The organism is Acinetobacter sp. ACNIH1, from assembly GCF_002934695.1.
GTDB classification, from domain to species: Bacteria; Pseudomonadota; Gammaproteobacteria; order Pseudomonadales; family Moraxellaceae; genus Acinetobacter; species Acinetobacter variabilis.
Genome location: NZ_CP026426.1, coordinates 57,672 through 115,342, shown reverse-complemented (window position 1 = coordinate 115,342; position 57,671 = coordinate 57,672). Strand labels below are relative to the sequence as shown.

At 38.4% G+C, this 57,671-nt stretch carries 49 protein-coding genes and 11 pseudogenes (2 of these 60 cut by a window edge); 31 read left to right on the top strand and 29 right to left on the bottom strand.

What is annotated here, in order from left to right; translation table 11 throughout:
• On the bottom strand, positions 1–1,337 hold the 5' portion of the coding sequence (locus C3F22_RS17355) for a multicopper oxidase domain-containing protein (RefSeq protein WP_104427070.1). 667 nt of this gene lie to the left of the window's left edge; 1,337 of the gene's 2,004 nt are visible here — the first part of the coding sequence; it begins with the start codon at positions 1,335–1,337; its stop codon lies beyond the left edge, outside the window.
• A gap of 89 nt (positions 1,338–1,426) precedes the next feature.
• Positions 1,427–1,723 carry a hypothetical protein gene (locus C3F22_RS17350; RefSeq protein ID WP_004760992.1) on the bottom strand — a complete coding sequence of 99 codons (297 nt, stop codon included), beginning with the start codon at positions 1,721–1,723 and terminating at the stop codon, positions 1,427–1,429.
• A 148-nt stretch (positions 1,724–1,871) separates the two neighbouring features.
• On the opposite strand from C3F22_RS17350, the gene C3F22_RS17345 reads away from it, so the two are divergent.
• Positions 1,872–2,552 (top strand): heavy metal response regulator transcription factor, encoded by a 681-nt coding sequence (locus C3F22_RS17345; RefSeq protein WP_004663993.1) that lies wholly within the window; start codon positions 1,872–1,874, stop codon positions 2,550–2,552.
• Positions 2,545–3,945: a heavy metal sensor histidine kinase gene (locus C3F22_RS17340; protein WP_034171651.1), complete on the top strand. Its 1,401-nt coding sequence runs from the start codon at positions 2,545–2,547 to the stop codon at positions 3,943–3,945. Before C3F22_RS17345 ends, C3F22_RS17340 begins: the two co-directional genes overlap by 8 nt.
• A 38-nt stretch (positions 3,946–3,983) precedes the next feature.
• On the opposite strand, the pseudogene C3F22_RS17335 reads toward C3F22_RS17340, so the two are convergent.
• Together C3F22_RS17335 and C3F22_RS17330 are read right to left on the bottom strand one after the other, a co-directional pair.
• Positions 3,984–5,268 (bottom strand): annotated as a pseudogene (locus tag C3F22_RS17335) (MgtC/SapB family protein).
• Positions 5,265–7,361 (bottom strand): annotated as a pseudogene (locus C3F22_RS17330) (copper-transporting P-type ATPase); the annotation flags it as partial. The pseudogenes C3F22_RS17330 and C3F22_RS17335, both read right to left, overlap by 4 nt.
• Before the next feature lie 32 nt (positions 7,362–7,393).
• Between C3F22_RS17330 and C3F22_RS17325 the strand changes: the two are divergent.
• Both C3F22_RS17325 and C3F22_RS17320 read left to right on the top strand, forming a co-directional pair.
• Positions 7,394–7,699: an IS630 transposase-related protein gene (locus tag C3F22_RS17325; RefSeq protein WP_004779997.1), complete on the top strand. Its 306-nt coding sequence runs from the start codon at positions 7,394–7,396 to the stop codon at positions 7,697–7,699.
• A 44-nt stretch (positions 7,700–7,743) separates the two neighbouring features.
• The gene (locus C3F22_RS17320) at positions 7,744–8,232 is read left to right on the top strand and encodes a transposase (protein ID WP_158651686.1); all 489 of its coding nucleotides are present in this window, start codon (positions 7,744–7,746) and stop codon (positions 8,230–8,232) included.
• Here C3F22_RS17320 and C3F22_RS17315 read toward each other — a convergent pair.
• From C3F22_RS17315 to C3F22_RS17300, 4 genes and pseudogenes are all read right to left on the bottom strand, one after another.
• Positions 8,232–8,519 (bottom strand): annotated as a pseudogene (locus C3F22_RS17315) (YHS domain-containing protein); the annotation flags it as partial. The gene C3F22_RS17320 and the pseudogene C3F22_RS17315 sit on opposite strands and share 1 nt — an antisense overlap.
• A gap of 11 nt (positions 8,520–8,530) precedes the next feature.
• Entirely contained in the window at positions 8,531–9,181 is a 651-nt protein-coding gene (locus C3F22_RS17310) for a methyltransferase family protein (RefSeq protein WP_104427068.1), read from the bottom strand.
• 20 nt (positions 9,182–9,201) lie between these two features.
• On the bottom strand, positions 9,202–9,450 hold the full coding sequence (locus tag C3F22_RS17305) for a DUF2933 domain-containing protein (RefSeq protein ID WP_004695740.1): 249 nt from the start codon (positions 9,448–9,450) through the stop codon (positions 9,202–9,204).
• Positions 9,451–9,476: 26 nt separating this feature from the next.
• Positions 9,477–9,908, bottom strand: coding sequence for a hypothetical protein (locus C3F22_RS17300; protein WP_034171653.1), 432 nt, complete (start codon positions 9,906–9,908; stop codon positions 9,477–9,479).
• 364 nt (positions 9,909–10,272) lie between these two features.
• Here C3F22_RS17300 and C3F22_RS17295 point away from each other — a divergent pair, with 364 nt between their 5' ends.
• Both C3F22_RS17295 and C3F22_RS17290 read left to right on the top strand, forming a co-directional pair.
• Positions 10,273–10,653 carry a copper resistance CopC family protein gene (locus C3F22_RS17295; protein WP_004681441.1) on the top strand — a complete coding sequence of 127 codons (381 nt, stop codon included), beginning with the start codon at positions 10,273–10,275 and terminating at the stop codon, positions 10,651–10,653.
• Between the two features lie 64 nt (positions 10,654–10,717).
• Complete coding sequence (locus C3F22_RS17290; protein WP_005105846.1) at positions 10,718–11,599, top strand: copper resistance D family protein; 882 nt, start codon at positions 10,718–10,720, stop codon at positions 11,597–11,599.
• Between the two features lie 234 nt (positions 11,600–11,833).
• On the opposite strand, the gene C3F22_RS17285 is transcribed toward C3F22_RS17290, so the two are convergent.
• Entirely contained in the window at positions 11,834–12,715 is an 882-nt protein-coding gene (locus C3F22_RS17285) for an IS982-like element ISAba9 family transposase (RefSeq protein ID WP_004282326.1), read from the bottom strand.
• 83 nt (positions 12,716–12,798) lie between these two features.
• Between C3F22_RS17285 and C3F22_RS17280 the strand changes: the two genes are divergently transcribed.
• Positions 12,799–13,158 (top strand): hypothetical protein, encoded by a 360-nt coding sequence (locus C3F22_RS17280; protein ID WP_075316577.1) that lies wholly within the window; start codon positions 12,799–12,801, stop codon positions 13,156–13,158.
• A 20-nt stretch (positions 13,159–13,178) separates the two neighbouring features.
• Here C3F22_RS17280 and C3F22_RS17275 read toward each other — a convergent pair.
• A pseudogene (locus C3F22_RS17275) lies at positions 13,179–13,445 on the bottom strand (transposase family protein); the annotation flags it as partial.
• Between the two features lie 103 nt (positions 13,446–13,548).
• Here C3F22_RS17275 and C3F22_RS17270 point away from each other — a divergent pair.
• Both C3F22_RS17270 and C3F22_RS17265 read left to right on the top strand, forming a co-directional pair.
• A protein-coding gene (locus tag C3F22_RS17270) for an IS3 family transposase (RefSeq protein ID WP_100833738.1) occupies positions 13,549–14,678 on the top strand; the annotation gives its coding sequence in 2 pieces (ribosomal slippage) (positions 13,549–13,801 and positions 13,801–14,678; 1,131 coding nt in all).
• A gap of 358 nt (positions 14,679–15,036) precedes the next feature.
• Positions 15,037–15,438, top strand: a complete 402-nt coding sequence (locus C3F22_RS17265; protein WP_075316579.1) for a hypothetical protein — start codon at positions 15,037–15,039, stop codon at positions 15,436–15,438.
• A 114-nt stretch (positions 15,439–15,552) separates the two neighbouring features.
• Here the strand turns inward: C3F22_RS17265 and C3F22_RS17260 are convergent, their stop codons facing one another.
• Positions 15,553–16,128 (bottom strand): recombinase family protein, encoded by a 576-nt coding sequence (locus C3F22_RS17260; protein ID WP_075316580.1) that lies wholly within the window; start codon positions 16,126–16,128, stop codon positions 15,553–15,555.
• A gap of 315 nt (positions 16,129–16,443) precedes the next feature.
• Between C3F22_RS17260 and arsC the strand changes: the two genes are divergently transcribed.
• The 6 genes from arsC to C3F22_RS17230 all read left to right on the top strand — a co-directional run bounded on the left by arsC (position 16,444) and on the right by C3F22_RS17230 (position 20,729).
• A complete protein-coding gene (gene arsC, locus C3F22_RS17255) occupies positions 16,444–16,872 on the top strand; it encodes an arsenate reductase (glutaredoxin) (RefSeq protein ID WP_004733243.1) in 429 nt (142 codons plus the stop codon).
• Positions 16,873–16,916: 44 nt separating this feature from the next.
• On the top strand, positions 16,917–17,240 hold the full coding sequence (locus C3F22_RS17250; RefSeq protein WP_004644742.1) for a metalloregulator ArsR/SmtB family transcription factor: 324 nt from the start codon (positions 16,917–16,919) through the stop codon (positions 17,238–17,240).
• Positions 17,241–17,244: 4 nt separating this feature from the next.
• Positions 17,245–17,718: an arsenate reductase ArsC gene (locus tag C3F22_RS17245; protein ID WP_004781073.1), complete on the top strand. Its 474-nt coding sequence runs from the start codon at positions 17,245–17,247 to the stop codon at positions 17,716–17,718.
• A 5-nt stretch (positions 17,719–17,723) separates the two neighbouring features.
• Entirely contained in the window at positions 17,724–18,764 is a 1,041-nt protein-coding gene (arsB, locus tag C3F22_RS17240) for an ACR3 family arsenite efflux transporter (RefSeq protein WP_004644740.1), read from the top strand.
• A gap of 4 nt (positions 18,765–18,768) precedes the next feature.
• The gene (gene arsH, locus C3F22_RS17235) at positions 18,769–19,473 is read left to right on the top strand and encodes an arsenical resistance protein ArsH (protein WP_004644739.1); all 705 of its coding nucleotides are present in this window, start codon (positions 18,769–18,771) and stop codon (positions 19,471–19,473) included.
• Positions 19,474–19,640: 167 nt separating this feature from the next.
• Positions 19,641–20,729, top strand: a complete 1,089-nt coding sequence (locus C3F22_RS17230) for an ArsO family NAD(P)H-dependent flavin-containing monooxygenase (protein ID WP_034589770.1) — start codon at positions 19,641–19,643, stop codon at positions 20,727–20,729.
• A 327-nt stretch (positions 20,730–21,056) separates the two neighbouring features.
• Here C3F22_RS17230 and feoB read toward each other — a convergent pair whose 3' ends face one another.
• The 3 genes from feoB to C3F22_RS17215 are packed head-to-tail and all read right to left on the bottom strand — an operon-like array spanning position 21,057 to position 24,428.
• Positions 21,057–22,886, bottom strand: coding sequence for a ferrous iron transporter B (gene feoB / locus C3F22_RS17225; RefSeq protein WP_104427067.1), 1,830 nt, complete (start codon positions 22,884–22,886; stop codon positions 21,057–21,059).
• Positions 22,876–23,136, bottom strand: a complete 261-nt coding sequence (locus C3F22_RS17220; protein ID WP_004665962.1) for a FeoA family protein — start codon at positions 23,134–23,136, stop codon at positions 22,876–22,878. The genes feoB and C3F22_RS17220 overlap by 11 nt, the downstream gene beginning before the upstream one ends.
• Positions 23,137–23,147: 11 nt before the next feature.
• Positions 23,148–24,428, bottom strand: a complete 1,281-nt coding sequence (locus tag C3F22_RS17215) for a cation transporter (RefSeq protein ID WP_104427066.1) — start codon at positions 24,426–24,428, stop codon at positions 23,148–23,150.
• Positions 24,429–24,518: 90 nt separating this feature from the next.
• Here C3F22_RS17215 and cadR point away from each other — a divergent pair, with 90 nt between their 5' ends.
• The 7 genes from cadR to C3F22_RS17180 all read left to right on the top strand — a co-directional run bounded on the left by cadR (position 24,519) and on the right by C3F22_RS17180 (position 33,114).
• A complete protein-coding gene (cadR, locus tag C3F22_RS17210; protein ID WP_004281856.1) occupies positions 24,519–24,911 on the top strand; it encodes a Cd(II)/Pb(II)-responsive transcriptional regulator in 393 nt (130 codons plus the stop codon).
• 142 nt (positions 24,912–25,053) lie between these two features.
• Positions 25,054–25,464, top strand: a complete 411-nt coding sequence (locus C3F22_RS17205) for a hypothetical protein (protein WP_004733191.1) — start codon at positions 25,054–25,056, stop codon at positions 25,462–25,464.
• A 49-nt stretch (positions 25,465–25,513) separates the two neighbouring features.
• A complete protein-coding gene (locus tag C3F22_RS17200; RefSeq protein WP_070153873.1) occupies positions 25,514–26,881 on the top strand; it encodes a TolC family protein in 1,368 nt (455 codons plus the stop codon).
• 1 nt (position 26,882) lies between these two features.
• Positions 26,883–28,118 carry an efflux RND transporter periplasmic adaptor subunit gene (locus C3F22_RS17195; protein ID WP_004781066.1) on the top strand — a complete coding sequence of 412 codons (1,236 nt, stop codon included), beginning with the start codon at positions 26,883–26,885 and terminating at the stop codon, positions 28,116–28,118.
• Entirely contained in the window at positions 28,108–31,266 is a 3,159-nt protein-coding gene (locus C3F22_RS17190; protein ID WP_004733184.1) for an efflux RND transporter permease subunit, read from the top strand. Before C3F22_RS17195 ends, C3F22_RS17190 begins: the two co-directional genes overlap by 11 nt.
• A gap of 86 nt (positions 31,267–31,352) precedes the next feature.
• Positions 31,353–32,252 (top strand): cation diffusion facilitator family transporter, encoded by a 900-nt coding sequence (locus C3F22_RS17185; protein WP_004733183.1) that lies wholly within the window; start codon positions 31,353–31,355, stop codon positions 32,250–32,252.
• A 157-nt stretch (positions 32,253–32,409) separates the two neighbouring features.
• A complete protein-coding gene (locus C3F22_RS17180; RefSeq protein WP_001067784.1) occupies positions 32,410–33,114 on the top strand; it encodes an IS6-like element IS1006 family transposase in 705 nt (234 codons plus the stop codon).
• Positions 33,115–33,149: 35 nt separating this feature from the next.
• Here C3F22_RS17180 and C3F22_RS17175 read toward each other — a convergent pair whose 3' ends face one another.
• The gene (locus C3F22_RS17175) at positions 33,150–33,464 is read right to left on the bottom strand and encodes a hypothetical protein (protein WP_004812036.1); all 315 of its coding nucleotides are present in this window, start codon (positions 33,462–33,464) and stop codon (positions 33,150–33,152) included.
• Positions 33,465–33,578: 114 nt separating this feature from the next.
• Between C3F22_RS17175 and C3F22_RS17170 the strand changes: the two genes are divergently transcribed.
• The 3 genes from C3F22_RS17170 (at position 33,579) to C3F22_RS17160 (ending at position 35,955) form a co-directional block, all read left to right on the top strand.
• The gene (locus C3F22_RS17170; RefSeq protein ID WP_004780010.1) at positions 33,579–33,935 is read left to right on the top strand and encodes a type II toxin-antitoxin system RelE/ParE family toxin; all 357 of its coding nucleotides are present in this window, start codon (positions 33,579–33,581) and stop codon (positions 33,933–33,935) included.
• Positions 33,928–34,230, top strand: a complete 303-nt coding sequence (locus C3F22_RS17165; RefSeq protein ID WP_004780009.1) for a helix-turn-helix domain-containing protein — start codon at positions 33,928–33,930, stop codon at positions 34,228–34,230. The genes C3F22_RS17170 and C3F22_RS17165 overlap by 8 nt, the downstream gene beginning before the upstream one ends.
• Before the next feature lie 150 nt (positions 34,231–34,380).
• A complete protein-coding gene (locus C3F22_RS17160) occupies positions 34,381–35,955 on the top strand; it encodes a sensor domain-containing diguanylate cyclase (protein ID WP_004780008.1) in 1,575 nt (524 codons plus the stop codon).
• Between the two features lie 309 nt (positions 35,956–36,264).
• Here C3F22_RS17160 and C3F22_RS17155 read toward each other — a convergent pair whose 3' ends face one another.
• Positions 36,265–36,711, bottom strand: a complete 447-nt coding sequence (locus tag C3F22_RS17155) for a LysE family translocator (RefSeq protein ID WP_228203606.1) — start codon at positions 36,709–36,711, stop codon at positions 36,265–36,267.
• A 65-nt stretch (positions 36,712–36,776) separates the two neighbouring features.
• Between C3F22_RS17155 and tnpA the strand changes: the two genes are divergently transcribed.
• The 3 genes from tnpA (at position 36,777) to tnpC (ending at position 39,192) form a co-directional block, all read left to right on the top strand.
• Positions 36,777–37,160, top strand: coding sequence for an IS66-like element accessory protein TnpA (gene tnpA / locus C3F22_RS17150; RefSeq protein WP_005100737.1), 384 nt, complete (start codon positions 36,777–36,779; stop codon positions 37,158–37,160).
• Positions 37,157–37,492 (top strand): IS66 family insertion sequence element accessory protein TnpB, encoded by a 336-nt coding sequence (tnpB, locus tag C3F22_RS17145; protein ID WP_004642106.1) that lies wholly within the window; start codon positions 37,157–37,159, stop codon positions 37,490–37,492. The genes tnpA and tnpB overlap by 4 nt, the downstream gene beginning before the upstream one ends.
• Before the next feature lie 74 nt (positions 37,493–37,566).
• Entirely contained in the window at positions 37,567–39,192 is a 1,626-nt protein-coding gene (gene tnpC, locus C3F22_RS17140) for an IS66 family transposase (RefSeq protein ID WP_005104480.1), read from the top strand.
• Positions 39,193–39,225: 33 nt separating this feature from the next.
• On the opposite strand, the pseudogene C3F22_RS18675 reads toward tnpC, so the two are convergent.
• Positions 39,226–39,417, bottom strand: a pseudogene (locus tag C3F22_RS18675) (LysE family translocator); the annotation flags it as partial.
• A 261-nt stretch (positions 39,418–39,678) separates the two neighbouring features.
• A pseudogene (locus tag C3F22_RS18430) lies at positions 39,679–40,200 on the bottom strand (plasmid replication DNA-binding protein); the annotation flags it as partial.
• Between the two features lie 89 nt (positions 40,201–40,289).
• On the opposite strand from C3F22_RS18430, the gene istA reads away from it, so the two are divergent.
• On the top strand, positions 40,290–41,309 hold the full coding sequence (gene istA, locus C3F22_RS17125; protein ID WP_104425964.1) for an IS21 family transposase: 1,020 nt from the start codon (positions 40,290–40,292) through the stop codon (positions 41,307–41,309).
• The gene (gene istB, locus C3F22_RS17120; protein WP_075167882.1) at positions 41,309–42,082 is read left to right on the top strand and encodes an IS21-like element ISAba8 family helper ATPase IstB; all 774 of its coding nucleotides are present in this window, start codon (positions 41,309–41,311) and stop codon (positions 42,080–42,082) included. The genes istA and istB overlap by 1 nt, the downstream gene beginning before the upstream one ends.
• A gap of 185 nt (positions 42,083–42,267) precedes the next feature.
• Here the strand turns inward: istB and C3F22_RS18395 are convergent, their stop codons facing one another.
• The 3 genes and pseudogenes from C3F22_RS18395 to C3F22_RS17110 form a co-directional block, all read right to left on the bottom strand.
• On the bottom strand, positions 42,268–42,429 hold the full coding sequence (locus C3F22_RS18395) for a hypothetical protein (RefSeq protein WP_171063215.1): 162 nt from the start codon (positions 42,427–42,429) through the stop codon (positions 42,268–42,270).
• Between the two features lie 136 nt (positions 42,430–42,565).
• Positions 42,566–42,795: pseudogene (locus tag C3F22_RS17115) on the bottom strand (hypothetical protein); the annotation flags it as partial.
• 555 nt (positions 42,796–43,350) lie between these two features.
• A pseudogene (locus C3F22_RS17110) lies at positions 43,351–48,215 on the bottom strand (tyrosine-type recombinase/integrase).
• A gap of 84 nt (positions 48,216–48,299) precedes the next feature.
• Here C3F22_RS17110 and C3F22_RS17100 point away from each other — a divergent pair.
• Positions 48,300–49,268, top strand: a complete 969-nt coding sequence (locus C3F22_RS17100; RefSeq protein WP_014538385.1) for an IS30 family transposase — start codon at positions 48,300–48,302, stop codon at positions 49,266–49,268.
• On the opposite strand, the pseudogene C3F22_RS17095 reads toward C3F22_RS17100, so the two are convergent.
• The 8 genes and pseudogenes from C3F22_RS17095 to C3F22_RS17060 form a co-directional block, all read right to left on the bottom strand.
• A pseudogene (locus tag C3F22_RS17095) lies at positions 49,261–49,491 on the bottom strand (hypothetical protein); the annotation flags it as partial. The gene C3F22_RS17100 and the pseudogene C3F22_RS17095 sit on opposite strands and share 8 nt — an antisense overlap.
• A complete protein-coding gene (locus C3F22_RS17090; RefSeq protein WP_004779994.1) occupies positions 49,488–50,156 on the bottom strand; it encodes a hypothetical protein in 669 nt (222 codons plus the stop codon). The gene C3F22_RS17090 and the pseudogene C3F22_RS17095, both read right to left, overlap by 4 nt.
• A gap of 162 nt (positions 50,157–50,318) precedes the next feature.
• Positions 50,319–50,567, bottom strand: a pseudogene (locus C3F22_RS17085) (IS5 family transposase); the annotation flags it as partial.
• 165 nt (positions 50,568–50,732) lie between these two features.
• The gene (locus tag C3F22_RS17080) at positions 50,733–53,399 is read right to left on the bottom strand and encodes an excinuclease ABC subunit UvrA (protein WP_104427064.1); all 2,667 of its coding nucleotides are present in this window, start codon (positions 53,397–53,399) and stop codon (positions 50,733–50,735) included.
• Positions 53,400–53,441: 42 nt separating this feature from the next.
• Positions 53,442–54,663 (bottom strand): annotated as a pseudogene (locus C3F22_RS17075) (IS256 family transposase).
• Positions 54,664–54,757: 94 nt separating this feature from the next.
• Positions 54,758–55,735, bottom strand: a complete 978-nt coding sequence (locus C3F22_RS17070) for an MDR family oxidoreductase (protein WP_004812046.1) — start codon at positions 55,733–55,735, stop codon at positions 54,758–54,760.
• A gap of 99 nt (positions 55,736–55,834) precedes the next feature.
• Entirely contained in the window at positions 55,835–56,461 is a 627-nt protein-coding gene (locus C3F22_RS17065) for a TetR/AcrR family transcriptional regulator (RefSeq protein ID WP_004812047.1), read from the bottom strand.
• Between the two features lie 341 nt (positions 56,462–56,802).
• A protein-coding gene (locus tag C3F22_RS17060) for a LysR family transcriptional regulator (RefSeq protein WP_004779974.1) crosses the window boundary here: on the bottom strand, positions 56,803–57,671 show its 3' portion. Its footprint extends 31 nt past the window's final position; only the last 869 of its 900 coding nucleotides appear in the window; the start codon falls outside the window, past its right edge; it ends in the stop codon at positions 56,803–56,805.

The following is a 57,671-nucleotide window of genomic DNA, read 5'->3' as shown; positions in this document are numbered from 1 at the left end:
ATTGAAGACATATCATGATCCATACCTTTCATAGAAGACATATCGTGATTCATGCCTTTCATAGAAGACATATCATGATCCATACCTTTCATAGAAGACATATCATGATCCATACCTTTCATAGAAGACATATCATGATCCATACCTTTCATAGAAGACATATCGTGATTCATGCCTTTCATAGAAGACATATCATGATCCATACCTTTCATAGAAGACATATCGTGATTCATATCTTTCATAGATGACATGTCATGGCTCATCCCCATATCTTCCATAGTTAATAAAGCACGAGGGCGAGATTTAGGCATCTCAATTTGTTTGACTGCTGGGCTGCTTTCTTCATGTAATGTTCCCACTGAAAAACCGGTACGATCAATAGATTCAGCTTCAATTTGGTAATGTGCTTGTTTTGGTTCCACAATGACATCATAGGTTTCAGCAGTACCAATACGGAACTCATCTACAGGAACGGGCTTTACAGGTTGACCATCAGCACTGACTACAGTCATTTTTAGGTTTGGAATGCGTACATCAAAGAATGACATAGCGGAAGCATTAATAAAACGAAGGCGAACTTTTTCACCAGCTTTGAAGTTACCGGTCCAGTTTTGCTGAGGTGTTTTGCCATTCATTAAAAATGTATAACCAGTCACATCGGACATATCTGTTTTCAACATCCGCATCTGATTCCACATAGAGCGGTCTTGCCAAGTTGCCTTTAATCCATCACGTTTAACTTGTTTTAATACATCGAATACTGTTTCGCGACGGTTCTGATAGTAATCTGCTTCTTTTTTAAGATTTTTCATAATTTGATCACTTGTTGAATTATGAAAATCAGAAAGCAAAACAACGTAATCTTTATCGGTTTTTTCAGCAGCTGTTAGTGGAGTTTTATCTTTAGGATAAATAACAAAAGCACCATATAAACCGTCTTGTTCTTGTCCTTTACTATGTGAATGATACCAATAAGTACCATTTTGGCGGACTTTAAACTTATATTCATAAGTTTTATTAGGGGCAATGCCATTAAATTTGTTAAATCCAGGTACACCATCCATAATTCCAGGTAATAATAAGCCATGCCAATGGATTGAAGAGTCCTGATTTTTTAACTTATTGTGAACACGGATAACGGCCTCATCACCTTCTTCAAATTCAAGAAGTGGTGCAACGAATTTACCATTAACGGTAATTCTCTTTAGCGGTTTTCCTGTGATATTTACAGTTTGTTCAGCGATTGTTAAATCATATTCTTTAACTGCCGCCATTACCCAAGTTGATGAAAATAAACCAACTCCAATTAAGAGTACATGACTTAACTTTTTTGACATTCTATCTCACCTTTAGAAAGGTCAAGATTGAAGTAATAAAGCAAATATTTAGTATAAACTTTAATACTTCTTTCTCGCTATTTATAAAATTATTTATTGCTACCAGGCATATTCATCTTTGAATGATCCATTTTAGAATGGTCCATATTCATCATAGAATGATCCATTTTTGACATGTCAGATGAGTTAGGAGACTGATGTTGACTATGATCTTGCTGAGTCTTGTCATCTTTTTCCATTTTACAAGGTTTTGTACAAGGTTTCTGTGCTTTTACCGTTTTAGTGGCACTTGAGGTTGATACATCTTTTGCCCAAGATTGAGTACCAGCAATTAAAGTTCCAGCACACATTAAAATTGTTAGACTACGACGCACTACAGTTTTCATAAGTTTCTCTAAAAGTTAATTTCTTGCTACTACAATAAAGTGAAGCACTGAACATCTAAGTGACTTGAAAATGACATTTTTGTAATCTATCTCGATCAGATGTTTTATAACGTTATTATAGTTTTAATGAATGACTTAGGATTCGGAAATGAGAATACTATTAGTTGAAGATGAACAAAAAACTGGTGATTATCTCAAGCAAGGTTTATCCGAAGCTGGCTATATTACGGACTGGGTTACAGATGGGTTAACGGGTAAACATCAAGCTCTTTCTGAAGAGTATGACTTAATTATTTTAGACGTGATGTTACCTGGACTAAATGGTTGGAATATTATCAATGATATTCGTAGCAGCGGTAAAACAATGCCCATTCTTTTTCTTACCGCCCGAGATCAAATCGAAGATCGAGTAAAAGGATTAGAGCTAGGCGCTGATGATTATTTAGTTAAGCCTTTTGCTTTTGCAGAGCTTCTAGCTCGAATAAAAACGCTCCTTAGACGAGGGCAACAAAGAGAAGATAATAATATTATTAAGATTGCTGATTTAGAACTTGATTTGAGAAAACGTCGGGTAACACGAGCAGGTCAACGCATTGATTTAACGGCTAAAGAATTCGCGCTTATGGAGCTTTTTATGCGTAGAAGAGGTGAAATTCTACCAAGAGCACTTATTGCATCTCAAATTTGGGATATGAACTTTGATAGTGATACGAATGTCGTTGAAGTCGCTATTAAACGATTAAGAAGTAAAGTTGACAGTAACTTTACTCCCAAATTAATTCAGAATATTCGAGGAATGGGGTATGTACTAGAGGTAGAGGATGAATAATAATTTATTCAGAGCGATCAGTTTCCGGATCGGTATCATTTTCTCATTATCTACTATTTTCATTCTAATTATTATGGGTTTGTTCATAAATAAATTAGTAATGCATCATTTTGAGACTCAAGACCGTACCCAATTAGAAGGTAAAATCCAGCTGATTCAGAATCTTATCCAACAGAATCCTAAAAACTCTCCAGAACTTAATCTTTATTTGAGAGACGCTTTAGTTGGACACCATGATCTTATGGTTCAAATAGAACGACCGACAGGTAAAGTTTTATTTAGTTCAGCACCTTCAACAATTAATACTCAACACTTAACCAAGTCAGCAAATAATTCATGGATTAAATGGAAAATTCAGGATAAGACTTATCGTGGCATGATCTACAACACGGATATAAACAAAAATACTGAGATACAATCTGTACGCATTATTGTGGGGATCGATACATCTGAACATCTACATTTTTTAAATGATTTTAAGCGTCAACTTTTTTACATTGGTTTAGCCGGTACGATTTGTTTAATGTTTTTAGGCTGGTTTGCAACCTGGAGAGGTTTAAGACCCGTGCAAAAAATGGCTAAGGTCGCAGAAGGCATTTCTGCCCAACATCTTTCAGAACGTTTAGAAGTTGAGCACACACCAACAGAACTAAAATCATTAGCAATTGCCTTCAATGATATGCTCGACAGACTAGAATCAGCTTTAGAAAGGCTTTCCGATTTTTCATCTGATTTAGCGCATGAAATTAGAACACCGATTAATAACTTAATGACTCAAACTCAAGTATGTCTTGCCCGTAACCGAGATATTGGTACTTATCAAGAAATACTATTTTCTAATTTAGAAGAATTAGAACGTTTGGCTCGAATGGTATCCAATATGCTTTTCTTGGCAAAAGCAGAACATGGCCTAAAATTACAGAACTTACAGAATATTGACCTGGTTAAAGAAGTTACAGCCTTATTTGATTTCTATGATGCGCTAGCTGCCGAAAAAAATATGACGCTTCAACAAACAGGATCTGGAAATGTCAAAGGTGATCCTGCTATGTTACGTCGAGCACTCAGCAATCTATTATCTAATGCAGTTAAATATGGAAATAAGAATTCTACAATACGCATAAAACTTCAACAGAATTTAGATAACACAATATTTTCAATTGAAAATGAAGGCCCTGAAATCTCTCCTGAACAACTATCCAGGTTATTTGATCGATTTTATCGAACAGATGCATCTAGACAAAGAACAGAAGAAGGAACCGGCTTAGGGCTCGCGATAACAAAATCTATTCTTGATATGCTTGGGGCGACCATCCAGGCTGAATCCCTCAATGGTCGAATCATTTTTACCATTGTTTTTCAAAGTGAATCCATGCAAGGGGAATCATTTTAACTCATTTTTTGAACATCTTCCATTTACCCGAGTTGACCTTACATAAAGCTCAAACTGAGAGCCAGAGCTACGCCAGCACCTATCATGGCAATTGTGTAGCCAAATATGATAGCTCGGCCAAACTGTGCCCCCCCCTGTCATCCATGCAATTGTCGCTTTGCTTAACATGTTGCTCAGTGTGGCTAGCCCTAGCGCGACAGCAGCCACATTTGTTGTTAAGCCTTCAGTACTATGCAGGCGGGCAAGTGAGACTAAAATAGCATCTACGTCTGCTAGCCCAGAAATAGTCGATAATACGAAGATGCCGCTGGTGCCCAACCATTGTTTTGCTGCCGGGACCAAGACTGCCATGACAGCCAGGAAAGCAGCGAAGCTGAATGCTGTCCCAAGATCAAAAGGAGCCATTGCTTCTATTGTTCGATCGTTGTTTTCAGCGCTGGTAATTTGGCGTTGTCTCCACAATGCCATACCCAGCAGAAGGATTCCCGCAATCATCATTGCACCACCAAAAGTGCTTAGCAATGCTGGCTCAATGACGCCTATCAGCACAACCATACGAAAAAACATGATGCCACAGGCAGCCAATGTTCCAGAAATAGCAGCACTGACCATGACGGGGTGCTGGCGTGTATAGCGTGCCAGTGCGACAGTTGCAGCTGTAGACGATGCCAAACCACCCAATAGACCTGTCCAGAATATGCCTCTTTCTGAACCGGTAAGCCGCATGGCAAAATGACCTGCCAGAGAGAGTCCGGCAATCAGGATCACTGCCCACCATAACTGGTAAGGATTTAATGCAGCAAAAGGTCCCAGACCCGTATTGGGTAAGTAGGGTAATATAACGACAGAAAGTACCAGCAACTGCAGGGATGCGGTTAATTCACGATGCTCTATCAAGCGTAGCCAACCGTGTAAGGTTGGCTTGAGATCCAAAAATACAGCGACGATTACAGCCGCGGTTAATGCTAAAGTAACATTGCCATGGGATGCATATGCACCTAAAACTAATGTCAACAGCATCGCAATAATTGTGGTAGCACTTAAATTACCGGAAATTTTTGCGGTACGAGCATAGGACACTGTTAGTAATAAGGAAAGCCCTAATACGGCCGCGACCAGCGGCCAAGGCCCGAAGTTTGGTTGTAAATGACCGAGCACTCCTCCGAGCAATCCTGTCAATGTGAAGGTACGTAGGCCTGCTACTCGGCTGCCCTCGGGCAATTCACGATCGTGCCATCCTCGTTCTAAACCAATGAGCAGGCCGATGGCAAGTGCTGCAATCAGGCCTGATACATCTGGTGGAAGAAAAAGACTCTCTATCATAGCTTTTTATGTCGCAGGCGAAGGGCATTCGTGATCACTGAAGCTGAACTCAAACTCATAGCCAAGGCCGCAATCATCGGTGACAACAACCAACCGGTAAATGGGTAGAGTACGCCAGCTGCTATTGGGATACCCAAGGCATTGTAAAGGAAAGCAAACATGAGGTTCTGTTTCATGTTGCCAACAGTAGCTTCCGAAAGTGAACGGGCAACCGCGATACCGCGTAAATCTCCCTTGACCAAGGTAACTTGAGCACTATTCATTGCGACATCAGTCCCGGTCCCCATAGCGATACCAACATCAGCCTTGGCTAGTGCTGGTGCATCATTAATTCCATCGCCGGCCATGGCAACAATACGACCTTCCTTCTGTAATTTGCTTACAAGTTCCAGTTTATCTGCTGGCTTAACCTCACCATGTACTTCATCAATACCCAGACGTGCTGCGACTGTACGTGCAGTGGTGAGACCATCTCCCGTTGCCATCACGATCCGTAAACCTGCTTCCTTCAGGGTGGCAAGTGCTTCGGGGGTACTTGTTTTGATTGGATCAGATACAGCAAGCAGGCCAGCCAATTGACCATCAACAGCGAGATACATCACACTTGCACCTTCTGAACGCAGCTCTTCGGCTTGCGGAATCAGAGATTGTACCGAGATACCTAATTGCTCCATCAGTGCTGTGTTGCCCAAAGCTAACTGACGATCGCCCACTTGACCTCGAACACCAATCCCTGAGCCTGATTCAAAATTATCTGGTGTTTCAAGAGACAGGCCACGTTCGTGTGCTGCATTTACAATCGCTTCGGCTAGCGGGTGTTCACTGCCTTGATCAAGACTGGCGGCTAAACGTAATACTTCAGATTCATCGAAACCTGATGCGGCAACCACACGATCGAATACAGGGCGTCCTTCAGTTAACGTACCTGTTTTATCGATGATTAGTGTGTCAATCTTGCGTAGATTCTCAATGGCTGCTGCATCACGGAACAGCACACCATGAGTAGCACCTTGACCCGTCGCAACCATGATAGACATTGGAGTTGCCAAGCCTAGTGCACAAGGACAGGCAATAATGAGTACTGCCACAGCATTGATTAATGCATAAACCCAGCTTGATTCTTCTGGGCCGAATAGTCCCCATCCAAAGAAGGTAAGCAAGGCAATGGTCACTACAGCCATGACGAACCAACCTGCTACCTGATCAGCCATACGTTGCATTGGTGCTCTCGATCGTTGAGCTTGCGCCACCATCTGTACGATCTGGGATAACATGGTACTTGAACCAATTTTCTCTGAACGCATGATCAATGAACCATTGGTATTCAGGGTAGCTCCAATGACTTTATCGCCGATACGTTTAGTGATAGGTAAAGGTTCACCTGTCAGCATCGATTCATCCACTGAACTACTTCCTTCAGTGATTACACCATCCACAGGCACTTTTTCACCTGGGCGAATTCTGAGTAAATCTCCTACATGGACATGCGTTAGAGGAACATCTTCTTCAGTTCCATCAGGCAGGATTCGGCGAGCTGTTTTAGGAGCGAGCCCAAGGAGTGACTTAATTGCAACAGAAGTTTGCGAACGTGCTTTTAACTCCAATATTTGTCCCAGTAGGGTCAATGAAATGATGACCGCTGAAGCTTCAAAGTAAACAGCGACACGACCCATGGAAATAAATGAGTCTGGGAAGATTTGCGGTGCAATGGTTGCGACCACACTATAAATAAATGCAGCTCCAGTGCCCAAACCAATCAGCGTCCACATGTTCGGGCTGCGATTCACAACCGATTGCCAACCCCGGGAAAAAAATGGCCAACCTGCCCAAAGTACAATTGGGAGTGACAACACCAGTTCAATCCAGCTCTGAACCGCCATATTGAACAGGTTCATTTGATGACCAAACATCGCCAAAAAAGTCACGATGATGGTCAATGGCAGTGTCCACCAGAAGCGTCGGCGGAAATCACGTAACTCCGGATTCTCATCTTCCTCTAACTCGGGAATGAGTGGTTCCAGTGTCATTCCGCATTTAGGACAGTTTCCAGGATGATCTTGTTTAATTTCTGGATGCATTGGGCACGTATATAGCCAAATACTTAAAAATATAGAACAATAGAAACATGGGATATTCAAAAGATTTTAAAGACAAAGTCATAGAAATTATGACTAGAGATAAAATGTCTGTGCGAAAAGCAGCACAGCATTTTAACGTCTGTATACAGACGATTCAGAATTGGAAAAAGTCCACTGTAACTAAACCTATTCCTGGTCGCCCAGCTAAAATTAGCAAAGAGCAAATATTGAATGATGTTGAACAATATCCCGATGATTACATCAGTGAACGGGCAGAACGTTTTGGTGTCAGTACACATGCAGTATTTAATGCGCTACATGCTGCAGGAATATCGCGTAAAAAAAGACGTTAAAGCACCCTAAAGCAGATCAAAATCAACGTCGGCAATTTCAGAACTTGATTGAATGTTTAGAACAACAATTACCACTGGTTTATATCGATGAAAGTGGTTTTCAAAGCGAAAGTACGAGATCGCATAGTTATAGCTATAAAGGAGCGCGAGCTGAAGCTGAATTTAACTGGCAGTTAAAAAATTGTAGCAATGCGATTGGCGCATTAATCGAAAATAGATTGCTTACAGTTGGAGTATTTGATTGTTCAGTGAATACCGAGGTATTTGAATGCTGGATTGAACAGGATTTATTGCCAAAGCTGAAAAAAACCAGTGTATTGATTATGGATAATGCCACCTTTCACAAAGGAACAAGGCTTCAGGAGTTGATACGTTGTGCAGGCCATTACATTGTGTGGCTTCCTAAATATAGCCCGGACTTAAATCCTATAGAAAAAATGTGGTCACGAGTAAAAATGATTCGCAATAAATTTAGAGTTAAAGATATTGATAAATTGTTTAAAGATTACTGTAATGATTTATTTAGTATTTAGCTATAGATGATCGTGCCTGTTGTGCTTGTCTCATTAACGGATTGAGTAGTCTGATGATGCTGTGTATGTGCATCGGCAGTCGTCGTTGCGGGTTTAGCGATATATTGCACCGGGCTGCTATGAAACTTTGATTGACATTTATCACTGCAAAAAAAGTAAGTTTTCCCCTTAAATTCCTCATGGTATTTCGATTCTTCAGTGACGGTCATACCACAGACTGGGTCTTTCAGTACGTCTGTTGTAGCCTGTGTCATATGATCCTGATTATGATTTTTTTGATCTAACATGAATAATTCTCTTATGGCAAAGTAGTTTTATGGCCGAATTTCGGAATAAATCTCGGAGTCTGTTGGGCATAGCTGTCATAGACAGCGCCAAATTGTTTACTCATTTCAGCCTCTTCCTTAATTGCCAAGCGGCTGTACATTAAGAGTAAGATTGGAAACATAATCAGTGTCAGTAAAGTTGGCCATTGCAATAAAAAACCCAGCAAGATCATCACAAAAGCCACGTATTGTGGGTGACGTATACGTGCATAAGGGCCTGTGATCGCTAAAGAATGCTGACGTTGCGCGTTGTACAGCACGTGCCATGACGTTGATAACAGGTAAAATCCATAGCCCAAGAAAACGTAACTGGCGATATGCAAAATGCCAAAATGTGGATCACCTTTTTCACCTAATAGCGTTGACCACAAGTGACCTGCATTATGAGAAAGTAAGTCAAGTTGAGGGAAGCGAGTTTGAAGCCAACCAGATAACAGGTAAATGGTTAAAGGAAAACCATACATTTCGACAAATAGAGCAATGATAAAAGCCGAAAAGACCCCAAATGTACGCCAATCGCGCGCAGTGGAAGGTCTAAAAAAACTGAAAGCGAACATGATAAAAACTGCTGAGTTAATGATAACCAGCGTCCATAAACCATAAGCCGATTCCGCATGATTCATGATGGATCTCCTGATAAGAGCTATTTTTTGTTATCAGATATATCGGATTTTTTTTGCTGCGAGTGGTTATGCCCATGACCACCATGCATAAAAATATGCATCAGTGGACACGCTAAAAGGAATAAATAAGGCAAAGCACCGATAACGTGGGCTAAATGTTCCGTTAATAGAAAATAAGCTGCGATACCACCCAGCACGATTAGACCAATGGCATAACGTGTAGACCAGAAGTTAGGTACTGAATTATTTTCTTGGTGTTGGTGATTCATGGTGCTTTCCCCTAATTCATGGGTAACTATTTAGTTGCTGACGGAGGCATACAGTCCATCATCATCTGCATCATGGATTGCATCATGTCCATACGTTTTTCCATCATTTGCTGACGGTCAGCCATATTGGCATTCATGCTTTGGCTACCCATCTGTTTCATCATGCTTATACCTCCTTGCATGAGTTTCATGTGCTCAGCCATAAGTTTCTGACGTTCTTGCGGGTTTTTTGCAGCCATCATCTTTTCATGCATGGCTTGCATCGCTTTCATGTGCTGGTCCATTGCAGCCATTTTGTCTGGAGTCATCGTGCCAGTAGCTGTCTTTTTAACAGTGACTGTGGATGGAGGAGTATTTTCTGGGTGATGAGTTTGATGCTCTTCAGGATTTTGGGCTAATGCACCTAGAGCGGCAGTGGTTATACAAAGTGCAAGTAAAGTTTGGCGGATATAAGTCATGATATTTTCCTTCCATCAGTTGATCAGCCGATACAACCTTTAAATGAATGAAGCAAACAAATAGAGAGAGGTATTTTTCATTTATTTGCTCCACTCATTCTTTTGATGAAGTTGATCGCTGGTTATGCCACCGGTGTTTTACTTAGGTGGTAGCTGGTTATAGTCAATTTTTTTATTTCTATTGAATAATTTTATCACTTGAGTCTATTGATTTTTAAAAATGACAAAAATGTAATTTTGAAGTCATCGCCCTGTTTCTGTCTCTTACTAATAATTGAAATATAAGAGGAGATGATGTGGTCTCATTAAATATAGATTTTATAAAGTCATCTCTAATGAACTAACGAATCAAGAGGAAACGTAAATGAAATTATTTCAAAATAAAATGACTGCTCTACGTAATGTTGTAGTAGCTGCAACGATGATTGTGGCTACTACAACTACGTTCGCTCATGTGAGTTTAGTGAGTGCGATTCCTGCGGAAAATGCATCTATCCTTAGTCAACCAAAGAACTTGACCCTTAACTTTGGTGCAGAGGTTATGTTGATGAATATTAAGTTACTGGATGCTCAGCGAAGAGATGTTCCTTTAAAATATAAAGTTACTCATGACTTAAAGAAATCCTTTGATGTAGCTCTTCCGAAACTGAAAAAAGGTAAATATACCGTTGTCTGGACAACAATGGGGAAAGATGGTCACAACATGAATGGTGAATATAGTTTCACTATCAAATCAACTAAATAAGAATTGATTACCTTTCAACATGTCAGTGAGGTGCTGGCATGTTGTTCTAGAATGGACAAAAATAATGATTTCTGAATATTGGATGTGGGCCACTTGGTTAACTAAGGTTATTTTATATTTAAGTGTAGCTTTTGTCGTTGGTGGAGCCTTTTGCTATTTTTTACTTAGACAATATCTTGAACTAAAAGAATCGATTCTTAAATATATTACAATTGGCGCTGGATTAGGCCTAATTTCCAGTACCTTGGGATTTTTTATTCTGATTGGTAGTTTTGCCAATACTGGTATTACAGGTATGGTGGACCCCACGTATATTAATATATTGGTTAATACTCCGACGGGGTATATATACGTTCTTCGTTCTATTAGTTTTGCTCTTTTACTTCTTCTCATGGTGGTTAAACTTAACAGGAACAAAGGTCAGTTTTCTATAATTGAAAGTTCAATATTTTGTGTTTTACTTCTCCCGATTATTTTTAGTTTTTCCCAGCTCGGACATGTCGCTAATTTAACCTTACTTGCTCAAATTTTATTATCAATCCATATTCTAGTTATGTCGTTATGGATGGGGTCTTTATATCCGTTATGGAAAACCAGCCGGGAAATAAGTGGTTTACCTTTAAAAGATCGCATGCATGTATTTGGACGTATTGCTGCTTTCATTGTTGGGATATTAATCGCCTGTGGCGCTAGTGTAGCTCTTCTTTTAATTAAAGATTTTAATACCTTAATCAATACTGCATATGGCTATGGTTTCATGGTTAAAATGTTTTTTGTTATAGGTATTCTACTTTTAGCTGCCTTCAACAAATGGTATTTCACCCCGCGTCTTCAACATCCTAAATTCGCTAAACACCTTAGTCATGCCATTTTATTTGAGATGTTATTAGGTCTATCAATTCTATTAACAACAGGCTATATAACCACTGTCGTGGGTATTGAATAAGAGAATTTCAAAATAAGGGAATTGAGGAAATTTAACATTACTGCATTTATCTTTTGTAGCTGAGCAATAAAGTTTCTACTGGACTGCCAACTTACGACAATCAGAACAGTAAAATCGCATCATGAGGCATTATACATAAAGGTAGTCACCGGTTTTTAGCTTATCTTCAACCCATAACGGTCTCATCTATTCAGTTCACTACCATTGATTGAAATAACTAATCTTACGCCAATCTCAACTTAAAATAAGATTTTCGAATTGAATTGGTGAATGACCAAGCTTTTTATTTAGCACCACACAAATTGTATGCGACAGAATTTTACGAGTTATGCGGTGGGTTAAATGCCATAGATCTTTTGCCCTCACTTTCTGAATGTGAAAGCGATCTGTTAATTGACCAATCACTGTTTCAATCTTTCTTCTGGCTTTCATCAGTATTTGCAGTGTCTCTTTAGGTCTGAAATCTATCATGTTTTTTCTAAAGGGTGTTTGTAAATCAATACCCTGATATTCATAATATCGTTTCAATTCTGGTCTTAAATAGCCCTTATCTGCTCCCAGTAAACCGTAAATATCATTCGTAATTTCAGGTGCAACATCTCGCTCATCACAATGAGCAGGTGCAAAGGTATAACCCGAAATCATGCCTGAAAGATTAATGACGATATGAGCTTTGAAACCATAATATTTTTCTTGTTTTGCAGCACAATAACTAAAACCTGCGTATTCTTTAAAGTTTTTATGCTTTCTAGCTCTGGTATAACTACAGACAGGGAGTGGGAAGCCATCAATAAAGTGAATGTTATCTGAACCATAACGCTGAATGAGCTGTGCCATAATGGATTGACTGACATGCCACAGGTTTGCACAATGTTTACAGAAATTGGGATAAGATCCTAATTTTGGAAACCATTCTAACCAATTGTTTTTGAAATACATCCAAATATTTTTGTCTGTATCTAAACCAAGAAATTCACCTACTATTTGCATAGTGATGATTTCTGCATCAGTAACAGCAGGCGGAAAACCACGAGTTCTCAGGGGCTGAGTAACAACAATGGGATAAAGTTCTTCTATGATTACATAGACAAAAATGATAAATTCTTCAATGGACATAACTTTGCTTTAATTTCTTGGTGGAAACTAAAATAGGGTTATGTCCTTTTTATTTCAATCACTTAAAAAGTTGAGATTGGGGTATGGCTCTTGAAATGTATAAGGAAGCCTATGAATTAAATAAAAGACAATTAGAAAAAATACCTTCGCAATCAAATCTCTTCAAACATTGTGAATTGATGCAAATTTTAGAATATCCTAAAAATGATCTTCAAAATTGTCAGAGGAGAATAGCTGAAAGCATAAAAGAAGAATTAAACAAAATTTCTAAAGATGATCAAGCTTATGCTTATGCTGAATGGGATTACTTATTGGCCATGTATAAATCTGGACATAATGAATACAAAGGCAAAATGGAAAAATTCATTAAATCAACAACAGATGAAACAATGAAGTTTCAATTTCAAAGCTCTTATGAAATGGCTATTGAAAGAAATAATTAACATAAGATCTCTTGCGAAAGTTAATTTAAGAGCATCCAATTCACCATTCCAGCAATTAAATTCATTCTTAGACCAAATCGTTTCCGTCTATTTCTATAGCGTTCTGTTAATATCCGAAAATGTTTAAGTTTGCCGTTGATATGTTCAATTGTGATCCTACGCCGACTGATTTCTTGGTTGATCTTTTTTGCTATTTTGGGTAATGATAAATTCTTAGGTTTCTTGATTGGAATGAGTAACTTACTCTTAATCTGATGAAATCCTTTATAGGCTAAATCTGCCATGATACAAGGATAAATGATTGATGTGGATCTATGATTTTAGACCACGTCTATAAGTGATAATCTACTCCCCAATAAGCATGGGAAATGCTTGTTTCTGGAGTCAACCATGACACGAAGAAAACGTCGTAATCACTCAGCAGATTTCAAAGCTAAAGTTGCTCTCGCAGCAATTAAAGGCGACCACACACTCGCTGAGCTTTCTACTCAATTCGATTTACATCAAAATCAAATCATTGATTGGAAAAATCAACTGCTTGAGCAATCGATCAATATTTTTTCACGACCAACAGCACAACAAGAACCAGAGATTGATCTTAAAGCTTTACATGCCAAGATAGGACATCAGGCATTGCAAATTGATTTTTTAGAAGGTGCACTCAGAAAAACAGGGCAACTGAGCGGCAAAAAATGATCGATAAGACCCATCAACTTTCGGTACGACAACAATCGCAATTGATTCAAATCAATCGCAGCACGTTGTATTACAAGCCCAAAGAGATTTCATCAACTGATTTGAGTTTAATGCGTCTGATTGATGAAATTCACATCGACTACCCATTTATGGGCAGTCGAATGATACGAGACATGCTACAGCGTCAAGGACATCAAATAGGTCGGCGTAAAGTCCGACGTTTAATGCGCTTGATGAGAATACATGCCTTGTATCCAAAGCCCAATACCAGTAAGCCTAATCTTGCACACCGTATTTTTCCATATCTTTTGAAAAACATGGTTATAGATCACTCTAATCAAGTCTGGTGTACAGATATCACGTACATTCCTATGGCTAAAGGCTTTGTCTATCTGTGTGCGATTATAGATTGGCATAGTCGTAAAGTACTGGCTCATAGTGTATCGATCAGTATGGAAACAGACTTTTGCATAGATGCGTTGCAAGAAGCAATTGTGAAATATGGTTGTCCTGAGGTGTTCAATACAGACCAAGGCAGTCAATTCACAAGCGAGGCATTTTTGAATGAGTTAAAATTGAGAAATATCCGTATCAGTATGGACGGAAAAGGACGGTGGATGGATAATGTGATGATTGAGCGTTTATGGCGCAGTGTGAAGCATGAGGAAGTCTATTTGAAGGCTTACGATACGGTTAAACAAGCAAAACAATCAATTGCTGAATATTTGGATTTTTATAACACGATACGTCCTCATTCAAGCTTGAATAAGGCAACACCAAATGAATTTTATGATCGACATTTACCAAAAGTAATGGCAGCATAATTTAAATATTTAGAGCGGATTTATCACTTATAAAACTAGATTGAGTGGTCTAATTAACGGAACCACATCAGTTCGCCTATCTATTGCGCTTCCTATTTTCATACAATACAGTCATTAAACCTTTTCAGTTGGTGCGTTGTTTGTTTCGAGCCAAAAGTTTTACCGCAAGTTATTCTTTTGGAAAACAGTGCCAAGTGTGGGAAAGCGGGGTAATTGACATTTCCCCGCTTTTCTTTTGCCAAGGATTTATCAAAAGTCTAAAAAACAATCATTCAATCTCTTTCTTGGTTTATTTCATTAGAAAGCCTAAATCCTGCCTTCATACTTAATTCTACTGATAGTATTTGGATTCAAGCACATGACATTCTTGCCAGATAATTTACAAGAACATTTAACAGAAAATTACGGTTTCACCTTGGTATTAAAGCCATCAAGTCAACCACCAAATAAGAAAGTACATAGACTAGCTCATAGTAACTTAAAGCATTTTCTTCACATACAACTTGATGGTTTTACTCAAGCAAATTTGGCTATGCCATACACACCTGAATATGTTGATAAAATTAGTGACTGCTTAACAATTGATGGAATCGTTGAAGCTAGGGAATCGAACAGATCATGTTTTTCGGGCTACCCAGATAAAGATCCAAAGCATCCAACCAAACAAAAGCAGGCTCTATGTTTTACCATCGAACACCAAGATGCTGTAGAACCATTCATGGAGTTAATGTTTGGTTTACACGTTAGCAGCAGAAAGTAAAAGTATGTATTGGTTTTCTTCTTGGTCACTACACATCTATTAAAAAGCCCTACTGAACCGTACCGGGTCAGTGTTCCACAGTTTTCATAAGATAAATAATTATAGTCGCCAATTTCAACTGAGTTCCTCTCCGGCTTTTAAATAGCGGTATACCGCTTGGCGGCTAATTCCAAATGCCTGGCCTAATGCCATTTTTGAAGGATACTGCCCTTCCTTCCATGCTTGTCGCAAAGCTTCAGCTTTATCAGGCTTCAATTTATGTACCCGGCCTTTGTACTTCCCTTGAACAGAGGCGAGTTTAATTCCTTCCTTTTGCCTTTCCAGAATGATTTCACGTTCAAATTGCGCAAAAGCACCCATCAGTTGCAGCATCAAATTATCCATCGGCGTGGATTGGGCAGTAAAAGTAATATTCTCTTTTACAAACTGGATAGCGATCCCTCTTTTGACCAGTTTATCTACTTCAGTGACCAAATCTTTTAGACTTCGTGCAAAACGATCCATGGAATGTACAATCACCCTGTCCCCTTCCCGGACATAGTTCAACATTTCTTGAAATTTCGGTCGGTCGGTATTTTTACCCGAAGCACGGTCAACAAAAATCCGGTCGACTTCAATTCCCTCAAGTTGACGCCCTGTATTTTGCTCGACCGAACTCACTCGCACATAACCTACTTTTTGGCCTTTCACTCTTTCACGCCCCAATTAGATAAAAATGAACAATTTCGTAAATTATAAATCTTAAATATCAAAGTTACATGTTATATATGGTTAAAAATCATTTAAATGTTACATAGTTTTAAGAACTTTTATATTGTTACTTTAGGGTATACTCTAAATTTACATATTTAAATAACGAGTTTTTTCTCACTCATAAGAATTTGCAAGAATATATATACATTTATTGACATTAAGTAATTTAAATAAAATCAATATACGTATTTACATATATGTGGAAATACGTATATAAGTATATCTGAGTTTCTAATAGCAGTGTTAGTCAAAATGTTCTCGACCATAAAGATTTATCACAATCCTGAGTGTGGTACATCAAGGAATACCTTAGCTTTAATTCAAAATGCAGGAATTGAACCAATCGTTATTGAATATCTAATTACCCCACCTTCGAAAGCAGAATTAATTGAACTTATTCGTAGTGCTGGTTTAAGTGTTAGAGAAGCAATTCGTAAAAATGTACCTCCATATTCTGATTTAGAAATTGTTCGGGAAGATTGGTCTGATGAACAGCTTTTAAATTTTATGCTTCAACATCCTATTTTGATTAACCGCCCATTCGTTGTTACGGATTTAGGTACACGTTTGTGTCGTCCTTCTGAAGTTGTTTTGGATATTCTCCCGTTTCCTCAGAAAGGCGCATTTAGCAAAGAAGATGGTGAAAAAATTATTGATGAAAATGGCCAAAGAATTAAATAGTACTTTCTCATCTCTTGAATGGAAAGAATGTGAAGGAGATTTATATGGATCAAGTTAATTTTTTTAAATGCTTATCAGATGAAACACGTCTCAATATAGTGACATTAATTGTTGAAAATAAAGAACTATGTGTATGTGATTTGACTGAAAAACTACAACTCAGTCAACCGAAAATTTCAAGACATTTAGCCCTTTTACGTGCTTCAGGGCTACTTCAAGATCGCAGACAAGGCCAATGGGTTTACTACAGTATCAATCCAAAATTGGCCAACTGGTGTTATGAAATTTTAGATATTTTGAAGACGGTTCAATCTCAATCAAAGCTGGATGATCAACACCCCCTTTCTGTAAATAGTTATTGTGAGTAATTCAATGAAATTTTTATTTTTATGTACTGGAAATAGCTGCCGTAGCATTTTGTCTGAAGTTTTGTTTAATAGCCGAGCACCAGAAGGTTGGAAAGCCTATAGCGCTGGGAGTAAGCCTTCAGGTCAAGTTCACCCGCTAACTTTAGAAACCCTTGAAAACTTAGGATTATCTACCGAAGGTTTATGGAGTAAAACGATTAATGATTGTGAACAATATCAACCTGATGTTGTGATCACAGTATGTGATTCTGCTGCTCAAGAAGCATGTCCACTTTATTTGGGTGGAGCAATCAAGGCACATTGGGGCTTGGCTGATCCTTCACACTTAGACGTGAATAAAGAAGAAAAAATGAAAGCCTTTATGAGCACTGTTGAACATATCAATCGTCGCTTAGATGCTTTATTTAAACTTAATGTAGATAAACTATCTCGCTCAGAATTGATTGCAGCAATTAATCAAATTTCGAACGTTGAGTAAGTGAAATGTCTGAAAAACGCTTATCTTTTTTAGATCGCAACCTGACGCTATGGATTTTTATTGCCATGGCCTTAGGCATTGCCATCGGAAACTTCTTTCCTCAGGCTTCTGTCGCACTCGATAAATTAAGCATTGATTCAGTGAATATTCCAATCGCGATTGGTCTTATTCTAATGATGTATCCACCACTGGCAAAAGTGAACTATGCGACTTTGCCACAAGTGTTTAAGGATAAGAAAACCCTTACTTTGTCCTTAGTACAAAACTGGCTGATCGCGCCAGTACTCATGTTTGCCCTGGCAATCATATTTTTACATAGTTATCCAGAATATATGACCGGTGTCATCCTGATTGGTCTTGCTCGATGTATTGCCATGGTTCTGGTGTGGAATGGCTTGGCCTGTGGTGATAATCAATATGTTGCAGCATTAGTTGCCTTTAACAGCATCTTCCAGATTCTATTTTTCAGTACCTATGCCTGGTTATTCCTGACCTTCCTTCCACCCTATTTTGGTGTCGCTTCGCAGGTCATTAATGTCGATTTCTGGACCATCACCCATGCTGTTCTGGTTTATCTTGGTATTCCGTTCTTATTAGGTTTCTTAACGCGATGGATTTTGGTGAAACAGAAAGGCGTGGAATGGTATGAAACCAAGTTCATTCCGAAAATCAGTCCGCTGAGTTTAATGGCTTTGCTGTTCACCATTCTGGCCATGTTTAGCCTAAAAGGCGGTGATGTCGTGAGTCTTCCGCTTGAAGTTTTACGCATCGCGATTCCTTTAACCATTTACTTCGTTTTAATGTTCTTCATCAGCTTCTTTATGAGTAAATGGATGGGCAATGACTATCCTAAGACCACAGCAATTGCATTTACCGCAGCGGGGAATAATTTTGAATTATCACTTGCAGTAGCGATTGCAACTTTTGGTATCGCTTCGCCTGTTGCTTTTACCACGATTATTGGCCCACTGGTCGAAGTTCCTGTGTTGATTGCCTTGGTGAGTGTTTCACTCTGGCTGAGAAAGAAAGTTTTTAAAGAGGCCTAACTCTATGAATCTCCCAAATGTAGATCTAAATCTTCTTGAGCAACCCACCTTTGAAAAAGTTCAAGCCAAAGAACTTGCTCATCCTCCGCGAATTTTGCTGCTGTATGGCTCTAATCGAGAACGTTCTTACAGTCGCCTTGCAGTTCTTGAAGCCGGTCGAATCCTTGAGCATTTTGGGGCGGAAATAAAAATCTTTCATCCTAAAGGGCTTCCTTTACCAGAAGATGCGGATACTGAGCATCCAAAAGTAAAAGAACTGCATGAGCTTTTAGCATGGTCAGAAGGCATGGTCTGGTGTTCACCTGAACGCCATGGTTCTATGAGTTCAATCTTTAAATCTCAAATCGACTGGATTCCACTGGCAGGAGGGGCAATCCGTGCTACCCAAGGTAAAACTCTTGCCTTGATGCAAGTCAGTGGCGGATCACAGTCATTTAACAGCCTGAACCAGATGCGTATTTTGGGGCGGTGGATGCGGATGATCACCATTCCAAATCAGTCTTCAGTTCCAAAAGCTTTTTTGGAGTTTGAAGAAGATGGACGAATGAAACCTTCGGCTTTCTATGACCGGATTGTGGATGTGATGGAAGAGTTATTTAAGTTCACCCTACTGACTCGTGGACAAAGCAAATACCTGACAGATCGTTATTCTGAACGCAAGGAATCGGCTGAAGAGTTGTCCAAGCGTGTAAATCAGCGCAGTTTATAAATGCTGGATGGTATTAAATACTGCGCCTCATTGCCAGGTCAGTAACACTTTTATGCTGTACCGATGAAGTGCTGTTAAAGGTACAATGAATATTGTAAAAACCCAGTCTTCATGATTGGGTTTTTACATTAAAGAAGTCAGAGATAAATAAGGAAAAGGTGAAGGCTTTGAACCAGAAACAGACTGAAACTGATGTGATCATTATCGGTGGTGGGCAGGCCGCTTTATCTACCGCTTATTTTTTAAAGCGCAAGAAAATCCCATTCATTATATTGGATGAGCAAAATCAAGCGGGGGGTGCCTGGCTGCATACCTGGGAGTCATTGCGTCTTTTTTCTCCTAATACCTGGAGTTCTCTATCCGGTTGGATGATGCCCATCACTGAACAGACCTATCCAACACGAAATGAGGTGATCCAGTATTTATCGGCTTATGAACAGAGATATCAATTTTCGATTGTTCGTCCAGTACATGTCGATCGTGTGGAATCGAAGGGAAAGTATTTAGACGTATATGCTGGAGAAAAGTTTTGGCGAGCCAAGGTGGTGGTCAGTGCAACAGGGACATGGCGCCAGCCGTTTATTCCTGATTATCCGGGACAGGAAAACTTTCAAGGCACGCAGTTACATTCAGCCCATTACCTGAATGCAGATTCATTTAAAGATAAGAAAGTCATCGTGGTGGGTGGGGGGAATTCGGGCGCGCAAATACTCGCTGAGGTTTCACAAGTTGCTGAAACCATTTGGGTCACAAAAACTCCGCCTCAATTTTTACCTGATGATGTCGATGGTCGAGTACTGTTTTTAAGAGCAACTGAGCGTTTAAAAGTACAACAAGAAGGAAGAAAAGTTGACCAGCCAATAGGTGGCCTAGGTGATATTGTGATGATCGATAGTGTCAAAGAGGCAAGGAATAGAGGAGTCTTACATAGCCGTCCACCTTTTCAATCTTTAGCTACAGATACAGTTATTTGGCCAGATGGAAAAAAAGAGAAAATTGATGTGATTATTTGGTGTACTGGATTTAAGGCTTCATTAAATCATCTAAAAAGTATAGATATAGTAGAGCGAGATAACTTTGTAGAAGTTCAAAATGGAAGGTCTATTAAGTTACCTAACTTGTGGTTAGTTGGATATGGAGATTGGACAGGTATGGCATCTGCAACATTAATTGGCGTTTCTAGAACAGCGAGAGCTACAGTAGATGAGATCTTCACTTATCTACAAGAAATTAATACTAAAAAATTTTCAGAATAATTATCCATATCGAGTATAAGAATTTTAGAATCGGTTTTGTGTCTAGGCTACTGGGAGCATTCCAATATTTTGATTATTATTTCACTAAAAGTGTCTACAAGATCATGCTCTTCATTAAGCCATAATTTTTGATATTTAAACCTAATTTCATGAATTGCACTAAAAAGAGGGAACTCTTTCATAATTTATAATTAAATTAGAAGTTTTCTTAGGAAGCTGTTTAATATTATTGATATCTATACAGTTTTTCTTGTAAAAGCGCTTCATTTATAGTGAGTATTTCAATAAAATAAGGGAGCTAGCTCCCTTATTTTATTCATTTGCTAATTAAAAATTACTCGCAACTTGATATGTGATGAATGAAAAGATGTAGGCTAATGCAAACAAATAAGTTGCCATAATGATGGGCTGTTTCCAGCTGCCAGTTTCTCGTCTAATTGTTGCTAACGTAGCAAGACAATGGGGAGCAAAAATAAACCATACCAATAATGATAAACCTGTGGCTAACCCCCATCCATCCGGGCCTGAAATTTGACTTAACAGACTTTGAGTTACTGTATCTTCATCACCTGACATCGCATAAATCACCCCAAGAGCAGCAATTACAACTTCCCTTGCTGCCATAGCAGGAATGAGTGCAATACATATTTCCCATGTAAACCCAATAGGCGCAAATATAGGATGAATTAAATGCCCTAACTGACCAGCTAAACTATAGTTAATGGCCGGCATGGTTGCATTATCTGGTGGTTGAGGGAACGTGACTAGCACCCATAACAAGATAGACAGCGCAACGATAATGCCACCAACTCGTTTTAAGAAAATAGTTGCCCTATCATATAAGCCTAATGCAATATTTCTAATATCTGGAATTCGGTATGTGGGAAGTTCAAAAATAAAAATACTTTCAGTTTTATCTTTTCGAACCAACTTCAGAAAGACTGAAACTAATAACGCTGAGACTATTCCCGACATATAAAGACCAAAAAGGACTAATCCTTGCAGACTTAACCAGCCGTAGATTAATTGGTTGGGAATAAATGCCGCGATCAATAAAGCATATACTGGCAATCTTGCTGAACAGGTCATCAAGGGTGCAATCATAATTGTTGCTAATCGGTCCCGTTCAGAGCTGATACTTCTGGTTGCCATAATTCCGGGAATGGCACAAGCAAAACTGGATAGCAGAGGAATAAATGAACGGTCGCTAAGCCCGGCTTTAGACATTAATTTATCTAAAAGAAATGCTGCCCGGGGTAAATAGCCTGACTCTTCAAGCATTAAAATGAAGAAGAATAAAATCAAAATCTGAGGCATATATGCAAGCACGCTACCTGCACCAGCAATTACCCCATCCACAACCAAGCTTTTTAATAGAGGATGTTGGATTAGTGGTCCAATAAAATCACTGAGCCATGCGACAAAATTTTCAATGAATTCAATAAAAGGCGTTGCCCATATAAATACCGCCTGGAACATCACAAACATGGTTAAAGTTAAGATTACTAAACCCAATACAGGATGTAGAAAAATTTTATCTAGAAATGCGGTTCTTTTATCACCACTGTCATTATTTAAAATAACTTGTTTGGTGATTTGTTTGACCTGTTCAAAATGACTTAATTCAGAATGATAAGGAGTAATAAAAAGATTTTTTTGATCTAATTGATTAATTAAATCTTGAATTCCTTTTGTTTTAACTGCGACAGCTTCAACTACAGGGATACCTAACAGTTGAGACAGTTTATCCTTATCAATGGAAATACCACGCTTTTTGACCTCATCCATCATATTTAATACAAGAATCATAGGGCGATTTAGAGCACGAACTTCGAGAACCAAGCTCAAATGTAAGCTTAAATTTGTGGCATCTACAACGCATATAAAAATATCGGGTAGAACTTCACCTTTTAGCTCGCCCAAACAAACTGCCCTGGTGACTTCTTCATCTAAACTACTAGGTTTTAAACTGTAAGTTCCGGGTAAGTCCAATACTCGTACTGCATCACCAGAAGGTAATTTAAAAGAACCTTCTTTTCTTTCTACGGTAACTCCAGCATAGTTGGCAACTTTTTGTCGCGTACCAGTAAGCGTATTAAATAAAGAGGTTTTTCCACAATTTGGATTACCGACTAATGCAATGTTCTTAATCTTCATTGGATACTAACTCTACAAAAATTCTTTCAGCTTCATTCTTTCTTAATGCGAATCTTGAAGTTTCAATTTGAACTAAAACAGGATCTCCGCCAAAAACACCTTTAGCGAGTACTTGTAGAGTTTCACCCTCTCTAAAACCTAATAGTTGGAGCCGTTCCAATACGGGATCAGTGGTATGACTGTATTGATTACCTTTTTTGAGATCTCTAATTTTGACGATCTGATTTTGTTTAACTTGAAATAGATTCATTTTCGATACTCTTACTTCAAAGCCAAAATCTTTCGAGCACCATTAAGCACGAATAAAGAAACCAGTATACCAATGATTAAGTCTGGGTAAGCTGATCCCGTCCACGCCACGAGTACACCGGCAAATATAACGCCCATATTTACCACAACGTCATTCGCTGAGAAAATCCAACTGGCTTTCATATGTGCGCCATCTTCTCGATGACCAGAAATAAGATATAAGCATGTCACGTTAGCTATAAGTGCGAGCAGGCCAATAACAATCATGAGCGTTGATTCTGGCTCGCTTCCAAACATGAATCGTCTAATGACGTCAATAATCACGATGACAGCGAGTAATAACTGAATCCAGCCTGCAAAATGAGCTGCTTTTACTTGATATTTCGCAGCTTTCCCGACGGCATATAGCGCAATACCATAAACGGCTGCATCGGCAAACATATCTAGAGAATCAGCAATCAATCCTGTAGAAGCAGCAATAATACCGCTGATGAATTCTATAAAGAACAGTAGAGCATTAATGCCTAATAACAGTTTAAGTACTTTAGCTTGTCTTACAGGATCAGGTTCATTGGGTAGGTCACCTGAAGAAAGCTGTGTTTCATCAAGTTTCGCCCCAAAACCCAGTCCTTCAAGTTTGGCCGTAATTTGCTGAATCCCTTCATTATGGAAGACTTTCAGTTTTCGATTGGGAAGATCAAAAGTAAGACCTTTAACTGCTTCAAGATCTGCAAGAGCCATACGGACCATTTGCTCTTCAGCAGAGCAATCCATTTTAGGAATGGTGTAGGTACTTGTTTGCTTGGCCTGTTGATTGCTTATATAAGTTTCAGTCTTCACAAGCTTTGCACCAAAACCCAGTCCTTCAAGTTTGGTGGTTATATTTTCATCTTTTTGATTATGTAGAACCTTTAAAGAACGGTTAGGTAAATCAAAGATGAGTTTTTGAACACCATCAATTGAAGATAGCGCCATACGAACCATCTGTTCTTCCGCAGAACAATCCATTTTGGGAACTAAGTATTCACTCATGTAGTGCGAATCTTTTAAAACGTTTTCTGTGCTTAAATTTTCTTTGGGATCAGAACCACAACAGGATTGAGCGGTATCTTCACAACTGTTTGAAGTGTTACAGCAAGGAGATGAAGATTTCTCTTCTTCCTCTTCACCACAACAGCTAAGCGTATTATTACAATTCTTTGAATTGTTTGCTTCTGCAATTGATGGATGATTTTCTTGTTGAGATTTCTTATCTTTGCATGGTGTTTCTTTACTACATCCACAACCACTCATAATTATACCCATTAAAAAAATTTATAAACTTTGAATATTAGAATCCCTATAGTTACTATAGAGTCAAGATTTTTTGGAAATACCAACTCAATGCATTTAAAAATTGGTGAACTCTCTAAAAAAACCTCATGTTCAGTATTAACAATTAGGTTTTATGAAAAGGAAGGTTTAATTCCGGAACCCGAAAGAACAGAAGGAAATTACCGCCTTTACGATATAGGCTATGTTGAGCGAATTAAGTTTATTTTGAATTGCCGAACTTTAAATATGAGTTTGAATGAAATTCGTCAATTACTCACCTATAAAGATAATCCCAAGAAAAATTGTTCAGATGTGAATGAATTAATTGACTTACATGTCAGTGCTATCAGAGAAAATATAATCAAGCAACAAAAGCTTATTGAACAATTATCTGATTTAAGAGGTACTTGTGATGGTTTATGTACAATTGACCAATGTGGAGTTCTAAAAAATCTAGCTTGATTATCTAGACCTATGCTTTTTTCAAAAACTCTGTATATCTTTACTTAAGGCTGCAAAAAGATTAAGGTGACTTAAATTTTGTGATCAGATCTTAGATAGCTTTGGTTAGCTTCCGATTGGTGTTTTAAATACAGATTTGTGTATGAAGAGAAAAACATTTCTAATCCAGATATTGGTACTCTTATTCACATTCCAGAATATTTGGAGTGTGGCAGAGGCTGCTTGTCTGCATGAAATGCCAAACATACCCAATTCAATACTCTCTAATCCAATCGATTTAGACGAAAAGAGTGATAGTCCTCGTCAAGCACTTTATTCCCTAGAAAACTATAAAGAAATCTATGACTATTGTCAGAAGGTTTGTTTTAACGAAAAGTGCAGTCATTTCTCAAATACAATCGTGATTCAGATTGACCCACCCGATGATCTGAAGCTTAAAGCTAATTTTGAGACCGGCATTACCCCAACTTATTTGGGAATAACTTTTTATAAACCCCCTTATCTGGATCAATTAACCCCGCCTCCCGATTTGCCCCTACTATTGGTGGGGTAGTCTTATAAAAGCCCACCACTCCTAATTTCATTATGCGTGGGGCATTTTCATGTCAAAAAACAAATTACATCAGGATACCTCCATCCTGAATTTATCCTGGTCAGCCTTAGGTAGCGGTATCTTGCTATCTGCAATGATCAGCTTCAGTACTTCCGTAGTCGCCAGTACTCAAGATTTAACGCTGCAGCAAGCTATTGAGCAGGTTAACCAATATCAAGCGTCCCAAAATTTCTGGGAAACGCAAAACAGCATTAATGCCACGAATCTTCAGCAAAGTAAGCTGTTTAAAAATCCTGAACTGTCAGTTGAACAAACGGGCTTTGGTTCAAATAATGAAAAAGAGCTTACCATTGGCATATCACAACCCTTGGATATTTTTGGTGAGCGAAGAGCAAACCAAAAATTAGCCAGTCTCTCAATAGATAAAACAGCGCTGAAACAGAAGATTTATCAAGCACAAATTGAGCTTGCAGTGAAATATGTATGGTCGCAACTGGCCATTGCCGAACTTGAAAAAAACATTGTCAATGAACAACTTCGGGTGAGCGAAGAAAACCTTCAAGCAATCGAAAAGCGCTTTAATGCAGGCAGTATCGCGCAAGTAGATGTGAATCGCGCACGTTTAAGTCATGCTGAAAATATCCGTCTTTTTAGACAGGCCGACTTACAGGTACAAGTGGCAACCCAACAATTATCAAATTTATGGGGAACCTCTGATAAGTCATTGAAGGTAAACCTCTCTTCGCAAAAGCTTTGGCCAAAATCGACTCATGGGCAGGTTCAAGAATATTTAGCGGATAACTACATTGAGAAATATCGGATTTTACAGGTGTTAGAGTCTCAAGCAACGGTTGATCAGCTGAAAGCAAAGTCACGTCCTAATCCTACTTTAAACCTGGGCGTTAACCGCACCCAATCCTTGGATAACTCAACACAAAATCAACTGGTGGTTGGAGTCAGTGTACCGCTCAATATTTTCGATCGTCAGCAAAATGGCATAAAAATCGCGCAAGAAAAAATGAACTTATTAGAGCGTCAGAAAGACTTTTATCTAAAGCAAAATGCGCTGCAAATAGGCACGATCTTAACCGAGTTGCAGGGTTTAGAGCTTCAATTCAAAGTCGTTGACGAGACTCAAATTCCTTTGGCGACTCAAGTTCAAAGTAAAACTTTACAAGGTTTTCTGGCAGGAAAGTTTGCTTTAACCGATGTTCAGCAAGCCACGCTTCAATTACAAGACATCCGTCTACGTAAAGTCCAGTTGTTACGGGAGGGCTGGCAAAAGGCCATCGAAGCAGAAAGTTTAAGCTTAGGCATTAGCCCAAGTGAAGTCATGTCGAAAGATGCTATTGCACAAATCAATCAAAATTTATGGCAAGACATACAGGCCATGCCTGTCATTGGTGGGGGAAATTAACATGTTCGATCTTAAAAACAGCTTAAAAAAACAGAGCGGAAAAATCTCTCAACCCCTACTGATTAGTTTGGTCATCGGCGCTACCGTACTCCTCAGTATTTTCTTGATCTTAACGGGTAAGAATAAATCTGAAACATCAGATGAACATGCCGAGGAAGAAGGGGGAGAAGAACATGGTGGTGAAACCGAAGAGCATGCAGAAGGTGTGAGCCTGACTGCCAAGCAACTGGTGGAACAGGGCATACAATTATCAGCGGTCGATCAAGGCCCGGTGGTTAAATTAAGTTCTTATCCTGCCAAACTGAATGTGAATACTGACCAGCAAGCGCACGTCTCACCGAGTTTTAGTGGTCATGTAGAAAATGTCTATGTAGAACTCGGTCAAAAAGTTCAGAAAGGACAGCCTTTGGCTGCGTTGCTTGTTCCTGATCTAGTTGATCAGCAGGCCAATCTTAAAATTGAACAAACCAACCTTGAACTGGCGAAACAAGACTATGATCGTGAGCGTCAGCTTTGGTCACAGGGCATTTCAGCAAAACAAGACTATCAACGTGCTTATAACAGCTATAAACGGGCACAAATTCAGGTTCAAGCGGCCCAATCACGTTTAAGTGCATTTGGTGCAGTGAATGCCAGTAACGGACGCTATATTTTGAAAGCTCCCATTTCTGGCGTGATCAGTAAAAAGGATTTGGTTCTCGGGGAAAATGTTCAGTTAGCCGATCAACTCTTTACGATAGACCGGTTAGATCAACTCTGGCTTGAGTTTATTGTTCCAAATTCTGAAATTATGGGCTTAGCCCCGAATCAAAAGATCGAATTTAAATCCTTGCAAACGGAAAAGGTCTACAGGGCAGTTATTCAGACTTTAAATACTGAAGCGGATATTCAAACAGGTCGTCTTCAGGTGCGAGCAAAAGTTGAATCGAATGCAACCGAATTACGTCCAAACTTGATGGTGAACGTACAGTTGCAACAACGGAGTGAAAGTACCGCATTACGGGTACTTAAGTCCGCAGTTCAGAATGTCGATGGAAAAGATGTGGTTTTTGTCGCCACTCAGCATGGACAAAAAGTTGAATTCAGTCCGCAACCTGTGAAATTAGGGCAATCATCTGGGGAGAGCCAATGGATTGAAGTGGTGAGTGGGCTTAGTCAGGGACAAAAATATGCCGCTCAAGGCAGTTTTTTACTGAAATCCGAGCTGGAAAAAGGAGAGGCTTCACATGAGCACTGAAACTCCTCAAATTCCAGACCACGAATCGGTAAAACCTGAAGGACTGTTTGATCGACTGATCCAGTTTTCTATCCATAACGCAATCTGGGTCATGCTGTTTATTGCGGCTTGGATTGCTATTGGTATTTATAGTTATCAAAAGTTACCGATTGATGCTGTACCAGATATTACCAATACTCAGGTGCAGATTAACACTTCAGCCAATGGTTTTACGGCTTTAGAAATGGAACAGCGGATTACATATCCAATCGAGAATGCCATGTCAGGCATGCCGAAAATGGAACAAACCCGTTCGATTTCACGCTACGGCTTATCGCAAGTGACCATCATTTTTGAAGATGGCACGGATATTTACTGGGCCAGACAGCTTATCAACCAGCGCTTGCAAGAAGCAATGGGAGAAATGCCTGAAGATGTGCAACCTAACATGTCGCCTATTTCGACAGGTTTAGGTGAAATCTATCAATGGGTGATTAAAGCCGAACCAAATGCTAAAAAGCCGGATGGAACCCCTTATTCGGCGATGGATTTACGTGAAATTCAGGATTGGATTGTAAGACCGCAATTACAGCGCGTAAAAGGCGTTGCTGAGATCAACAGTATCGGTGGCTTTAATAAAACCTATGTGGTTGCCCCTGATCTGAACCGATTGCAACAATTGCAAATTCCTTTGTCTGATTTACAAACTGCCTTAACAGAGAATAATGAAAACCGTGGTGCTGGCTATATTGAGAAAAATGGACAACAGCTAACGGTTCGTGTTCCCGGCACTTTAAACACGATTGAAGATATCCAGAACATCAGTATTGCCAATAAAAACGGCTATCCGATTCGGGTGGCAGATGTCGCCAATGTCTCAATTGGTCATGACTTAAGAACAGGGGCTGCAACCTATAATGGTGAAGAAACTGTATTGGGTATTGCCATGATGATGATGGGAGAAAATAGCCGTACCGTTGCTCAAGCCATTGATGAAAAGGTGCAATCGATCCAGCAATCGCTACCTAAAGGTGTGGTGATTGAGACTGTGTATGACCGTACGCATTTGGTTGATCGGGCGATCAAAACCGTTCAGAAAAATTTGATTGAGGGTGCAATCCTCGTCATTGTTATTTTATTTCTCTTTCTAGGTAATTTCCGTGCTGCGCTGATCACGGCTTGCGTTATTCCACTGTCAATGCTGTTTACCTTGACGGGAATGGCAGAGCAGAAGATTAGTGCAAATCTGATGAGTTTAGGGGCACTGGACTTCGGTATTATTATTGATGGTGCAGTGGTTATTGTAGAAAACTGTATCCGTCGGCTAGCAGAAGCTCAGAAGCTGAAAGGTGGTTTACTTAGCCGTTCTGAAAGATTTAAAGAAGTCTTCTTGGCTGCAAAACAGGCGCGTCGTCCTCTGATTTTTGGACAGTTAATTATTTTGGTGGTTTATCTACCTATCTTTACCCTGACGGGTGTAGAAGCCAAACTTTTCCATCCTATGGCAATGACTGTTGTACTGGCTTTAATTGGGGCCATGATTTTATCTGTCACTTTTGTGCCAGCCGCAGTTGCCCTATTTGTCACTGGAGAAGTCAAGGAAACCGAAAGTCGCTGGATGCATTGGCTTAAAACCAAATATGAACTGCTTTTAGATAAAGCCTATGAGCTTCGTTTATTTGTGACTATTGTGGCTGCCTGTATTTTAGTGCTTACGGGCGTGCTAGCCACTCAAACAGGTAGCGAGTTTGCACCTCAACTGGGTGAAGGTGATTTTGCTGTTCAGCAAATGCGTTCCCCAAGTACAGGGTTAGAACAGTCACTGAGAATGCAGGAAAATACTGAAAAGTTACTGTTGAAAGAATTTCCTGAAATTAAAGCGATCTTTGCCCGTACCGGTACAGCAGAAGTGGCCACAGATGTTATGCCACCCAACATTTCAGATGGCGTGGTACTGTTAAAACCTCATGATGAATGGCCTGATCCAAAACAAACGATTGATGAGCTTCGCCAAAGAATGATTACTTTCTTAGCGACATTGCCGGGAAATAACAGTGAGTTCTCGCAACCCATTGAACTGCGCTTTAACGAGTTAATTTCAGGGGTGCGAAGTGATGTGGGTGTCAAATTATTTGGTGATGACATGGAGATTCTAAATCGCGAAGCGAATAAAATTTCTCAAAAAATTAACTCAATTTCAGGCGCGACAGCCGTTAATGTAGAACAGACCAGTGGCTTACCCTTGTTGAATGTAGAGGTGGATAAGTCCAGAGCTGCACAATATGGCTTGTCGGTAAGAGCAATTCAGGATCTGGTAGCTACAAGTGTCGGTGGCCAGAATGTTGGAACAATTTTACAGGGAGACAAGCGTTTTGATTTTGTCATCCGTCTAGATGAATCCCAGCGTAGTCCTGAACAGTTAGCGGTACTTCCTATTCAATTGCCGAATGGTGGTTTAGTCCAACTGCAAGATGTGGCACGCGTTGAAAATATCCTGGGTATTAATCAGGTCAGCCGTGAAAATGGTAAACGTCGAGTGGTTATTACTGCAAATGTAGAAGGACGTGATTTAGGCTCATTCGTAACAGAGCTTCAGAGCACGTTATCCAAACAGGAATTACCAAGCGGTTATTGGATAGATTATGGCGGTCAATTTCAAAATCTGATGTCTGCAAAAGCGCGTATGCAATTGGTGGTTCCGCTCGCATTGTTGACGATCTTTATTTTATTGATGGCTGTATTCCATAATATCAAAGAAAGCTTACTGGTCTTTAGTGGTGTACCGTTTGCCTTATGTGGAGGCTTAATCGCGTTGTGGTTGCGTGACATTCCATTATCCATGTCAGCAGGGGTTGGCTTCATTGCACTATCGGGGGTGGCTGTACTGAATGGCTTAGTCATGCTCACCTTTATCAAAGAGTTGCGACAACAATATGACCTTTATTATGCAACGTGGCAGGGTGCAATTTTGCGTCTTAGACCTGTGCTGATGACCGCTTGTGTGGCGTCCCTTGGGTTTGTCCCGATGGCTTTGGCAACCGGAACTGGGGCAGAAGTACAGAGACCTTTAGCAACAGTGGTTATTGGAGGAATTATCTCCTCTACCCTGCTTACATTGGTTTTATTGCCCGTACTGTACCGCTGGATGAATGAAAAGAAAGTTTCTTAATCCAATAGATTAGTCGATTTACAGCAGAGATATTGGCTGTTATCCAATATCTCTGCTCATCATAAATAGAATAAGGAAAATATTTTATGTCAGAACATCATGATCATAGCCATGCGGTTGTTACTGAAGAAAATAGTAAGAAGTTAATGGTTGCCTTAGGTTTAACGACTACTTTTTTAATAGTAGAAGTTGTCGCTGCTTTTATTACCCAAAGTTTGGCTTTGTTATCTGATGCAGCTCATATGTTTACTGATGTAGCCGCTTTAGCTATTGCTCTTGCCGCTATCAAAATTGGTAAAAAAGCCGCAGATGATAAAAGAACTTTTGGCTATCAGCGATTTGAAATTTTAGCGGCTCTGTTTAATGCGGTGATGCTTTTTGTGGTAGCAATATATATTGTATATGAAGCTTATCAACGTTTTACGAACCCTGCTGAAATTCAAAGTGTTGAAATGATGATTGTCGCGGTCATTGGTTTGGTCGTAAATTTGATTTCAATGAAAATCCTTTCTGCGAGTGCTGAAGGAAGTCTAAATATAAAAGGTGCATATTTAGAAGTTCTTAGTGATGCTCTAGGATCGATAGGCGTGATTATCGGAGGAATAGTTATTTATTTTACCCAGTGGATGTGGGTTGATACCGTAATCGCTGTGTTAATTGGCTTCTGGGTCTTACCTCGAACTTGGATTTTATTAAAACAAAGTATTAATATTCTGCTTGAAGGAGTTCCTGATGAGATTGATATTGAGTCGTTAAGAAATGATTTATTGAAGCTAGAGGGCGTTGAAGGGATTCATCAGTTGAAAGTCTGGGCTATATCCTCAAAAAATATTCATTTAACTGCTCATTTGGTTGCTCCGAATAGCAATACAGATCAACTCTATCAAAAGGCCTTAGAAGTTCTAAAACATAATCATAATATTACTGAAATTACGTTACAAATAGAAAGTAAGGAATGTAATACATTGGAACAGCATAAACATTAAAGTGCTGCTCTTTCTACATAATGGACAGATGACTAGGCTGATAAACCTTACCATTTTCCTGTATTACACTTCTATTTATCACACGCACTTTAAACGGCACTGTTGCAAATAACCACGAATGGTAAGCTGAAGACTGTTTTAGCTAAAGGTGCAGCATATGAATCCTTTCCATGGTCGGCATTTTCAGGGCGAAATCATTCTTTGGGCTGTGCGCTGGTATTGTAAATATGGCATTAGCTATCGTGAACTGCAGGAAATGCTGGCCGAACGGGGTGTGAATGTTGATCACACGACTATTTACCGTTGGGTTCAACGTTATGCTCCTGAAATAGAAAAACGTTTACGCTGGTATTGGCGTAATCCTACAGATCTGAGCTCGTGGCATATTGATGAAACCTATGTAAAAGTGAATGGACGATGGTCTTATCTGTATCGTGCAGTCGATCAACGTGGCGATACCATTGATTTTTATCTTTCTTCTAGACGTAATACCAAATCAGCATATTGTTTTCTTGGAAAAATTTTAAATAATGTGAAGAAGTGGCAAATTCCACAAGTGATCAACACGGATAAAGCACCCACATATGGACGTGCTTTATCACGGTTAAAACGGGAAGGTAAATGTCCACCAGACCTTGAGCACAGGCAGATTAAGTATAAAAATAACGTGATTGAATGTGATCATGGCAAGCTAAAGCGGATCATCAGGGCCACATTAGGATTCAAATCTATGAAGACGGCTTATGCCACAATTAAAGGTATTGAAGTCATGCGTGCACTACGTAAAGGACAAGCATCGTCATTTTATTATGGTCAGCCTCAGGGTGAAGTGTGTCTAATCAACAGGGTTTTCGGTCTCTAAGTACTTTTTAAAGGAAACATCATCGACTCAAATCTCTATTTGCAACAGTGCCATTCACATTGGTTAATCAGCTTAATCAAGGCATTTTGCACATATTCTTCAAACTCAATCCCTTGTTCTTTCGTTATTTTTTCAATTTTTTTAAGAACGTCACTATCTAATTCAAATTCTATCTTATCGGATGTTTCCATCAGTAAATCATAGTTATCTTCGACCATCTTTTTAAAAGTTTCTTCCAGATTACTTTTTGATGGGACGTTGAAAGATAAGCGTAGTGAACTATTGATAATTTCCACTTGGGTATAGCCAATATATTCTGTACTTTTTCCTACAAATTCTAAGTGCTTCATGCTGATCCTTAAATGTAGTGATCCTCATATCATCATACTCATTGTGCATGAGTATTTGCAAAGTCATTCAATCGGCTTTAAAATATAGACTATAATCTATATTATGGTTGTAATATGTGGACAGTCATTACAACGGATCTGTTTAATAAATGGCTTGAACAGCAAGATGAATCAACACAAGAGAAAGTCTTGGCTGCACTGGTTGTACTTCAACAGCAAGGACCAAGTTTAAGGCGTCCCTTAGTCGATATCGTCTACGACTCTAAATTTGCCAACATGAAGGAACTTCGTGTCCAACATCGAGGTAAATCACTCAGGGCATTTTTTGCCTTTGATCCATTACGACAGGCTATTGTGCTTTGTATTGGTGATAAGAGCGGTAAAAAGCGTTTTTATACAGAGATGCTAGCAATTGCAGATGAGCAATACGAACTTCATCTCTCAACTTTAGGAGATCAATCAAATGGCTAAGACCCTACAAGAATTATTAGCTAGTCGCTCTCCAGAGAGCCAAGCTCGTATTCAACAAATGGCGGATGAGTTATTGCTAGAAAATCAGCTTTATCTGATTCGTGAAGAATTAGAGATTTCCCAAAAAGAATTGGCTGAAACCCTTGGTATCAAACAGCCATCTCTTTCCGCAATCGAAAATCGTGGGAATGATCTAAAAATTTCAACTATGAAAAAATATGTTGAAGCGATGGGTGGAAAATTACGTATTGATGTAGAGCTTCCAACAGGAAAACACATAGGATTCAATGTATAAAAATGGGAGCTAAGGCTCCCATTTCTGACTTCGCATAAGAGATTTTATGTTAAATATATAGTTATTAGAACAAATAAAGATGAATATAGCTTTAAGTATTATCTAAAAGTATACTAAACTTAAAAGCTATACTTAATTAATTGTAAGTGAATGAAATTATTTTTATTTATTAAAAAAAAACTTGATTTAACTCTTAGAAACCTAATACTTTTTTTAGCAGTATTTTCTGTATCTACCCTTTTTATTATTTCTTTAGTTGTTAGTTATCAAATAGTAAAAAATCAACTTATCAATAATTCATTATCATTAAACTCTGAATATGCAAATAAAATTGCAACAAGTACTGATAATCATTTTAAAAATATATTAACCCAACTCGATTATAGTGCAAAAGTATTAGGAAAAGATTTTGATGATGAAAGCACTAGAGAATCAGAAGTACAGAGATTAAATATGCAATCTAATTACTACAATAGCGTAGTAATTAGCGATCCTCAGGGTAGGTTGATCAACTATTCACCTAATATTTTAAACATTGATAAAAACAAAGTACAAAGCACATTAGGAATTAATAACTCAATAAAAAATAAAAAGCCTTATATCTCTACACCTTATCTTTCTATTAGAAAGAATATGATTATTTTTATTTCTCAGCCGATTTATGATAGTAAAAAAAACTATAAGGGATTTATTGGATCTACTATTTATTTAAAGGAAAAAAATATTATTAATCAGATGTTAACTACATCTGAAAGCTATAAAAAAAGCTATATGTATGTCATTGATGGAAATGGTCAGATAATTTTTCATCCTGATCATAAAAGAGTTGGGGATATAGTAAAAAATAACAATGGTTTAGAATATATAAAAAAGCAAAAATTTGGAAAAATTCGCCTGATCAATAGTAGAGGGATAGATAATCTTGCTGGATTTTCACATATAAAAACTACAGATTGGATAATTGTCTCGCAACAACCTACTATGGAATTATTAAAGCAAGCTACTTCAATTATTTATAAAGTTTCTGCTGGAATCTTTATATTCTATTTAATTATCTTTTATATCGTATGGAAATGTTCTTTTTTCATAGCATCACCTCTGCATAAATTAGCGAATATAGCTGGTTCGCTTCATCTACCAGAAGTACGGGGTGAAATTAAAACTATTTATCCATGGTATTACGAAATAGTTAAATTAAAACACGCTCTTTTACTAAGTGTTAAAAACTTTTCAATAAAAATCAATGAAATGGATCACTATATTAACACTGACCCTCTTACTGGTCTAATGAATCGTAGGGGAATGAACTTTTTTATAACCAATCAAATGAATGAAAAAAATAATTTATCTATTTTACTAATAGATATAGATTTTTTTAAAAGAATAAATGACACATATGGACATGATCAAGGTGATTCGGTTCTAAAGTATCTTGCAAAAACTATGCAAAAAAGTTTTCGTAAAAATGACGTCTGTTGTCGTTATGGTGGGGAGGAATTTATTGTTGTGATACCTAATACTAGCCAACAAGATGTTTATGAAAGTGCTGAGCGATTTAGAAAAGAACTAGCAACACAGACCATCCCAAATGTAGGGTCTATTACAGTTTCTATAGGGATAGCTTCTTGGCCTGAAAGTTCTGAGGATATTTCAGAAGTTTTTAAAATTGCAGATAAATATCTTTATGAAGCTAAGAACAGTGGAAGGAACTGTGTAAAGTTCTAATCAATAGTTAAAAAAAATTTATACATATGAATAGGCTGGACTACTACCATTAATCGTAGATTATATCGTCTACCCTATTCGGTGTATAAAAGTATCATTATTAGAATCGTAATATCCACTCACCCAATCCTGTGCTTGACTTGGAAATGTCTGTATAGGACATTTCTATTTAGATTTAAGGTAGGACATTTCTACTTAGGAATAACACAAAAATGGGAGTTAAAGGCTCCCATTTTTACTGTTTTTTTGAAAATTTCGTGTAAGTACCATTATGTTAAATAAGGGCCACGATTTCAAAAAATCACAGTATCATCTATTAGTAAAAGCTAGTTTGACGGCAAATAATATAAAAATTGATCCCGTAATTTGATCAATTTTTTTCAATGCTCCATTTTGATGAAGAAACTTGGAAATAGATTGCATTGAAGTAATAAGAATGACTGACCATAAAATGCCTAAACTAACATGCACACTTACCAAACTTAAAAGCCATAAGGTAGAATTTCCAGTACTAGGTACAAATTGTGGTAGGAAGGAAATATAAAAGATCCCCACTTTAGGATTCAAAATATTAGTAAGAAATCCTTTTAAGAACCAGTTTTCATTTCTCATTTTAGTAGTTTTTATCTCAAAGCTTTTTCTTGGCTTGAATAGTAAACCTAAACCTAGCCATACCAAATAGATAGCCCCGACCCATTTCATTAAGTTAAAGGCTAATTCGGAGGCTGATAAGATGTAAGCGTCCGCTGAACACACCTTATGAATTCGTCCTATAAGCCTTAATTTAGTCCTCACTTAAAAACAAGTGGGAACTTAAATTTATGACTACAAATAACCAGACATCCATCGCATCTCTTACGATAAAACGAAGAACATATAGTGCTGAATTTAAACAGCAGATCGTTCAGGCGTGTAAAGCATCGGAGGTTTCAATTGCTTCGGTCGCTTTGCAACATGGATTGAATACAAATCTTGTATCCAAATGGATTCGCTTAATTGATGCTAAGCCAGGGAATGATCGCTCACTACTACCGAATAAACCTGCATTTATTGCCTTATCTTGCTCTGCACCATTAGATCCTATTTCTACTGGCATGTTAACGGTTCAAATTACTTTACCCCACTCAAAAGCAGAAATTGGCTTGAAATGGCAAGTATCAGAAATGTCTGCTTTAGCAAAATTACTCAAGGCACTTACAACATGATCCGTATCGATGAAATCTGGTTGTCTACTCAGCCCATGGACATGCGTGCAGGTATGGATACGGCCATGGCTCAGGTGGTGAGAGCCTTTGGCTACATCAAACCGCATTGTGCTTACCTGTTCTGTAATAAACGTGGCCATCGCATGAAAGTGCTGGTACATGATGGACTGGGGATCTGGCTGTGTGCTCGGCGGTTGGAACAGGGAAAATTTCACTGGGCTAAAGTTCACCAGGGTGAAAGCGTAGCCCTCAGCCCAGAACAGTTACAGGCACTGATCCAGGGTTTGCCTTGGCAGCGCATTGGACGACAGCAAGTGGTCACAATGCTCTAAACTAGCTTGGTCCAAGTTGCTATTCTCCAAACGTTCTATTTCATTCTTCTCATGACCTCAGGCATACTGCGGTCATGAATACACTGCCTGATTTAAGCCAACTGACCCATGAACAACTGCTGGAATTTACTAGACAGTTGGCAATGCAACATCAGTCTCTGGCACAATCAAACCAGCAATTAGATGCCAAAGTTCAGCATCTTGAAGTATCCAATCTGCAATTAGATGCCAAAGTTCAGCATCTTTCCATTCTCAATCAAAAATACGAGCATGAACTTGCGCTGTTTAAAAAGCACAAATTCGACAGTAAAAACGAACATCTCACCGCAAAACAAATCCATCTCTGGGATGAAGCGGTCGAAGAAGATATTGCCGCTGTTGATCTGGAACTGGAACGGCTGAATGCAGATAAAACTGATGCAGCGACACACAAAGCCACAGTCAACAAACCTAAACGTCGACTGCTGCCCGATCATCTACACACCATCCGTATTGAGCATGAACCTGCATCAACCCAATGCAGTTGTGGCTGCCAGTTACGTCGTATCGGCGAAGATATCAGTGAAAAACTGCATTTCAGACCGGCACAGTTCTATAAGGAACAGCATGTACGTGGCAAATGGGTCTGTGATCAGTGTGACACCCTGACTCAGCAAGCGATGCCCGCCTATGTGATTGATAAAGGTATTGCCAGTCCTGAACTGCTCAGCCATGTGCTGGTATCGAAGTATGCCGATCATTTGCCGCTGTACCGTCAGCGCCTGATCTATCAGCGGGCGGGCATTGATCTGTCCAGATCCACGTTATCTGACTGGATTGGTCGCTGCGGTGTAGAACTGGAACCTCTGGCCAATGCCTTAAAACAGGTGGTGCTGCAACAGCGGGTGATCCATGCCGATGAAACACCAGTCACCATCATGCGGATGGGTGATGATGAGAAAAAACCGAAGAAAGGTTATGTCTGGGCCTATGCCACTACACAGTACAATCCAGTTCAAGCGGTGATCTATGACTTTCAGGATAGCCGTTCAGGTCAGCATGCAGAAGAGTTCCTGAATGGCTGGCAGGGCCATCTGGTCTGTGATGATTACAGTGGTTATAAAGCACGCTTTAAATCAGGCGATGTCATTGAGGTGGGCTGCATGGCGCATGCGCGTCGTAAATTCCATGAGCTACATGTGACTGGGAAAAGTCAGATCGCTGAACAGGCATTAGTGCTGATTCAGAAACTGTATGCGATAGAAGCAGAACTCAGGAAAAAGACCGATAGTACAGCAGAACACCGCCGCGAATACCGACAACAGCATAGCCAACCGGTGATGCAACAACTGTATGAATGGCTCAACCAGCATCAACTGACGGTGCCATCGAGTTCTCCAACCGCCAAGGCCATCAATTACACTCTGAAGCGTTGGCCAGCTTTAAGCCGCTATCTGGATGATGGCAATCTACCGATTTGCAATAATTGGGTGGAAAACCAAGTGCGGCCTTGGGCGTTGGGACGTAAGAACTGGTTATTTGCAGGTTCGCTGCGTAGTGGTCAGCGAGCGGCAAACATCATGACTTTAATCCAGTCAGCAAAGCTGAATGGGTTGGATCCGTATGCCTATTTAAGTGATGTGCTGAAAAGATTGCCGACCCATAAAGTGACCCAAATAGAAGAATTGCTACCACACCGCTGGAAATCCAACTCAAATTAAAAAATAGACATGGGGTTCAGCGGACGCTTACGATAAGATAACTCCCACACCCAAAGCAATTAAGATGCCCCATACTAGACATTCGGAGGCTATACCCAATCCAGCATGAAATGCTTTACGTTTATTCTCCACTGTAGCAGTTCTTATTATTAGGGCTGTATCCAATCCGGGAGTTACAGTTAACAAGATAATCGCTATAAAAAATGGAATTAGAAGCTCAAGCATACTGTCTCTATCAAACTAGAAAAGTACCAATTATAAATTAAATAATTTAAGGTCAATCAGAAAAAAAATTGAAGTTCAGCTAAAGTTAACATAATACACCTTATACGAAATGCGTTATAATTCCGCTTACAAATCAAAGCTGTAGTTCCTTTTTTGCCCAACCTCCCCAAGGTGGACTTTTTTTTTATGATTTTTCACGTTCGACGCTTATTATTTAATCAAAGTTTCACGACTTTATTCATATGGGTTAAACAATCGTGGTTAATCATAGGGTCTAAAAAAACGGCTCCAAAAGCCTCTTTTATCAGGCTCTGGTTCAATATGTTTAGGCACCAGAATGCGCTTATTTTCTTTTTGATCTGGAGTAGTCAATCCGTCATGTTTGTCGTTATCTACATTTAATGTAGGTTCTACTTGAGATGAACTAGATTGCACTGAAGATTGATCTGAAGTTGGTGTGGAATGAACCTGAGTTGGCTTCATTTTAATTAGGGTAAGTAATGTATCAATACGAGAATTTGCTTTAGCTTCGCGATCTTCTGCTTTTTCTAACTGTTTCTTTAGAAAATCGATCTGATTCTTTAGTTCAATAACTGTATTGTCGGTGTATTCAGGTGTATTTATAGTTTATGTTGGAGACGTATCAGTGTGTTTTGAGTGTTTTCCACTAAAAGGTTCACCATAAACGCGGAGTAACTCAGAGAAGTCGATAGGGCCATCATGATCACGACTTAATACCCCATTTTTTATATCTTTATAAAGTGTAGCACGAGATTTTTTATACTGTTAGCGGCAGTGTAAAAATGACCCCCTAACGGCATTTAAAAACTGACCCCCTTGGTTAATATAGCGGTCATTTTGGACTGCTCAACATGTTAACTTTGGAGCAAGCAGTGACAATCCAAATACTTCATCAGCAAGGTAAATCCATTAAAGCCATTAGTCGTGAACTGGGGGTGTCCCGAAATACCGTACGTAAATATTTACGGCAGAAGGAAACACCTCAGTATCGGCGTACACAACCTAGAACAAGTATTCTTGATCCATATAAACCCTATTTACTCAAACGTGTAAACGCAGCTCATCCTGAATGGATTCCTGCTGTTGTGCTCTACCAGGAAATTTTAAGGTTGGGATATCCAGGAAAGATCAGGATCTTGAGGGAATATCTCGCAACATTAAAACCAGTTGCTAAACCGGAACCGATCATTCGTTTTGAAACCCAACCTGGCCAACAAATGCAGGTGGATTTCACCACGATTCGACGCAACAACACGACTTTGAAAGCCTTTGTCGCAACATTAGGGTATTCCAGAGCGACTTTCGTGAAATTTTATGATCATGAACGTACCGATGCATGGATCGATGGTCTAGAAAATGCATTTCAGTTCTTTGCAGGAGTACCTCAAGAAATCCTGTTTGATAACGCTAAAACGATCATGATTGAACGGGATGCCTATCAGGAGGGGCAGCATAAATGGAACCCCAAACTGCTCGACTGCGCCAAGAAATACAGCTTTCGTCCTCGCGTATGTAAGCCCTACCGTGCACAGACCAAAGGCAAAGTTGAACGCTTTAATGGATACCTCAAATCAAGCTTTATTGTGCCATTGAAAGCAAGCCTGAAGACTTCGGGTTTACTGTTAAATGTTGATGTCGCCAATGCCCACATTGGCCGGTGGCTGCATGAAACCGCCAATCAGCGGATTCATGCCACCACGCAAGAAAAACCGGCTGTTCGACTGCAACAGGAGCAGCAAAAATTTACGCCATTACCGCAATCAGATACAGGTTCTGGCACTGTACCTGTTGCAGCAGCACAGCATGTCATGCCCTACGAGAGTTTGCAGCATCCCTTATCGGTATATGATCAGTTGCTAGGAGTTTCCTGATGAATCTGCAATACGACCGTATAGAGCAGCTTTGCCAAAAGCTCAATCTGCCTGCCATCGCATCACAATGGTCACATCATGCACAACAAACATTAGGTCAGGATGGAAGTTATGCCGACTTTGTTGAAGCAATCTTGACGCATGAATATGCTGCCAGGCAACAGCGCAGTCAGCAGGTACTGATGAAACTCTCAGGCCTGCCTCAAGTCAAAACCCTGGAAGACTATGATTTTAATTATGCCCTAGGGGCCCCTAAATCACAGGTGATTGAACTGTTCAATCTGAGCTTTATTGCTAGAGCAGAAAATGTGGTGTTTCTGGGGGCTAGCGGAGTAGGAAAAACGCACTTATCTATGGCATTAGGCTATAAGGCCATCATGAACAACATTAAGATCAAGTTCATTACCGCAGCGGATTTAATGCTGCAACTGAGTACAGCCTATCAGCAAGGTAAATTGAAAACCTATATGCAGCGTGCGGTACTGGGACCAAAGTTACTGATTATCGATGAAATTGGTTATTTACCATTTGGACGTGAAGAAGCGAATCTGTTCTTTAACGTGATTGCCAAGCGTTATGAAAAAGGCAGTACGATATTGACGAGTAACTTACCCTTTAGCCAATGGTCTAAGTCATTTGCGGATGATGTCACGTTGACCGCTGCGATGTTAGATCGGCTATTACATCACTGTCATGTGGTACAAATATCGGGTGAGAGTTATCGTTTGAAGGGTAAAAAAAGAATTGGGATTCAGCCCCAGGTTGAAACTTAATACGAGATCAAAGGGGTCAATTTTACTTTGCCATTTGTAAGGTAAAAGGGGTCAATTTTAGAATGCCGTTGACAATACAGTGTGGCTGCATCACAAACACTGTATTTTGTACTTGTTTTCATGGTGTATTACTGTGTATTTACGATACGTATTGGAGAATACAATAAGTGTATTCTCCAATACACTTAAGGTTTGAAGCCTAAGTTTCTTAGATTTGGTAAAAATTGCTTTTGTTGTATTGGATCTCTGAGCATTTCTTTGATTTTGATAGCGAGAGATTCATAACTTTCACTTTCTACAGCTAAATTAGAAAATTCAGGTAATCGAGACAGCTGGTTACCAAACATGTAAGCTTGCTGTAAAATTTTTATCAAGAGTTTTTTGTTATGAAAAAATTATAACTATTAATAAGAAATAGTAAAATAAGCTATTGTTTATTAAAAAAACATAATTTTTTTACTGAGAATTTAAGTTACTAGAATATAAATTGATGTTTTGATCTTCTGTACAATCCTCAATAAAGTTTGCAATTTCTTGCACGCTCCAATATTCTGTAGAACGCTGGTTATTCGCTTTAAATAAACATTTGATGATTGGATGTTTTTCAAAATCAGTTAGTGCTACTTCAAAATTGTCACCCTGCATTGAAGGTGACATTTCTTCTGCAACATGACTTTATGCTGAATGATATTTAATAATAGCAAACTAAGCATAATAGACACAAAAAACTGTTAAAGCGGTTTTAATACTTCTGTAGTAATTTTCAGGTTTCCACGCCTGATTACAGATTTTGCTGTAACCTAATTATCAAATGGGTATTTTTTTCTTTGATCAAACCAAATTAGAATCTTTTATTGCTTTGTAAATGAAAAATATAAATAAATAACGTATGGATCAAATTGAAAGCGAAGAAAAAAATCAAATTTGCGGATTTTCAGCGCTTTTAATCACTTATTAAGCTTAGGCTATTTTCCCTAAGGAATCATGTTACATAACTTCCAACAGCAGACAAAACACAATAGATAATGCGATGTTTTTTGGTTCTGTTGATCCATAAAAAATACTTAAATCTCTATTATTAAGCTATAAATGAGCAGCAAGAAATTTTCCTAGTCAGGTAAATGATATTCATGCACGCGTAGCTATCTAGAACGAATTCACAGAATTTGGCTGCACTTACATCCAAGTTGTCACTTGAAATTAGCTCAATTAAGGTAGCGCTGTCTTTCAAACCTTTGTGTAACAAAGCGTGCGTAAGTCATATATACTTAGATTCTGATATGATCTCCAATCGCTAAATATCGTACACTCAACCACGTAAGTACCCATCGCACGGCGCTTAATGACGCTTGTTGAGACATTATTCTAAAATAATCATATTTATTATGTTTCATCACTACCGGAAAAAACTGATGTTCTATAAGAAGTGAAAGCATAGGTTTATCTTCTGCGGTAAAATGCATCAATACTTTTGTTACATTACTTTCATACAACCATTTTTTTATTAACCAATTATAAGTGTCTGATTGGTTTCGTTCTAAATAATCAAATCGCTCTAAAATCTCTTGTGCGGAATTAAAATCTACAGCCCTTAGTAATTCAGGCAAACGTGCTAATTTCCCTTGTGTCAATAATGGATGTCTTCCTATATTTGAACCACGTTTACCTGAAGGAATGTTTGACATCGTAATTAAAGCTCTCTTCCAGGACTCAATATCTAATTGTGGCTGCCCCTGTCCAGAAATAAGATACCGCTCAATATCTTCAATCTTTTGAAACAGGTCGTGTTTAATTACTTTACCCGTCGAATTCCCTATTTTTTGAGCATAGATTACCCACCTCTGACTTTCTATTTTTTTGAGCACATATTTTTCGATGGTATCTCTCAACTCATAGTTTAGATTACCATTCTGTTGGTTAATCGCTTGGAAATGCCTGAATAAATTACTCCGACTCATGACTCGGTTAAAAAATGCAGTATGTAAATTGGGTTGCTGTTGTTGCATGCTATAGGCATAAGTAGCTAGAAATAAGATATGAATATAATGCTTTAATGTTGTCGATTCATGTAAATGTCCAAGCACTCGACTAATCGCCTTAATCCCTTGCCCAACCTGTCCTTCATTGCCTACTAGCGTATTAAATTGCTCATTCGATGGCATCCAAGTTTGTAGCCATGGAAGTTCTATCGTCAGCACTTTAAAATCCACCACTGTTTGCAAACACTTTAAAGTATATGCACTTGCAAACGTATGTCTTAAATGATGTAAGCTGAGATCAACATCTCCAGTGACTTTCTTTAATATTTGAGATATTTGATCAAAAAAAGGCCTATGCCCACTATTCTCATCAGACATTAATATTGAATCTTTTTTATTCTTATAAATATTATCTAATCCCTTTTGAATCGTCTGACTTAATAAATTCATCGGAACAACACGTTCTGATCCAAGTGTTTTTAACTGATGCTCACCATAAGGACGAATTCGGAGCATATCTTCATCAATATCTAAGGGCCGTAAATGAAGTGTCTCTGAACGGCGTACACCCATCGCCGCAGATAATCGAAAATGACGCTGAATCTCTAGACGTAAAGCAGCATCATTCACCCCAGATTCTACAGATTGTAATATTTGAACGATCTGCTGCACTTCATTTTTTGAAAAAACTTTAGCACTTGCTTGATGCGCTGTACACTTGTGTAACTTTATACGATCATTATTTAACTGAATTAAAAAATCTCTAAAGCGATTCCACGCTGCGAGATGCTTGCGGTGTGGAAAATGCTCTTGCGTCAACTCCATCCATTTTTGAAATACATCTTCATCAATCTGGCTATCTTTTGTTAAATCTTCTGAAAACCCCAATATACCTGCACTGACAATGGCCAAATGTAGATGAATCATATTTCGATTCTGTAGACTTAACTCTTCTGCATCACAGCGTAAAATCAACCATTGCACAAAGCACGTTAATAAATTGACTGAGTAGTGATTCGTTTTATTATTGGCAAGCTGTTTAAGCCAAATGCTTGACCTAGACTCACCTTTTAGTTGCTGAATCATCACTAAAATATCAGACAAATGTAGTTGCTCATCGCCTATTTCTATTTCACTTTCAGGCTCAGTGCTATCTAAACCTATGGTTAATTTTTCATATTCGGATAATCGTAATAATTCATTTATTGAAAGATCTTCAGTCAGGACTTGGCCTGATATATAACCTGCAATCAACGGAGTGCTATTTAACATCACCTTTTGCTGTAAAGCTTTCAACCATTGAGCTAACGATAGAGTTGACTTAAGTCCTATTTGTTTTAAATATGTATTAAAACACTTTTGCCAAGCCTTTCTTTGTTGATCTTTTGACTGTGCTAAAATAATTTTTAATCGGGGCTGTAGATACTGTCGGTCTACTAAAATTAAAGTCGAGACATAAGGACTTAACAGTACTGTACGGCGTATCTTCGTCACAGATCTATCATTATTCACTGCCAGCTCAATAAGCCGACTATATCCCATAGCGACTATAGGCTGATCAGAAGCAATAAACTCTAACATTGCTTGTAAATGGCTTACTCTGCACAATTGTGAATACATCGAGAGTACAACCAGCAAACGTCCTATTTCAACATCAAAATTTTGATGTTCAGGTAAATGTTCTAAATCCCTCTTAATAACATTAAGTAAGTTTTGTTCTATATAACACCATGTACTAAAACTATTTTCAGATGTCAGCCATGTACGATGCGCCTTTTGAGGTAGCTGAACGAATAAAGGAATTTTCGCTTCATCGCGAATATAAGCACAATATGCTTTAATCGCTTGAGGCAAATCAATATTTTTATTTTTAGCTAAATTTGAGGCTAATAGATGTCCAAGCTCTAAAGCTACTTGTGGCTCAGGATTTTCCTCAAAAATCAGCGGATAATAGGACTTATAGTCTGGGTTTTTGAGCCATTCTTTTACATCATTTTCAGAAAACTCTATTCTAGGCTTTGTCTCTACCTGTACTGTTTTAGTCTCTTGAGTTAAAACAAATGTTGGAATATCCTTGATTTTTAAAAAATCAAAATCTTCAAGACACTCGAAACCTAATTGTTTTTGCAAGTTTTCTTGTACATCAAGCCACTGTTTTTTAAAGGCTGATACAGGAAATACGGATAACATATCCCATGGATGGCGACCCCTTACCCAGTGCCCAAGTCCAGCGTCCTTGAACCGTCCAGGTAACTGATTATAATCAGAGCGAACCAACTTCCGTGCCCAATTTCTAACTAAACCTTCAATCTGATGAGGAGCACAAAGTTGCACAGCATAAGATGATAAATCAACACGTGGTTCAACTTGCTCCCCTAGCATTCCCATCAAACCACGTAAACCTTGAATCTGTTTGATCAACGCTTGCGTCAATGGCACATAACGATCGGTTGATTCATCTTGATGATGTTTATCTTGAATCAATGCCCAGCCTTGCTGACTGATCCACTTTGGAAAGGGCTGCTTAATTCCTCGTCCTGCAGTTGCAAGATTCATCCATAATGCTGTATACAATGTTAAGTTATCAAAGAGTGTCTGCCAATCTTTCTGTTCGGCAGCATGATTTATTCTCTTTTTTATTCGTGTAATTTCATTTTGTATTTCAATAATCTTTATTCCAATTGGGCTACCCACCCGCTTATTGGAAGAGTATATATATTCAGGAATATTAATTTTTATCGTTCTTAAACAAGCAGCCCAGAGTTGCTCAAGTTGCCTCTGTTCAAAAGAGGCATAATGAATCAAGTTATCATAATTTCGACCTGATGCATTAGTCACTGCTTTAACGACAGCTAAATCACCTTGGCTATGATCATATAACAAACGTGGAAGAATATCTCGAATGCTTTTGAGGCTGATTTCTAGCTCTTTAGGTACACGGTTAATCAGTTCACTCACGTCACGTTCAACTGCCATATGATGTCTTGTAATCCCAAGATTTTTGACTTGACTCACTAAATCATTGAGTTCAATCGGTAAAACCAAATGTAATTCATTGGTCCATGGCACATGAAATTTAGAATCTTCTGGTTTTTTTTGAGTGTCGGTGTCCCTGCAAACACACTTAATACATATGCAGATAAAGTATGATCATACTGAATAGCAATATTATTCTGATCTGCATTTTGACTAAAACGAGGCGCTGTTAATTCACTCACCGAACGTCCTGTGAGTAAACTTAATATTAAAGCTAATTTTGCGCGTAAAATTAAGCTGGTATCAGTATGAGATGGTTGACAGAGCCTAAACACTTCTTGAATCGAATTTAATGACAATCGCCATTTGGTCCAAACTAAACCAACATTTGCAGCTTCAACATGCTGAGAAGTAGACTTAGATGCATAAAACCCTCGAATTAAATCGGATTGTTCTGCCAAAAAAAATGTAAACAATGGCTCCAATGGTGGTTCATCTTCTTCAATCTCATCATCCTCAAATACTTCAGATACTAGACCACGATGAATTTCATCTACATCCTCTAAAGGTTGAATAGCAATACTTAATGAGCCGTATCGTTGCAAGATCAGTTTTCTATGCTTTAAACCTATACGGTGTAAAAATTCTCGACGTTTTTTGTTATTTTTTTGCCGATTATTTTGCCAGATTTGTGATAAAAATAGCTTTAATGCATAATAAATTTTATTTAATTGTTCATCTTTATTATGAACAGACATTAACTGAATCAGTTGTTTCGGCGAATTTTGAAGCAGTGATGCTTTTACATCTTCTAAATTCTGTGTATTACCAGCATCACCTAATAGCCTAATCGCTAAAAAGGCATTGTACACACGAGATCCTTTTTGATCTTTCAGCTTTATGCTTCCATCACTCGTTAAATAACTACTATAAAGCTCTAGAGTATGTACTTTTTTTTGAAAGTTAAATATTTGCTCTAAAAACCAAATAATTACTTTATCAAAACTCTCATTATTTCGACTTCGTCCTGCTTGAATCAATAGCAAATCACAAATTCCACTGTCTCCAGTGTATGGACGTAGTGGCGTGGGTGTATGTCTGTTTCTATCTATTGTTTCTGAGAAAAAATGTGAGTATTGATCAGAATACTGGGCAGAGTAAAACTTGAAGTGCGACATAAACCACCTAATTAATTTAAAGGGTTTATGGAGTATATAAAATTGTCATACCATCATCTTAACTTTGAAGATCGTACTGCATTAATGCTTGAGTCAAGAAAAGAAGGCTTTTCAGCCAGAAAATTTGCTGAACTCATTAAAAGACATCCTAGTACGATCTATCGTGAGCTTAAAAGAAATAGCATCAATGACGTTTATCAAGCTCGATATGCTTCTGATAACACCTTCGCTAGACGTAGACGTGGTCACAGAAAACTCAAAATCGATTCAATCCTCTGGAAATTTATTGTTGAAGCGATCCGTTGTTTATGGTCTCCTCAGCAAATAGCAAAGCGTTTAAAGACATTTCCTGATTTGGATCAAACAATGAATGTAAGCCATACAACGATTTATTCAACGATACGCGCATTACCAAAGGGTGAGTTGAAAAAAGACTTATTATCCTGTCTGCGTCATGAAAATAAAAAGCGAAAAGCTAACGGTGAACCTAAAAAAGATTCTATATTACAGGATATTAAAACTATTCATGAGCGCCCAGCCGAAGTTCAAGAAAGAAAAATACCGGGTCATTGGGAAGCTGATTTAATTAAAGGTAAAGACAATAAAAGTTCGATAGCAACACTTATTGAACGAAATACACGGCTCTGTATCTTGGCAACATTACCTGATGCAAAGGCAGAATCAGTGCGCAAGGCTTTAACTGAAGCTCTGAAATATTTACCTGCAGAACTGCGTAAAACGTTGACCTATGACCGTGGACGCGAGATGGCAGAACATAAAATACTTGAAGAAGATTTAGGCATAGATGTATATTTCTGTGACCCACATTCACCCTGGCAAAAAGGCACATGCGAAAATATGAATGGTTTAATTAGGCAATATTTACCTAAAGGGATTGATTTAAATCAGGCAGATCAGCATTATTTAAATCAAGTTGCCATGTCACTGAATACTCGTCCTAGAAAAGCGTTAGATTGGCTTACACCATTAGAGAAATTTGCTCAGCTTGTTGATTATCATAAGACTTTTCAAACTGTCGCACCTCATGTTTGAATTCGCCCTGTAATGTACTAATGATCTTTAAAGTATTAAGCTCATCACGAAATTCTGGTAATTCATCATCACCAACCAATGTGAAAATTCGCTGACAAATGACAACAATACCAGCTAAGCTATAATGTACACGTAACAAAAATAATGCTTGGATAAGTACTTGTTCTTCTATGCTCGCATTCTGATTCATCCATTCTAGAAGCTGCTTAAAATAAATATTCATGGCCTCCTCCTAAGACGATAGATCCATGCTTTCTTAAAGTCTGTTAAAGCTAAAGCAACTTCTGCCGTTGGTGCCACACGAACAATTTGCTGCTGATGTTTTTGATAAAGTTCCTCTAATCGAGGTAAAAATACAAAAAAGTCAGCTATGTGAAAATAGGGTTGCACAGACTTGCAAAGCTCCTTTACTTTAATTTTTTCTAATAGCAAAAGCTTCTGGGCGATATAACCCGCTAAAACATTTTCGATTAAAAAAATACCACTAACTACCGGTGGTGCCCAATCTACCAATTTTTTAACAAAGGAAATCGGCAGCTGTTTAAAAAAATGCTGTGTATTTAAAAATAAAATCATTTCTTCTAAATCTAAATGCTTTAGTCGAAGTTGGTCTGCAATCACCATCTTATCCTGTGCTTTATCCGCTTTCCCCCAATGTCTTTTTTTCACACTGTTCTCTATAGTTTTTACATTACTTAAATCCCTAGCGACAGCACGCAGTAATTTGCGATATGTCGCGAGCAGTAGTAATGCTTGATTTTTAATCACCTCTGAAAACCCGCTCGTTTCCTCATCAAGTAACAGCATTTTCAAAACTAAAACAGGGCATGGTTTTTTAAACCTGCCTTCAGAAATTGTTAATGCGTCAATGAGCAATGGAGTCATCATTTTTTTCTGCACCGGTAAATTATTTTTAGCGTTACAATAATAGAATAACACAGTCCCAAAATTAAAAAAATTAATTCAAATAGATTTTATATTTAATAAAAAAGTATTTGATTTATATGGTTTATATTATTTATTTACTAACTTTATTTTTATACTAAATCAAAGTTTAATCAGACTTTGCACAAAGCCAGTGACCATATCTAAAGATAGGCGGAATAAGGATTTAATCATTAAGCAGCATTGGATAGCTGCGTCGGAGTAGGTTTGATTTCGTCCTTGTTTGCCTTTTGATGGAGCATACCATTGCGTAGCAGGATCAAACCAAATGGCAATATTTCCGCGACTCATGAGTGCTCGGTTATATGCGGGCCAATTGGTTGTGCGGTAGATTTTGTGTGTAGGCTTCTTCATTTGAAAATTATATCGCTGAAAAAGCCGTTACAGATAGGTTTGTGCAACAAAGCCCTTAGTTGAAAAAAGCTTTTAGATTTCATGCTCACACACCACCTAAACGAAAAATATCTAATTGATTTTACAGGATTTTAATTTAAGGTTTTATTCTACCCACTCGCAATATCAACGTTTAGTATCACGACTCACTAACTCATTAACTAAATATGGAGCAGTACGGCTATCTTGATTTTCTGTTATTTGTTTTGGTGTTCCTGCCACAACAATGTTCCCACCAGCATTTCCAGCACCTGGTCCCACATCAATCACCCAATCTGCTTGTGCAACGGCACGCATATCATGCTCAATCATAACCACGGTATTACCCGCATCGACTAATCGCTGCAATTGAACTAACAATCGATCTACATCTGATGGATGCAAACCTGTAGTTGGCTCATCAAGTATATACAGTGTATTTCCACGCTGATTGCGTTGCAGCTCGGTCGCCAATTTAATACGTTGCGCTTCTCCACCAGATAGTTCAGTCGCTGGTTGCCCTAAACGTAAATAACCAAGGCCAATTTCCTTTAATAATTGTAGTGAACGAGCAATCGAGACCTCTCCATCAAAAAAATCACGTGCTTCATTGACGGTCATTCCTAATACTTCAGCAATATTACGTCCATTCCAGCGAATTTTCAGAGTGTCATCATTATATCGAGCACCATGACATGTCGGACAAGGGGCATATACACTTGGCATAAACAATAATTCTACACTGACAAAGCCTTCACCTTCACAAGTTTCACATCGCCCTTTAGCCACATTAAACGAAAAACGTCCAGCATCATAATGAGCTTGGCGAGCTTCAGGAGTCCCAGCAAATAACTTTCTAACATGATCAAATAAACCCGTATAAGTTGCCAGATTAGAACGTGGAGTACGGCCAATTGGTTTTTGATCAACCTGTACCAGACGCTGTATAGCCTCCACATCACCAGCCAGAGAACCCTGTGTAACCTCGGTAACCAACATTCCTTCATTTAAAGGATTATTTTCATTATTGTTTTCAGTTTCAGATTCATTGCCTAAATATGAAAGTACTAACTCGGGTAAAGCTTGAGAAACGAGACTAGATTTACCTGAACCTGAAATACCTGTAACTGCTGTAAGTACACTAAGAGGTATACGAGCATCAATATTATGCAGGTTATGTCGGTAAATATTGTTAAGTTCAAGCCAACCAGAGGGTGTACGTCCATAACTTTGAGTAACTGGGATTTTATTAAATAAATAACTTGCAGTACGTGAAGCTGAAATCTCACTTAAACCCTGAGGTACTCCACTATATAAAATATTACCACCTTGCTCTCCTGCATCTGGTCCAACATCCACTAACCATTGAGCACGACGCATGAGCTCTAAATCATGCTCTACAACAAATACGGAGTTTCCAGCATCTCTTAATTTATCGAGAGAATCATATAATGACTGACTATCTGAAGGATGTAATCCAGCAGATGGTTCATCCAGTACATAGACTACACCAAATAGCATAGAACTTAATTGTGTTGCTAACCGCAAACGTTGTAACTCTCCCGCTGAAAGAGTCGGTGTGGCTCTATCTAATGTTAGATAACCAAGACCTAACTGGCGTAATTGATTTAAACGCCTCACCACACCATTTGCTAAACGCTGGGCAGCAATTTTCTTTTCATCTGAAAGTGCTGACGTACGTCTTACATCTGGAGATACAGAATGCACTGCTCTACCTGTTGCTGCTCGTTCAGATCTATCAAGTTGGGTTACTTTATTATTAGTCTTTTCTCCAGCATCATGAGCGTCGAAATTGCCAAGAACAATGGGCTCAAGCAGGCAAGTTAACTTATCCAAAGAAAGTTGCATAAACTCACCAATATCTACTCCAGCAAAGGTAATAGATAAGGCTTCTGGTTTAAGGCGTTTACCATGACAGGAAGGGCATATTTTTCCTTCCATAAAACGTGAAACACGTTTTTTCATCAACGTACTTTGGGTATTAGCAAAAGTATGAAGGACATAGCGACGAGCACCAGTGAAAGTGCCCATATAGCTGGGTTCTAGTTTACGTTTAAGTGCAGATTGAGTCTCAGCGGGGCTTAAACCAGCATAGACAGGAACTGTTGGGGTTTCTTCAGTAAATAAAATCCAGTCTCTATCCGATTGCGGTAAATCTTTCCATGGTCGATCAACATCATACCCTAGGGTTACTAGGATATCGCGTAAGTTTTGCCCGTGCCAAGCAGGTGGCCATGATGCGATAGCTCTCTCACGAATACTGAGTGTTGGGTCAGGAACCATTGTCGATTCTGTAACTTCATAAATGTGACCTAAACCATGACAGGTAGGACAAGCACCTTGAGGAGTGTTCGGTGAAAAGTCCTCGGCATATAACATTGGCTGATCGGCAGGATATGCACCAGCACGCGAATAAATCATTCGCACGAGATTTGATAAAGTTGTTACACTTCCAACAGAAGAACGGGTATTACTTGCACCACGTTGTTGTTGCAATGCTACTGCTGGTGGTAGACCATCAATAGCATCAACATCTGGTACTCCGGCCTGATCTATTAAGCGTCTTGCATAAGGTGCAACAGATTCGAAATATCTTCTTTGTGCTTCAGCAAAAATAGTTCCAAAAGCAAGTGATGATTTTCCTGAACCCGATACACCTGAGAAAACAACAAGTGCATTTCTTGGGATAGAAACATCTACATCCTTAAGGTTATGCTCACGTGCACCTCGAACTTCAATACAATTATTAGATAAAGTAATGTTATTGTGTTCACCAAAAGAATGTATTTTCATGTTTCTACGAGCCTGTAAATTATTTTGTGTAAGTCTCATTTTTTATAAATGATCTTTTAAGCGATCATCGAACTGAATCGTAAACCAATTCATTGCTAAACGCCAATTTTGAATTGGCATGGTCCATTTTTTAGCAGCATTTGAAGTTGCTAAATAAATGACCTTTTTCACTGAATCATCAGAAGAGAAGATCTTTCTCTTTTTAGTTGAATGGCGGATCACGCTATTCAATGATTGAATTGCATTTGTTGTATAAATCGCATGACGTATTTCAGCAGGATAGCTAAAGATCGTTCGGATATTTTCCCAATTTGCCCGCCAGGATTCTCCAATTTTTGGATACTGGTGATTCCATTGATCGCAGAAGATATCTTGGGACTTTAAAGCATTTTCCTCTGTACTTGCCTGATAGATCGCCTTCAATCCTGCTGTTACAACTTTGTAGTCCTTCCAGCTCACAAATCTCAGGCTATTGCGTACAACATGTACGATACACAACTGGATATCAGTATGAGGGTAGACAGAGGCTATCGCATCAGGAAAGCCTTTTAGTCCTGAGAAGCGCTGCTTCGCAAGGCAGGCTACAAGAATATCTTGCACTCCTCGATTTTTAAGCTCTGTCATGACTGATAGCCAGAATTTGGAACCTTCTGTTTGAGCAAGCCACATGCCAAGAAGTTCTTTTTGGCCATCCAGGTTAATGCCTAATGCTAAATAAACTGATTTATTGATTACTGTTGAATGCTGACGAACCTTAATAACAATGCAATCTAAATAGACAATAGCATAAAGACTATCGAGTGTTCTATTTTGCCATTCTGTCACTTGTTCAATGACAGCATCCGTCACCTTACTAATAAGGGAGGCAGATACATCGGCATCGTACATTTCTTTAAAAAAGCAACAATTTCTCTATTTTTCATTCCTTTCGCATATAACGAAAGAATTTGATCATCCATGCTAGTAATGCGAGTTTGATGCTTCTTAATAATCTGTGGTTCAAAAGAGCCATCACGATCACGAGGGATATCTAAAGCAAGCTGCCCATCTTGTGTTAGAACTGTTTTGGAGCTAAAACCATTACGTGCATTAGATCCTTTCTTAGGTTGATGCTTTTCAAGCCTAAATGTTCAGAAAGCTCAGTATTCAGAGCGGTTTCGATCATGAACTTTTTAAATATGGCTGTCATTTGGTTTAAATCTTCAGGAATTTTTAAACCTTTAGCTAATTCAGGTGCCATACTTTTGATTGTAGCTTCATCCATGTGAAGTACCTCTTTTTATTATGCTCAGTAGGATAAATGAAAATTAAGTACTTACACAAAATTTAGAACAGTCCCCACAACTCATTTTGTTGAACTATATCTGTACAACAACTCTACCTCGAATTTTTCCATCTAAAATTTCATTTGAAATATTTAAAGCATCTGTCAACTGAATTTCAGTCGTTACTGTTTCTAATTTTGTCTGATCTAATTCTGTAGCCAAACGTTCCCATGCTTCTTTTCTTAATTCGATTGGTGCCATCACGCTATCAATTCCATATAAGGTAATCCCTCTTAGAATAAATGGAGCAACTGTTGCTGGAAAATCCATTCCGCCTGCCAAACCACACGCAGCAACTGCACCACGATATTTTGTACTAGCACATGCATTGGCTAAAGTATGGCTTCCAACAGTATCAATTACGCCAGCCCAAACTTCTTTGTTTAATGGCTTTCCTGGGGAAGATAATTCAATACGATCAATAATTTCACTCGCACCTAGATAGGTTAAATATTCTGACTCTTGAGGTCGACCAGTTGAAGCTGTAATCTCATAACCAAGATGATTCAAAATAATAATGGCAATACTACCTACTCCACCATTTGCACCTGTCACTAAAATTTTTCCATCACTTGGTTTAATACCATGTTTTTGTAAAGCCATGACACACAACATTGCGGTATAACCTGCTGTACCAATAACCATCGTATCTTTAAAAGAAAAAGCAGAAGGTTTTTGTATGAGCCAATCACCAGAAACAGTGACTTGCTCGGCTAGACCTCCAAAATATTTTTCACCCACTCCCCAACCATTCAGTAGAACTTCATCTCTTTCTTTCCATGCTGGATGTTTTGATTCAATCACAACACCCGAAAAATCGATGCCTGGGGTCAAAGGAAAACTACGCACCACTGGTGAACGCCCAGTAATGGCTAAAGCATCTTTATAATTGAGTGTTGAATATTTGACTTCGACTCTAACCTCTCCTTCTTGTAAAGGCTTTGATGCAATCTCAGTAATTTGTGATGTGTAACCTGCTTCATCTTTATTAATTACAATACCTTTGTACATAGAACTTCCTCTCCATTTAATTAGACTGATTGTCTAGAATTAATTAAAAAATAAATACAGACGTCTGCATTTATTTTTTAATTAACTTTTTACGTGATTTTATTGTTTTACAGCTAAAGTAAACAAGCGATAAAATGCATCTAAGGGACTTGTTGATTTGACCAAACGTGCTCTTAGAACTGCACCTTCCCACCCAATCCAAAACTGATAAGCAGCTTCATCGCAATCAGCTAGGCTATATTGTGAATTTGACTGATGTAGGCAATCAGAAACTAATTTCTCCCATACCTTAAAGATACTTTCGATTCGGGCAATGATTTCTTGTGGCAAATACGACACTTCTTGTCCTAAGTTACCTAAAATACAACCTCGTTTAAAATCATATTTTTGCATTTTTTCACCCGCATCTTTTACAAAATTTTGTAGCTTTTCTAGTGGGGAAAGATCAGTTTGACTTAAAAACTTATTCAATCGCTTCACAAAATAAAGTTCATAAGCATCTAAGACTTCTAAAATAAAAGCCTCTTTATTTACAAAATAATGGTAGAAAGACCCTTTAGGAACTTGGACTGATTTCATGAGATCATCCAAGCTCATAGCATTCATTCCACGTTCGGTCAGTAACTCGATACCTCGGTGGATTAAAACTTCTTTAGTGTCTGCATAGTTACAACCGTGTTTGGTTGGTCGACCACGTGGTCTTTTGGGTGAGGAAGAATAATTCATATAATAAAAATAGACTATGTGACTAGAAATAACAACAATAAGATTATTTGACTGAAAATTTTATCTAAACGTCATCTAGTTCTCTTTTTTCACAGTACTTAGTCATTCATATAAATGTTCTTAAAAATCCTATAAGTTCATGAACTAATTTTTTATAACTTTCTATTATTTTTCTTCAAAATATTGAAATTAATAAATATATTGTAAAAATAATTTATAAACTAGATTTTAGGTAAATATAAGTTAAATGGACCTAAATTCCTTAATGCGATAGAACCGATGAATTAAACAGCCAAAACTGATTGTAACGACAATCAAAAACTGGTTGTAAAAGCATTGAACTAAAAGTGAATTTTCTGTTTATGATCTTTTACAATATTTAGCCATGCTCTAGTTGCAGGACTCATTGCTATAGTCGTATTCCAGGCCATACTTAAAGTCCAATTTAAACCTGGATTTTCCAATACGGCAGTGTTGAATTTTTCCTGATCTAATTGCTGGCAATATATTTGAGGAAGTAATGCGATTCCCATATTTGATTCAACCATTTTTGCAATAAAGTCCCATTGACTGCTTTTACAGACAACTTTAGGTTCAAAACCTACTGTATTTGCTGCTTTAATAATCATACTATTCAAAGTAAAGGTATCAGAAAATAATAGAAAGGATTCTTCTTTTAATTCAATCAAATTTACAGTTTTCCTATTTCTCCACTGTGAATCTTTTATGGATAGTAAGCACATTGCTGAATCAACAACTGGGATTGACGCAAAAGTCGGTCGAAAATTACCAAGTAAAATACCAACATCAATACGTTTATCTGCAATTGCTTCCTCAATACTATTTGAGCCTACCTCTAAAAAACTAAGCTGTATATCCGGATGTTGCTTATGAAATAAGGCAATAAGTGAACTAAATAAGACAGAACCTAATGGTGGTAAACCTAAAGTCAGTTTACCCTTTTTAAGTAACTTAACTTGCTCAATCGTGTTATATATTTTTTCATGTTCTGACAGTATGTTTAATGCATGCTGATAAATCAGTTCGCCTGTATAAGTCAGTACGACTTCACGTTTTCTTCCTGCTTCACCTTTTTTAAATAGTGCTGTTCCCAACTCTTCTTCTAAGCTTTTAATGATCTTGCTTAAAGTCGGTTGCGTCATAAACAAGCGTACTGCAGCTAAACTAAAACTCTGGCTATTAACAGTTT

Bases quoted from the DNA above. Each gene is read 5' to 3' on its own strand.
- C3F22_RS17220 (WP_004665962.1), bottom strand. From the start codon at position 23,136: ATGAATCTATTTCAAGTTAAACAAAATCAGATCGTCAAAATTAGAGAT.
- C3F22_RS17180 (WP_001067784.1), top strand. From the start codon at position 32,410: ATGAATCCTTTCCATGGTCGGCATTTTCAGGGCGAAATCATTCTTTGG.
- C3F22_RS17250 (WP_004644742.1), top strand. From the start codon at position 16,917: ATGGATCAAGTTAATTTTTTTAAATGCTTATCAGATGAAACACGTCTC.
- C3F22_RS17325 (WP_004779997.1), top strand. From the start codon at position 7,394: ATGGGATATTCAAAAGATTTTAAAGACAAAGTCATAGAAATTATGACT.
- cadR (WP_004281856.1), top strand. From the start codon at position 24,519: ATGCATTTAAAAATTGGTGAACTCTCTAAAAAAACCTCATGTTCAGTA.
- C3F22_RS17310 (WP_104427068.1), bottom strand. From the start codon at position 9,181: ATGAATCATGCGGAATCGGCTTATGGTTTATGGACGCTGGTTATCATT.
- tnpB (WP_004642106.1), top strand. From the start codon at position 37,157: ATGATCCGTATCGATGAAATCTGGTTGTCTACTCAGCCCATGGACATG.
- C3F22_RS17160 (WP_004780008.1), top strand. From the start codon at position 34,381: ATGAAATTATTTTTATTTATTAAAAAAAAACTTGATTTAACTCTTAGA.
- tnpA (WP_005100737.1), top strand. From the start codon at position 36,777: ATGACTACAAATAACCAGACATCCATCGCATCTCTTACGATAAAACGA.
- C3F22_RS17300 (WP_034171653.1), bottom strand. From the start codon at position 9,908: ATGACTTATATCCGCCAAACTTTACTTGCACTTTGTATAACCACTGCC.
- tnpC (WP_005104480.1), top strand. From the start codon at position 37,567: ATGAATACACTGCCTGATTTAAGCCAACTGACCCATGAACAACTGCTG.
- C3F22_RS17100 (WP_014538385.1), top strand. From the start codon at position 48,300: ATGCTTGAGTCAAGAAAAGAAGGCTTTTCAGCCAGAAAATTTGCTGAA.
- C3F22_RS17205 (WP_004733191.1), top strand. From the start codon at position 25,054: ATGAAGAGAAAAACATTTCTAATCCAGATATTGGTACTCTTATTCACA.
- C3F22_RS17305 (WP_004695740.1), bottom strand. From the start codon at position 9,450: ATGAATCACCAACACCAAGAAAATAATTCAGTACCTAACTTCTGGTCT.
- istA (WP_104425964.1), top strand. From the start codon at position 40,290: ATGTTAACTTTGGAGCAAGCAGTGACAATCCAAATACTTCATCAGCAA.
- C3F22_RS17200 (WP_070153873.1), top strand. From the start codon at position 25,514: ATGTCAAAAAACAAATTACATCAGGATACCTCCATCCTGAATTTATCC.
- C3F22_RS17350 (WP_004760992.1), bottom strand. From the start codon at position 1,723: ATGAAAACTGTAGTGCGTCGTAGTCTAACAATTTTAATGTGTGCTGGA.
- C3F22_RS17185 (WP_004733183.1), top strand. From the start codon at position 31,353: ATGTCAGAACATCATGATCATAGCCATGCGGTTGTTACTGAAGAAAAT.
- C3F22_RS17195 (WP_004781066.1), top strand. From the start codon at position 26,883: ATGTTCGATCTTAAAAACAGCTTAAAAAAACAGAGCGGAAAAATCTCT.
- C3F22_RS17065 (WP_004812047.1), bottom strand. From the start codon at position 56,461: ATGAATTATTCTTCCTCACCCAAAAGACCACGTGGTCGACCAACCAAA.
- C3F22_RS17295 (WP_004681441.1), top strand. From the start codon at position 10,273: ATGAAATTATTTCAAAATAAAATGACTGCTCTACGTAATGTTGTAGTA.
- C3F22_RS17245 (WP_004781073.1), top strand. From the start codon at position 17,245: ATGAAATTTTTATTTTTATGTACTGGAAATAGCTGCCGTAGCATTTTG.
- C3F22_RS17165 (WP_004780009.1), top strand. From the start codon at position 33,928: ATGGCTAAGACCCTACAAGAATTATTAGCTAGTCGCTCTCCAGAGAGC.
- C3F22_RS17070 (WP_004812046.1), bottom strand. From the start codon at position 55,735: ATGTACAAAGGTATTGTAATTAATAAAGATGAAGCAGGTTACACATCA.
- C3F22_RS17080 (WP_104427064.1), bottom strand. From the start codon at position 53,399: ATGAAAATACATTCTTTTGGTGAACACAATAACATTACTTTATCTAAT.
- C3F22_RS17215 (WP_104427066.1), bottom strand. From the start codon at position 24,428: ATGAGTGGTTGTGGATGTAGTAAAGAAACACCATGCAAAGATAAGAAA.
- C3F22_RS17285 (WP_004282326.1), bottom strand. From the start codon at position 12,715: ATGTCCATTGAAGAATTTATCATTTTTGTCTATGTAATCATAGAAGAA.
- C3F22_RS17175 (WP_004812036.1), bottom strand. From the start codon at position 33,464: ATGAAGCACTTAGAATTTGTAGGAAAAAGTACAGAATATATTGGCTAT.
- C3F22_RS17090 (WP_004779994.1), bottom strand. From the start codon at position 50,156: ATGATGACTCCATTGCTCATTGACGCATTAACAATTTCTGAAGGCAGG.
- C3F22_RS17265 (WP_075316579.1), top strand. From the start codon at position 15,037: ATGACATTCTTGCCAGATAATTTACAAGAACATTTAACAGAAAATTAC.
- arsC (WP_004733243.1), top strand. From the start codon at position 16,444: ATGTTCTCGACCATAAAGATTTATCACAATCCTGAGTGTGGTACATCA.
- arsH (WP_004644739.1), top strand. From the start codon at position 18,769: ATGAATCTCCCAAATGTAGATCTAAATCTTCTTGAGCAACCCACCTTT.
- C3F22_RS17345 (WP_004663993.1), top strand. From the start codon at position 1,872: ATGAGAATACTATTAGTTGAAGATGAACAAAAAACTGGTGATTATCTC.
- C3F22_RS17170 (WP_004780010.1), top strand. From the start codon at position 33,579: ATGTGGACAGTCATTACAACGGATCTGTTTAATAAATGGCTTGAACAG.
- C3F22_RS18395 (WP_171063215.1), bottom strand. From the start codon at position 42,429: ATGTTTGGTAACCAGCTGTCTCGATTACCTGAATTTTCTAATTTAGCT.
- C3F22_RS17290 (WP_005105846.1), top strand. From the start codon at position 10,718: ATGATTTCTGAATATTGGATGTGGGCCACTTGGTTAACTAAGGTTATT.
- arsB (WP_004644740.1), top strand. From the start codon at position 17,724: ATGTCTGAAAAACGCTTATCTTTTTTAGATCGCAACCTGACGCTATGG.
- feoB (WP_104427067.1), bottom strand. From the start codon at position 22,886: ATGAAGATTAAGAACATTGCATTAGTCGGTAATCCAAATTGTGGAAAA.
- C3F22_RS17280 (WP_075316577.1), top strand. From the start codon at position 12,799: ATGGCTCTTGAAATGTATAAGGAAGCCTATGAATTAAATAAAAGACAA.
- istB (WP_075167882.1), top strand. From the start codon at position 41,309: ATGAATCTGCAATACGACCGTATAGAGCAGCTTTGCCAAAAGCTCAAT.
- C3F22_RS17340 (WP_034171651.1), top strand. From the start codon at position 2,545: ATGAATAATAATTTATTCAGAGCGATCAGTTTCCGGATCGGTATCATT.
- C3F22_RS17190 (WP_004733184.1), top strand. From the start codon at position 28,108: ATGAGCACTGAAACTCCTCAAATTCCAGACCACGAATCGGTAAAACCT.